Origin of the sequence: Clostridium liquoris, assembly GCF_002995785.1 — a bacterium.
Taxonomy (GTDB): domain Bacteria; phylum Bacillota; class Clostridia; order Clostridiales; family Clostridiaceae; genus Clostridium_AO; species Clostridium_AO liquoris.
In genome coordinates this window covers 57,672-115,342 of the sequence record NZ_PVXO01000009.1, presented here as the reverse complement: position 1 = coordinate 115,342, position 57,671 = coordinate 57,672, and the positions used below count along the sequence as shown (strand labels likewise).

Annotated in this window: 52 protein-coding genes and 2 pseudogenes (2 of these 54 cut by a window edge); 35 read left to right on the top strand and 19 right to left on the bottom strand. The window is 30.0% G+C overall.

The features are described from left to right. From CLLI_RS02775 to CLLI_RS15170, 9 genes and pseudogenes are all read left to right on the top strand, one after another. A protein-coding gene (locus CLLI_RS02775) for an ABC transporter substrate-binding protein (protein WP_106062726.1) crosses the window boundary here: on the top strand, window positions 1-356 show its 3' portion. 655 nt of this gene lie to the left of the window's left edge; only the last 356 of its 1,011 coding nucleotides appear in the window; its start codon lies beyond the left edge, outside the window; the stop codon is at window positions 354-356. Window positions 357-593: 237 nt separating this feature from the next. Continuing rightward, the gene (locus CLLI_RS02770; protein ID WP_170063632.1) at window positions 594-1,289 is read left to right on the top strand and encodes a tetratricopeptide repeat protein; all 696 of its coding nucleotides are present in this window, start codon (window positions 594-596) and stop codon (window positions 1,287-1,289) included. A gap of 354 nt (window positions 1,290-1,643) precedes the next feature. Then, window positions 1,644-2,699, top strand: coding sequence for a carbamoyl phosphate synthase small subunit (locus tag CLLI_RS02765; protein WP_106062724.1), 1,056 nt, complete (start codon window positions 1,644-1,646; stop codon window positions 2,697-2,699). 14 nt (window positions 2,700-2,713) lie between these two features. Continuing rightward, the gene (carB, locus tag CLLI_RS02760; RefSeq protein WP_106062723.1) at window positions 2,714-5,920 is read left to right on the top strand and encodes a carbamoyl-phosphate synthase large subunit; all 3,207 of its coding nucleotides are present in this window, start codon (window positions 2,714-2,716) and stop codon (window positions 5,918-5,920) included. 265 nt (window positions 5,921-6,185) lie between these two features. Further along, window positions 6,186-6,851: an RNA-guided endonuclease TnpB family protein gene (locus CLLI_RS02755; protein ID WP_242975499.1), complete on the top strand. Its 666-nt coding sequence runs from the start codon at window positions 6,186-6,188 to the stop codon at window positions 6,849-6,851. A 174-nt stretch (window positions 6,852-7,025) separates the two neighbouring features. Further along, window positions 7,026-7,880: a DMT family transporter gene (locus CLLI_RS02750; RefSeq protein WP_106062722.1), complete on the top strand. Its 855-nt coding sequence runs from the start codon at window positions 7,026-7,028 to the stop codon at window positions 7,878-7,880. Between the two features lie 86 nt (window positions 7,881-7,966). Next, window positions 7,967-8,431, top strand: coding sequence for an SWIM zinc finger family protein (locus tag CLLI_RS15180; RefSeq protein WP_170063631.1), 465 nt, complete (start codon window positions 7,967-7,969; stop codon window positions 8,429-8,431). Beyond that, a pseudogene (locus CLLI_RS15175) lies at window positions 8,432-9,735 on the top strand (SNF2 helicase associated domain-containing protein); the annotation flags it as partial. Between the two features lie 42 nt (window positions 9,736-9,777). Further along, window positions 9,778-11,217 carry a DEAD/DEAH box helicase gene (locus tag CLLI_RS15170; RefSeq protein ID WP_479723240.1) on the top strand — a complete coding sequence of 480 codons (1,440 nt, stop codon included), beginning with the start codon at window positions 9,778-9,780 and terminating at the stop codon, window positions 11,215-11,217. A 747-nt stretch (window positions 11,218-11,964) separates the two neighbouring features. Here CLLI_RS15170 and CLLI_RS02740 read toward each other — a convergent pair. Together CLLI_RS02740 and CLLI_RS02735 are read right to left on the bottom strand one after the other, a co-directional pair. Beyond that, window positions 11,965-13,719 (bottom strand): GGDEF domain-containing protein, encoded by a 1,755-nt coding sequence (locus CLLI_RS02740; RefSeq protein ID WP_106062721.1) that lies wholly within the window; start codon window positions 13,717-13,719, stop codon window positions 11,965-11,967. A 75-nt stretch (window positions 13,720-13,794) separates the two neighbouring features. Further along, on the bottom strand, window positions 13,795-15,027 hold the full coding sequence (locus tag CLLI_RS02735; RefSeq protein ID WP_106062720.1) for an aminopeptidase: 1,233 nt from the start codon (window positions 15,025-15,027) through the stop codon (window positions 13,795-13,797). A gap of 217 nt (window positions 15,028-15,244) precedes the next feature. Here CLLI_RS02735 and CLLI_RS02730 point away from each other — a divergent pair, with 217 nt between their 5' ends. Then, window positions 15,245-15,517, top strand: a complete 273-nt coding sequence (locus CLLI_RS02730) for a hypothetical protein (RefSeq protein WP_106062719.1) — start codon at window positions 15,245-15,247, stop codon at window positions 15,515-15,517. 102 nt (window positions 15,518-15,619) lie between these two features. On the opposite strand, the gene CLLI_RS02725 is transcribed toward CLLI_RS02730, so the two are convergent. Continuing rightward, window positions 15,620-15,850, bottom strand: coding sequence for a DUF1292 domain-containing protein (locus CLLI_RS02725; RefSeq protein ID WP_106062718.1), 231 nt, complete (start codon window positions 15,848-15,850; stop codon window positions 15,620-15,622). A 317-nt stretch (window positions 15,851-16,167) separates the two neighbouring features. On the opposite strand from CLLI_RS02725, the gene htpG reads away from it, so the two are divergent. After that, on the top strand, window positions 16,168-18,048 hold the full coding sequence (htpG, locus tag CLLI_RS02720) for a molecular chaperone HtpG (protein ID WP_106062717.1): 1,881 nt from the start codon (window positions 16,168-16,170) through the stop codon (window positions 18,046-18,048). A gap of 234 nt (window positions 18,049-18,282) precedes the next feature. Here htpG and CLLI_RS02715 read toward each other — a convergent pair whose 3' ends face one another. Beyond that, entirely contained in the window at window positions 18,283-19,398 is a 1,116-nt protein-coding gene (locus tag CLLI_RS02715; protein WP_106062751.1) for a threonine synthase, read from the bottom strand. 261 nt (window positions 19,399-19,659) lie between these two features. On the opposite strand from CLLI_RS02715, the gene CLLI_RS02710 reads away from it, so the two are divergent. The 6 genes and pseudogenes from CLLI_RS02710 (at window position 19,660) to CLLI_RS02685 (ending at window position 26,251) form a co-directional block, all read left to right on the top strand. Beyond that, window positions 19,660-20,607, top strand: a complete 948-nt coding sequence (locus CLLI_RS02710; RefSeq protein WP_106062716.1) for an NAD(P)/FAD-dependent oxidoreductase — start codon at window positions 19,660-19,662, stop codon at window positions 20,605-20,607. Beyond that, window positions 20,600-20,839, top strand: a complete 240-nt coding sequence (locus CLLI_RS02705) for a glutaredoxin domain-containing protein (protein ID WP_106062715.1) — start codon at window positions 20,600-20,602, stop codon at window positions 20,837-20,839. Before CLLI_RS02710 ends, CLLI_RS02705 begins: the two co-directional genes overlap by 8 nt. A 99-nt stretch (window positions 20,840-20,938) precedes the next feature. Next, on the top strand, window positions 20,939-21,889 hold the full coding sequence (locus CLLI_RS02700) for a 2-hydroxyacid dehydrogenase (protein WP_106062714.1): 951 nt from the start codon (window positions 20,939-20,941) through the stop codon (window positions 21,887-21,889). A gap of 257 nt (window positions 21,890-22,146) precedes the next feature. Next, the gene (locus tag CLLI_RS02695) at window positions 22,147-23,883 is read left to right on the top strand and encodes a methyl-accepting chemotaxis protein (RefSeq protein WP_106062713.1); all 1,737 of its coding nucleotides are present in this window, start codon (window positions 22,147-22,149) and stop codon (window positions 23,881-23,883) included. A gap of 248 nt (window positions 23,884-24,131) precedes the next feature. Next, window positions 24,132-24,828 (top strand): annotated as a pseudogene (locus CLLI_RS02690) (response regulator transcription factor). Next, entirely contained in the window at window positions 24,818-26,251 is a 1,434-nt protein-coding gene (locus tag CLLI_RS02685) for a HAMP domain-containing sensor histidine kinase (RefSeq protein WP_106062712.1), read from the top strand. Before CLLI_RS02690 ends, CLLI_RS02685 begins: the two are co-directional and overlap by 11 nt. 58 nt (window positions 26,252-26,309) lie before the next feature. Here CLLI_RS02685 and CLLI_RS02680 read toward each other — a convergent pair whose 3' ends face one another. From CLLI_RS02680 to CLLI_RS14415, 6 genes are all read right to left on the bottom strand, one after another. After that, a complete protein-coding gene (locus tag CLLI_RS02680) occupies window positions 26,310-26,657 on the bottom strand; it encodes a LapA family protein (protein WP_106062711.1) in 348 nt (115 codons plus the stop codon). A 152-nt stretch (window positions 26,658-26,809) separates the two neighbouring features. Further along, window positions 26,810-27,931, bottom strand: coding sequence for a DUF1648 domain-containing protein (locus CLLI_RS02675; RefSeq protein ID WP_106062710.1), 1,122 nt, complete (start codon window positions 27,929-27,931; stop codon window positions 26,810-26,812). Then, entirely contained in the window at window positions 27,928-28,317 is a 390-nt protein-coding gene (locus CLLI_RS02670; RefSeq protein WP_106062709.1) for a GntR family transcriptional regulator, read from the bottom strand. Before CLLI_RS02670 ends, CLLI_RS02675 begins: the two co-directional genes overlap by 4 nt. A gap of 146 nt (window positions 28,318-28,463) precedes the next feature. Beyond that, complete coding sequence (locus CLLI_RS02665; RefSeq protein ID WP_106062708.1) at window positions 28,464-29,597, bottom strand: S1C family serine protease; 1,134 nt, start codon at window positions 29,595-29,597, stop codon at window positions 28,464-28,466. Window positions 29,598-29,609: 12 nt separating this feature from the next. Continuing rightward, a complete protein-coding gene (locus tag CLLI_RS02660; RefSeq protein ID WP_106062707.1) occupies window positions 29,610-30,923 on the bottom strand; it encodes a zinc ribbon domain-containing protein in 1,314 nt (437 codons plus the stop codon). 186 nt (window positions 30,924-31,109) lie between these two features. After that, window positions 31,110-31,280, bottom strand: a complete 171-nt coding sequence (locus tag CLLI_RS14415) for a hypothetical protein (protein WP_170063630.1) — start codon at window positions 31,278-31,280, stop codon at window positions 31,110-31,112. A gap of 385 nt (window positions 31,281-31,665) precedes the next feature. Here CLLI_RS14415 and CLLI_RS02655 point away from each other — a divergent pair, with 385 nt between their 5' ends. Then, window positions 31,666-32,871: an RNA-guided endonuclease InsQ/TnpB family protein gene (locus CLLI_RS02655; protein ID WP_106062706.1), complete on the top strand. Its 1,206-nt coding sequence runs from the start codon at window positions 31,666-31,668 to the stop codon at window positions 32,869-32,871. A gap of 59 nt (window positions 32,872-32,930) precedes the next feature. Here CLLI_RS02655 and CLLI_RS02650 read toward each other — a convergent pair whose 3' ends face one another. Continuing rightward, a complete protein-coding gene (locus CLLI_RS02650) occupies window positions 32,931-33,917 on the bottom strand; it encodes a biotin--[acetyl-CoA-carboxylase] ligase (RefSeq protein ID WP_106062705.1) in 987 nt (328 codons plus the stop codon). Window positions 33,918-34,088: 171 nt separating this feature from the next. Between CLLI_RS02650 and CLLI_RS02645 the strand changes: the two genes are divergently transcribed. Both CLLI_RS02645 and CLLI_RS02640 read left to right on the top strand, forming a co-directional pair. After that, the gene (locus tag CLLI_RS02645) at window positions 34,089-34,952 is read left to right on the top strand and encodes a DegV family protein (protein WP_106062704.1); all 864 of its coding nucleotides are present in this window, start codon (window positions 34,089-34,091) and stop codon (window positions 34,950-34,952) included. A 169-nt stretch (window positions 34,953-35,121) separates the two neighbouring features. Further along, window positions 35,122-36,030 (top strand): acetamidase/formamidase family protein, encoded by a 909-nt coding sequence (locus CLLI_RS02640; RefSeq protein WP_106062703.1) that lies wholly within the window; start codon window positions 35,122-35,124, stop codon window positions 36,028-36,030. Window positions 36,031-36,118: 88 nt separating this feature from the next. Here the strand turns inward: CLLI_RS02640 and CLLI_RS15165 are convergent, their stop codons facing one another. Together CLLI_RS15165 and CLLI_RS02630 are read right to left on the bottom strand one after the other, a co-directional pair. Next, on the bottom strand, window positions 36,119-36,706 hold the full coding sequence (locus CLLI_RS15165) for a DUF2238 domain-containing protein (RefSeq protein WP_106062702.1): 588 nt from the start codon (window positions 36,704-36,706) through the stop codon (window positions 36,119-36,121). Between the two features lie 83 nt (window positions 36,707-36,789). After that, on the bottom strand, window positions 36,790-37,452 hold the full coding sequence (locus tag CLLI_RS02630) for a L,D-transpeptidase family protein (protein WP_242975497.1): 663 nt from the start codon (window positions 37,450-37,452) through the stop codon (window positions 36,790-36,792). A 169-nt stretch (window positions 37,453-37,621) separates the two neighbouring features. Between CLLI_RS02630 and CLLI_RS02625 the strand changes: the two genes are divergently transcribed. Then, window positions 37,622-38,515: a polysaccharide deacetylase family protein gene (locus CLLI_RS02625; protein WP_170063629.1), complete on the top strand. Its 894-nt coding sequence runs from the start codon at window positions 37,622-37,624 to the stop codon at window positions 38,513-38,515. Between the two features lie 135 nt (window positions 38,516-38,650). Here the strand turns inward: CLLI_RS02625 and CLLI_RS14950 are convergent, their stop codons facing one another. Beyond that, on the bottom strand, window positions 38,651-38,782 hold the full coding sequence (locus tag CLLI_RS14950; protein ID WP_278335554.1) for a hypothetical protein: 132 nt from the start codon (window positions 38,780-38,782) through the stop codon (window positions 38,651-38,653). Between the two features lie 175 nt (window positions 38,783-38,957). Between CLLI_RS14950 and CLLI_RS02620 the strand changes: the two genes are divergently transcribed. Both CLLI_RS02620 and CLLI_RS02615 read left to right on the top strand, forming a co-directional pair. Continuing rightward, entirely contained in the window at window positions 38,958-39,227 is a 270-nt protein-coding gene (locus tag CLLI_RS02620) for a hypothetical protein (protein ID WP_106062700.1), read from the top strand. Between the two features lie 58 nt (window positions 39,228-39,285). After that, a complete protein-coding gene (locus tag CLLI_RS02615; RefSeq protein ID WP_106062699.1) occupies window positions 39,286-40,155 on the top strand; it encodes a radical SAM protein in 870 nt (289 codons plus the stop codon). A gap of 148 nt (window positions 40,156-40,303) precedes the next feature. Here CLLI_RS02615 and CLLI_RS02610 read toward each other — a convergent pair whose 3' ends face one another. Then, window positions 40,304-42,709, bottom strand: coding sequence for a glycogen/starch/alpha-glucan phosphorylase (locus tag CLLI_RS02610; RefSeq protein ID WP_106062698.1), 2,406 nt, complete (start codon window positions 42,707-42,709; stop codon window positions 40,304-40,306). A 303-nt stretch (window positions 42,710-43,012) separates the two neighbouring features. On the opposite strand from CLLI_RS02610, the gene CLLI_RS02605 reads away from it, so the two are divergent. After that, window positions 43,013-43,819, top strand: coding sequence for a sigma-70 family RNA polymerase sigma factor (locus tag CLLI_RS02605; RefSeq protein ID WP_106062749.1), 807 nt, complete (start codon window positions 43,013-43,015; stop codon window positions 43,817-43,819). Between the two features lie 260 nt (window positions 43,820-44,079). On the opposite strand, the gene CLLI_RS02600 is transcribed toward CLLI_RS02605, so the two are convergent. Together CLLI_RS02600 and CLLI_RS02595 are read right to left on the bottom strand one after the other, a co-directional pair. Then, entirely contained in the window at window positions 44,080-44,838 is a 759-nt protein-coding gene (locus CLLI_RS02600; RefSeq protein ID WP_106062697.1) for a tRNA threonylcarbamoyladenosine dehydratase, read from the bottom strand. A gap of 140 nt (window positions 44,839-44,978) precedes the next feature. Beyond that, a complete protein-coding gene (locus tag CLLI_RS02595) occupies window positions 44,979-46,193 on the bottom strand; it encodes a cation:proton antiporter (protein WP_106062696.1) in 1,215 nt (404 codons plus the stop codon). Between the two features lie 360 nt (window positions 46,194-46,553). On the opposite strand from CLLI_RS02595, the gene CLLI_RS14410 reads away from it, so the two are divergent. From CLLI_RS14410 to CLLI_RS02585, 3 genes are all read left to right on the top strand, one after another. Further along, window positions 46,554-46,697, top strand: a complete 144-nt coding sequence (locus CLLI_RS14410; protein ID WP_170063628.1) for a hypothetical protein — start codon at window positions 46,554-46,556, stop codon at window positions 46,695-46,697. 138 nt (window positions 46,698-46,835) lie between these two features. After that, window positions 46,836-47,399 carry a GNAT family N-acetyltransferase gene (locus CLLI_RS02590; protein ID WP_207655062.1) on the top strand — a complete coding sequence of 188 codons (564 nt, stop codon included), beginning with the start codon at window positions 46,836-46,838 and terminating at the stop codon, window positions 47,397-47,399. 284 nt (window positions 47,400-47,683) lie between these two features. Continuing rightward, on the top strand, window positions 47,684-48,850 hold the full coding sequence (locus tag CLLI_RS02585) for a C40 family peptidase (RefSeq protein WP_106062695.1): 1,167 nt from the start codon (window positions 47,684-47,686) through the stop codon (window positions 48,848-48,850). A gap of 24 nt (window positions 48,851-48,874) precedes the next feature. Here CLLI_RS02585 and CLLI_RS02580 read toward each other — a convergent pair whose 3' ends face one another. Then, on the bottom strand, window positions 48,875-49,132 hold the full coding sequence (locus tag CLLI_RS02580) for an SHOCT domain-containing protein (RefSeq protein ID WP_106062694.1): 258 nt from the start codon (window positions 49,130-49,132) through the stop codon (window positions 48,875-48,877). A 175-nt stretch (window positions 49,133-49,307) separates the two neighbouring features. Here CLLI_RS02580 and CLLI_RS02575 point away from each other — a divergent pair, with 175 nt between their 5' ends. The 8 genes from CLLI_RS02575 (at window position 49,308) to CLLI_RS02545 (ending at window position 57,376) form a co-directional block, all read left to right on the top strand. Continuing rightward, on the top strand, window positions 49,308-49,991 hold the full coding sequence (locus tag CLLI_RS02575; protein WP_106062693.1) for a response regulator transcription factor: 684 nt from the start codon (window positions 49,308-49,310) through the stop codon (window positions 49,989-49,991). Next, entirely contained in the window at window positions 49,991-51,376 is a 1,386-nt protein-coding gene (locus CLLI_RS02570) for a HAMP domain-containing sensor histidine kinase (RefSeq protein ID WP_106062692.1), read from the top strand. Before CLLI_RS02575 ends, CLLI_RS02570 begins: the two co-directional genes overlap by 1 nt. A gap of 211 nt (window positions 51,377-51,587) precedes the next feature. Then, window positions 51,588-51,854 (top strand): metal-sensing transcriptional repressor, encoded by a 267-nt coding sequence (locus tag CLLI_RS02565; protein WP_106062691.1) that lies wholly within the window; start codon window positions 51,588-51,590, stop codon window positions 51,852-51,854. 14 nt (window positions 51,855-51,868) lie between these two features. Then, on the top strand, window positions 51,869-52,006 hold the full coding sequence (locus tag CLLI_RS14405; RefSeq protein ID WP_170063627.1) for an LDCC motif putative metal-binding protein: 138 nt from the start codon (window positions 51,869-51,871) through the stop codon (window positions 52,004-52,006). A 38-nt stretch (window positions 52,007-52,044) separates the two neighbouring features. Next, on the top strand, window positions 52,045-54,483 hold the full coding sequence (locus CLLI_RS02560; RefSeq protein WP_106062690.1) for a heavy metal translocating P-type ATPase: 2,439 nt from the start codon (window positions 52,045-52,047) through the stop codon (window positions 54,481-54,483). 64 nt (window positions 54,484-54,547) lie between these two features. Then, window positions 54,548-54,754 (top strand): heavy-metal-associated domain-containing protein, encoded by a 207-nt coding sequence (locus CLLI_RS02555; protein WP_106062689.1) that lies wholly within the window; start codon window positions 54,548-54,550, stop codon window positions 54,752-54,754. Window positions 54,755-54,853: 99 nt separating this feature from the next. Then, the gene (locus tag CLLI_RS02550; protein ID WP_106062688.1) at window positions 54,854-55,972 is read left to right on the top strand and encodes an acyltransferase; all 1,119 of its coding nucleotides are present in this window, start codon (window positions 54,854-54,856) and stop codon (window positions 55,970-55,972) included. Between the two features lie 72 nt (window positions 55,973-56,044). Next, window positions 56,045-57,376, top strand: coding sequence for an FMN-binding glutamate synthase family protein (locus CLLI_RS02545; protein ID WP_106062687.1), 1,332 nt, complete (start codon window positions 56,045-56,047; stop codon window positions 57,374-57,376). Window positions 57,377-57,407: 31 nt separating this feature from the next. On the opposite strand, the gene trhA is transcribed toward CLLI_RS02545, so the two are convergent. Continuing rightward, on the bottom strand, window positions 57,408-57,671 hold the 3' portion of the coding sequence (gene trhA, locus CLLI_RS02540) for a PAQR family membrane homeostasis protein TrhA (RefSeq protein WP_106062686.1). 387 nt of this gene lie beyond the right edge of the window; the window shows 264 of its 651 coding nt (coding positions 388-651); its start codon lies off the right edge, out of view; it ends in the stop codon at window positions 57,408-57,410.

Sequence of the window (57,671 nt, the reverse complement as noted above, 5' to 3'; positions counted from 1 at the left end):
GTGTGCCAAGATACTATGAAGAAGTATTTGTTGCCAGTGATAATACTATAAAAGAAAAAAGTGAAACTTTAAAGAAATTTATGAGAGCTGTAAAAAAAGGATTTGAATTTACTAAACAAAATCCAGATGCGGCACTAAAAATATTATTAGATAATCAGCAAAAGGATAGTTTCCAACTTACAGAAGCTGTAGAAAAAGAAAGCATAAATATGCTTCTTCCAAGAATGGAATCAAAGGAAGAACCATTCTTATATCAAGATAAGAAGGTTTGGGAAGATAATATTAAATGGCTACAGGAAAAAGGTTTGTTAAAGGAAAAGGTTAATGCAGAAGACTTTTTTGTAAACCTTCAGTAAAAAAGTGTGCAGCACTTTTTTAAAGAATAAATAAAAAAGAATAAATAATAAATAAGGAAAGAATTTTTGCCTATGGCAAAAATTCTTTTTATATATAATAAAAATTTCGAAAGAAATTTTAACAATATCTATTATCTATTATTTATTATTTACCGTAGGGTTCTCGAAGTATATTAAATTCATTTCATGGCAATAATTGTAACATGTAATAAATATTACAGGAAAGGGAGAGAAGTTATGGAAAGTTGTTTTAATACGGATAAAGATAATAAAATTATTGCTCTTGTTGAAAAAGGGAAGAAGCTTTTTGAAAAAAATGAAATTAAGGAAGCTTTTAAAGTTTTTGAGGAAGCAATTAATCTAGATGAAAATTATGCTGAAACCTATATTGTAAAAGCAGAGGCTCATATTGGTATGTATGAAATGGAAGAAGCTTGCCAATGCATAAAAAAATACCTTACTTTTGTTCCTAAAAGTAAAAGGGCTTATTTAGATTTAATAGAAATATATGATGCAACTGCAGAATTTGAAAAAGCAATTTTTTATTGTAATGAATTGCTAAAAGAGGACAATAAAAATGCGGAACTATATTTTAAAAAAGCAGATTTTTATGATATGCTAGGTGAAAATGAAGAAGCTTTAAATTGTTGTGATGACTGTCTTAAGCTAAAGCCTGACTATTATGACGCACTTTGCCTTAAAGGCAGCTTATTAAATGCTTTAGATAGAAATACAGAATCACTAGAGGCATATTCTAAGGCAATTGAAGTAGATAAAACTAACAGTAAGGCTTATCTTGAAAAAGCATTGGTTTATAAGGACATGGATAACTACCATACTGCTTTAGAGTACGCAAAAAAAGCTTATGAGTTAGATCCTGAAGATGAGTGGTGTAAATGTCAATATTCAATAATGAAAAGCATGTTTTTATAGGGCAGCTTAAAAAAGTGGCAACAATTTTTTTGAAACTGAGTCTTGACATATATCAATATATAAACTAAAATAAATTTTAAGAAAGCTGAAGTTAATAATACACTTTTAATTTGGTCCTGAGAGGCCAGAAAGAGGTATAATGATATGAAAAAGATTTTTTGTTGTACAGAAGAAATTATAATTAATTTTAAAATGAATTTAAAAGAAATATTTTTTAATAAGAAGGATAATAGGGAGATTAAATTTTAATATTTAATTCTACTTGTTATTCTTTTATTTTTTTAACTCACATTAATAGACAAAACCTTTACAAAGTGTATTTTAGCTATCAGAATTTAAAGGAGGGTCTATTATATGAAAGCAAAGCTAATATTAGAAAATGGCATAGTATTTGAAGGAAAGGCTTTTGGATACCTTAAAGAAAGCGTTGGAGAAGTGGTTTTTAATACAGGAATGACAGGTTATGAAGAAATTCTTACAGATCCATCCTATTATGGACAAATCGTTACAATGACATATCCTCTTATAGGAAATTACGGAATAAATCTTGAGGATATGGAGTCAAGCTCACCAAAGGTCAAGGGATTTATAGTTAGGGAAAAGTGCGATTTCTCAAGTAACTTTAGATCAGAATTAGAAATATCAGATTATTTAAAGGGAAATAAAATAGTTGGCTTAGAAGGTATAGACACTAGAGCTTTAACAAAGATTTTAAGAAACAGCGGGACCATGAAAGGAATAATTACCCTAGAGGATATTTCTTATGAAGAAGCTAAAGGAAAGCTAAATGAATTCTCTAATAGTGAAGCAGTTAAAAATGTTACAACACAAAAAACTTATGTAATAGAGGGAAAGGGGAAGCATGTTGCCATTATGGATTTTGGTATAAAAGGCAACATAATAAGATCCTTTGTAAAAAGAAATTGTAAGGTAACAGTTTTCCCTGCGGATACTACAGCAGAGAAAGTTTTAGATGTAAATCCAGACCTTATATTCTTATCTAATGGTCCTGGAGACCCTGAAGATTTGCCAGAAGCTATAGAAAATATTAAAAAGTTAGTTGGCAAAAAGCCTATAGTGGGAATTTGCTTAGGACATCAGCTTTTAGCTTTAGCTCTAGGTGGAAAAACTGCAAAGTTGAAGTTTGGACATAGGGGAAGCAATCATCCTGTTAAGGATTTAAAGAAAAATAGAGTGTATATAACTTCACAGAATCATGGATACTTTGTAGAAACATTGCCTGAAAATATGGAAGTAACCCATATAAGTCTTAATGATGGAACAGTAGAGGGAATGAAGCATGAAACCTTGCCAATATTTTCAGTTCAGTTTCACCCAGAAGCATGCCCAGGCCCTAAGGATAATGATTATATTTTTGATAAATTCCTTAGCTATGCGGAAAATAAATAATAGGAGGTAGAATTATGCCATTAAATAAAGATATAAAGAAAGTTTTAGTTATAGGATCAGGTCCAATAGTTATAGGTCAAGCAGCGGAGTTTGACTATTCGGGAACACAGGCTTGTGAGGCTTTGAAGGAAGAAGGAGTAGAGGTTGTTTTAATAAACAGTAACCCAGCTACTATAATGACAGATAGAGAAGTAGCGGATAAGGTTTATTTAGAGCCTTTAACAGTAGAATTTGTAGAAAAAGTTATAGCAAAAGAAAAACCAGACAGTCTACTTGCAGGTATGGGCGGACAAACAGGATTAAATCTTGCAGTAGAGCTTTATGATAAAAAAATACTACAAAAGTACGGTATTAATGTAATAGGAACCTCTATAGAATCCATAAAAGAGGGAGAAGATAGAGAGCTTTTCAGATCTATGATGAATAGAATAGGAGAACCTGTTATAGAAAGTGAAATAATAACTGACATGGAAGCAGGTAAAGCCTTTGCAGATAAAATTGGATATCCAGTTATAGTAAGACCAGCTTATACTTTAGGAGGAACTGGCGGCGGAATAGCAAATGATGAAGAAGAATTAGAAACAATACTTTCATTAGGCCTTCAGTTAAGCACTATAGGTCAGGTACTTCTTGAAAAAAGTGTTAAGGGTTGGAAGGAAATAGAGTATGAAGTAATGAGAGATAGCTTTGGAAACTGCATTACTGTATGTAACATGGAAAATATAGATCCAGTAGGAATTCATACTGGAGATAGTATTGTAGTAGCACCAAGCCAAACTCTTTCAGATAAAGAATATCAAATGCTTAGAACTGCTTCAATAAATATAATAAATGCAGTAGGTATAGAAGGAGGATGTAATGTACAGTTTGCACTAAACCCAAACTCCTTTGAATATGCAGTAATAGAAATAAATCCAAGAGTTAGCCGTTCCTCAGCCTTAGCTTCAAAAGCTACAGGGTACCCTATAGCAAAGGTAGCAGCAAAGATAGCTTTAGGTTATGGATTAGATGAGATTAAAAACGCAGTAACTCAAAAAACTTATGCATGCTTTGAACCATCATTAGACTATGTGGTAGTTAAAATTCCAAAGTGGCCTTTTGATAAGTTCCAGGGAGCAGATAGAGTTTTGGGAACTAAAATGATGGCTACAGGGGAAATTATGGCTATAGGAAGCAACTTTGAAGCGGCTTTCTTAAAGGGAATAAGATCCTTAGAAACTGGAAAATACTCTTTAGAGCATAAAAAATTCAAAAACTTAAGCATGAATGACTTAAAAGAGAGAGTTATGTCTCCAGATGATGAAAGAATATTTGCACTAGGAGAAATGCTTAGAAGAGAGTATAGAGAAGAAAGAGTAGCACAAATAACAGGCATAGATAAATTCTTTATAAAGAAGATTAAGAAAATAGTAGAAGAAGAGCAGAAATTAAGGGGAAGTTCTGTAGATGATTTAGATAAGGAATGGTTATACAGCCTAAAGAGAAAGGGCTTCTCAGATAAGGGTATAGGGGATATGCTAAATGTAAGCCCTGAGGATATTTATAGATTAAGAAGTATATGGAATATAAAGCCTGTTTATAAAATGGTTGATACTTGCGGAGGAGAATTTGAGGCATTATCACCATATTACTACTCAACTTATGAAAGTTACGATGAAGTAGAGGTTTCAGATAAAAAGAAGATTATAGTTATAGGCTCAGGCCCAATAAGAATAGGTCAGGGCATAGAGTTTGATTATGCTTCAGTTCACTGTGTAAAGGCTCTTAAAAAGTTAGGTATAGAAACAATAATAATAAACAATAATCCAGAGACTGTAAGCACAGACTTTGATATATCAGACAAATTATACTTTGAGCCATTAACAGAAGAAGATGTATTAAATATAATAGAAAAAGAAAATCCTTATGGAGTAATACTCCAGTTCGGAGGACAGACTGCAATAAAGCTTGCTAAATTCTTAAAGCAAAAGAATATTTTGACCCTTGGAACTACTTCGGATCAGATAGATACAGCAGAGGATAGAGAAAAATTTGATGAGCTATTAGAAACTTTAGATATAGCAAGACCTAAGGGAAAAGGAGTTTGGACTGTTGAAGAAGGATTAAAAGAAGCTGAAAAATTAGGTTTTCCAGTGCTTGTAAGACCTTCCTTCGTACTTGGTGGACAGGGAATGGAAATAACTCATGATGAAAAAGAATTAGTATACTATCTAACTAAAGCTTTCGAAAAAGATAAGAAAAATCCAATACTTATAGATAAGTATCTTATGGGAAGAGAAATAGAAGTAGATGCTATATCAGATGGAGAAGATATACTTATACCTGGAATCATGGAACACTTAGAAAGAGCAGGAGTACACTCAGGAGACAGTATTACAATGTATCCTAGTCAAAATTTAACTTCTGATATTAAAGATAAAGTATTGGAATATACTAAAAAGCTTGCCTTAGGTATAGGAATTAAAGGTATGATTAACATACAGTTTATAGAGTTTAAAAGTAAACTTTATGTAATTGAAGTTAACCCAAGAGCTTCAAGAACTGTACCTTATATAAGTAAAGTAAGTAAAGTTCCTATAGTAGACATAGCTACTAGAGTAATGCTTGGAGAAAAGTTAAGAAACTTAGGTTATGGTGTGGATGTGTATAAAGAACCAGAATTAATTTCTGTAAAGGTACCAGTGTTCTCAACTCAAAAGCTTCCAAATGTAGAAGTGTGCTTAGGACCAGAAATGAGATCTACTGGGGAAGTTTTAGGTGTAGGAAAAACTTTAGAAGAAGCATTATATAAAGGCTTTATAGGGGCAAATATGTACATGAAAAAAGAAAAAGGAACCATACTTGCTACTATAAATGATCATGATAAGGAAGAATTCCTGCCAATGGCTGTAGAGTTAAGCAAGCTAGGATATAAATTCATGGCAACTACAAATACAGCAAAGCTATTAAAGAATGTGGGAATTGAAGTTAAGGAAGTAAGAAAGTTAAAAGAAGAACATCCAAACATTATAGATGTTGTAAAAAATGGAGAAGTAGATTTAGTTGTTAATACTCCAACTAAGGGTAATGATTCTAACAGAGATGGATTCCATATAAGAAGGGCAGCTATAGAAAGAAATATAGGAGTAATAACTGCACTAGATACATTCAACGCCATGGTAAAAGTTAAGGCTAAAGGCATAAAAAGTGAGGATTTGGATGTGTATGATTTAGGAAAATAACAAAACTCTATTAGATTTTAGATTATTCAGCAAAGAGAATAGAGAATAAGGCATAAATAATAAAGAATAAATGAGGAGAATTTTTAAATGAAATATGCCTTATTTGTTCTTTATTGTTTTTTATTTATTATTTTAACATAATGGGCGGAATTCTTCTATCCTCTTAGGTGGGAGATGGATAGCCCTCTTATTATTTTAAGTTCGATTAATCATTTAGTATTGATTATTAAATATATGGGAAAAGTACTAAATGAGGTGGAAATCTGTGATTAAGAAAAATAAGGGGTATAGATTTAGGCTAAAACCTAATAAAGAACAAATGGTATACCTAGAGAAAGCTTTTGGTTGTAGTAGAAAAATGTATAACTTATATGTTGATATGCTGTATAAACAGCTTGACGAGAAAAATTTTATTAATGGAAAAATTGATTACAAGGCTATAGACTTGCCAACACCAGCAATAATAAAAAAAGATTATGAGTATATGAAAGAAATAGATTCATTAGCTTTTGCAAATGTACAGCTTAATTTTAGGGATGCCATAAAAAAATACAATAGTGAATTTGATGGTAAAACATACTCAAAAAAAGCATATAATCTAGCAAAAGCATATGATGCAATAATAGTAGAAGATATAAACTTGAGGGCAGTAGGACAATGCTTAAAGCTAGGTAAATCATTATCCGATAATGGTTTTGGAACATTCAGAAACTTTCTAAAGTATAAGTTAGAAGATATGGGAAAGCAGTTTATCAAAATAGATAAATGGTTTCCATCTTCCAAAATGTGCAGTAATTGTGGAACTATGAAAGAAAAATTACAGCTATCAGATAGAATATATAAATGTGAAAAGTGTGGCTGCATTATAGATAGAGATTATAATGCAGCACTAAATATAAAAGAGGCTGGTTCTGCCTTGTTAGCTTGGTAAACTTATCTTCATTAGAAGGTATTACCCAAGAAGCCACAACTTCTAAAGTGGTGGTGAGTTCACTAAAAGTGTGATAAAATATATATAATTTTTACAATGAACAGGTTTCTTAGTTAACAGAGTAAAAGTTCATTAATTACTGTTTACTATTCATTGAAATAAGGGGGCAGAGGGATGAATTCGGTTTTAAAGATTGTTATAGCAATGGTAATTTGGGGAAGTGTAGGATTGTTTGTAAAAAACATAGACATGCCGTCTATTGAAATTGCATTTTTAAGAGGAGCTATAGGAACTGTATTTCTATTGATTGTAAACTTTTTTATGAAAAGCAAGGTTCCAAAGGAGGAACAGGAGGAACACTCCAAGAAAGACATAATTCTATTAGGGATTTCAGGAATAGCCTTAGTATTAAATTGGCTGCTGCTTTTCCAAGCTTATAAATATACTACTATAACCAATGCTATTTTGAGTTATTATACAGCACCTGTATTTATACTTCTTTTATCTCCAATTGTTTTAAAAGAAAAACTAACTTTAAAAAAATTAATATCCGTATTAGTGGCTATGGGGGGACTAGCCTTAATAATGATGAATCAACCTGAGGCTAATGGTGGCAACTATATGCATGCAAAAGGGATTAGCTATGGTTTAGCTGCAGCAGCGGCATATACTTCGGTGTTGTTGTTAAATAAAAGTATTAAAGGATTTTCAAGCTTTTATAGAACAATTGCTCAAATAATCATTAGTACATTAATATTATTACCTATGGTGCTTTTTAGAGGAAATTTACATATAACAGGTATAAATATGATTATAAATATTTTAATACTAGGAGTTTTTCATACGGGGCTGGCTTATCTGCTTTACTTCTCCAGTATTCAAAATGTAAGTGCTCAAAGGATTTCAGTGTTAAGTTATATAGATCCTATTTCAGCAATTATATTAGGCACTTTATTTTTAGGGGAGCCTTTAACCATTTATCATGTTATAGGAGGGGCATGTATTTTATTTTCCACCTTTGAAAAATAAACACATAGGATTTGTTTTATATTTGTGTTTTTGGAGATAATTACGATATGAGTAATATGAATATGCTAATTTAAGGAGGACTTCCTTTGTTTGATATAAATAGAAAGTTAATAGAAGAATTTTCAGGGGATACAGTATATAAAAGGGGACTTAAGTGCTATGAAAATAAACAGGTTAAAAGTATAGATGTGGATGTAATAGATAGACTCAATGGAAAAATTGCAGAAATCAATTCAGTAGTAAAATCTTCTGAGTCTAACAAGGAATATAGGGTATTTATAAGGTTTAGAGATAAAGCCACATTTATACAAAGTGACTGTGATTGTCCTTATTGGGGGTATATGTGCAAGCATGCAGTAGCTACCCTTATTAAATTCATAGATGAAAAAGAAGTGATTTTAAAGGATGTTGAAGAAAAAAGAAATAGAGAATTTATAAATAATATTAAGAATAATCTATTAGATAAAAGCAATATTTTGCCTAAAATATATTTAAATACTAGTTATAAACTTCAGATAGACAGTGAACATGAAAGTGGCACATCCATATAAATGAAAATAGGAGAGGATAAACTCTATGTAGTAAAAAATATTAAAGAGTTTATAGAGAGCATTCTTACTAGAAATGAAATGTATTTTGGAAAAGGGTTTACCTTTAACCCTCATATTCATAAGTTTAAAGAAGAGGATGAAGACATAATAAAGCTGCTTATTGAAATATATGAATATAAAAAAGTTGTAGATGATATGGAGAATTATTCAACTTATTTTACAAAAATCTTGAAGGGGAAAAAGGCTTATCTTACAGAAAGCAATTTAGGAAGATTTTTACGGGATTTAAAGGATAGGACTATAGATGTAACTATAAATGGGAAAAGTATAGACAATGTTTCCTTTGTAAAGGATGATTTTTCTTTAGATTTTAATGTGGAAACAAAGAATAATAAAATACTATTAAAACAGACATCGGATATAGCCATGCCAATTTCACCCGGCGGGAAATACTTCCTATATCAAGGAAAAATCTATGAGCCATCGGAGGAGTTAATAAAGAATTATAAGCCTTTTTTTAATCAGTTTCTAAAGAAAAGAAGCCATGAAATAAGCTTTAATGAGAACTTCAGTGAGGATGTGGCTTCTTTTGTACTGCCTGCTCTAAAGAAAATAAGTAGAAATGTACAGGTAGATAAAGGACTTAAAAATAAATTTTATGAGGAACCTTTAAAATCCTCCATTTATTTTGATAAGCAAGAGGACAATATAATAGCAAATGTTTTATTTAAATACGGGGATATTGAAATCAATCCTTTAGCAAATGAAAATAAAAAAGAGGAAAAGATTTTAATAAGAGACATAGAGGGTGAAAAAAGGTTATAGCCATTTTGGAATCCTTCAATTTCAAAAGGGAAAATTATAATTACATACTAAAAGATGAAGAAAAGCTTTTAAATTTTATGTTAAAAGGTATGGGATTATTACAGGATATATGTGATATATACTATTCTCAATCCTTTAAAAATATAAAGGTATATACATCTTCAAACTATAGATCCAATATTAAACTTAATGAAGAAGATCTTTTGGAATTTACTTTCAATATTGAAGGCGTTGATAAAAAGGAGCTTAAAGATATTTTTCAGGCATTAAAGGAAAAGAAAAAATACTACAGACTAAAGAAGGGAGGTTTTGTCACTTTAGAAGATAAAAATTTAAATGGAATAGGTGAATTAATAGATTATTTAAACATAAAACCATCTGAATTGGAAAAGGATAAAGTTATTCTTCAAAGATATAATGCTATTTACATTGATTCTTCTATTAAAGAGAAAAACATCAAATCTATAGAAGAAAATAAAGGCTTTAGGCAGTTAGTAAATAGTATTAAAGATATAGGGGAAATGGACTATACTATTCCTGAAAATCTTAAGGATATAATGAGACCTTATCAAAAGTTTGGATTTAAGTGGTTTAAGACCCTTGCCAGATGTGGCTTTGGTGGTATTCTTGCAGATGAAATGGGATTAGGTAAAACATTGCAGACTATAGCTTTTATAAAATCAGAAGTAGATGAAAATAAGGGAAATAAAATGCCTTCTTTAGTAGTATGCCCTACATCCTTAGTATACAATTGGCAGGATGAAATAAATAAATTTCAGCAGGATTTAAAATGTGTAATTGTATCTGGAAGTAAGGAGGAAAGGGAGAAAAATATTAAATCCATTAAGGAAGCGGATGTAGTTATAACTTCCTATGCTCTGATAAGAAGGGACATTGAGGAATATGAAAACATTAAATTTAGATATTGCTTTTTAGATGAAGCACAAAATATTAAAAATCCACAATCTCTAAATGCTCAAAGTGTAAAGAGCATTAAGGCTAAGGGTTATTTTGCTTTAACAGGAACTCCAATTGAAAATTCTCTTAAGGAACTTTGGTCTATATTTGATTTTATTATGCCTGGTTACCTTTTAAATAGTAGAAAGTTTTCTCAAAAATATGAATTGCCTATTGTTAAAAATAAGGACAAAAATGTACTTAATGAATTGAATATGCATATAAAACCATTTATTTTAAGAAGATTAAAGAAAGATGTTATAACGGAATTGCCGCCTAAAATAGAGCATAACATTATAGTGGATATGACGGAGGAACAGAAAAAGATCTATGCTTCTTTTGTACAGCAGGCAAAGGAAGATATGGATAGGGAAATTGAAGCAAATGGTTTTAATAAAAGTAAAATTAAAATATTATCCATGCTTACAAGACTTAGGCAGATATGCTGTGATCCTTCCACATTTATAGAAAACTATACTGGTGATAATGGAAAGATGGAGGCAATTTTGGATATTGTAGAAAACAATATAAATCAAGGACATAAAATGCTTTTATTTTCACAGTTTACATCTGTTCTTAAAAACATAGCTAAAAGATTTAATGAGAATAATATAAAATATCTGTATTTAGATGGAAGTACTAAGGCTGATGTAAGAAGGAATTTAGTTAAAGAATTTAATGAGGGAGATTCATCTATATTTTTAATATCATTAAAAGCAGGCGGAACTGGTCTTAACTTAACCGGTGCTGATATAGTAATACATTTTGATCCATGGTGGAATCCAGCGGTAGAGCAGCAGGCATCAGATAGAGCCCACAGAATAGGACAGAAAAAAACTGTAGAAGTTATAAGACTTATTGCTAAAGGCAGTATAGAGGAAAAAATATATAAAATACAGGAAAAGAAAAAAGAAATAATTAAAAATGTGGTAGATAGCAATGCAGGAGAAGAAATCCTTTTATCCAATATGGATGAAAAGGATATTAAAGAACTTTTTGCATAGAGCCATGGCCAGGGTACAGAGTACAGAGTACAGAGTACAGAGTACAGAGTACAGAGTACAGAGTACAGAGTACAGAGTACAGAGTACAGATAGAATTTTTGCTAAAGCAAAAATCCTATCTAGAGAACGTCTATAGGTTTGTGTAAAATTGAAAAGAAGATATAATCATATTTGGAAATTACTATAGGAAATTATTCCTGTAGTAATTTTTATTTGTAATCAAATAATAATATCATAAAATTTCAGGTTAATTAATTAAGAGAGCTAAACTAATATTTTGTATTATTATAAATAACAATAACACTATAATCCTAATTTCGCATGAATGAATATATTTTATTATATGTTCTTCAAAACTATTTGACTTTGACATAGTTATTTTCAACTCTTTTAATAAATTTAAATTATTTGCTGAAAGAGAATTAATTTGTAATTTAGTACCTTTATAATTAATTGTAACGTAATTTTGAAAAAATGTTTATATTAATTAAAATTGAATGTATATTACAAAATGACATTAGGATTGATAATATCAATAAGTTATATCAAATTGATCATAGCTTATTTAATATAAATTTATAAATGAAAAAAGAGTAAACTGTACCTTGTAAGACATTGACAACCTCTTTTGTGTGTCCATCCTACAGGGTACAGTTTATTACTCTTTTTTTATTTTTAGACAGTCTATCGGCTGAAATCTTTATTGAAACAATTTAAAAATCTTATAAATTATTCTTAATCTATTACTTATAAAAAAGTTTCCGCTCTGTTTCTCCCATTATTTTTAGCCTTGTATAATGCTGTATCGGCATTTTTAATAGCTACATTTAAGTCACTGCCGCAGTTGGCTTCAGATACTCCTATACTTACAGTTACACTAATATCATATTCACCAGCTTTTATTGTTTTATTAGAAATTAGATTACACATCTTTTGGGCCATTTCATAGGCCTCCTGGGCATTTTTGTTAGGTAGTATGAATAAAAATTCTTCTCCGCCAAATCTGCCAAAGTAACCTTCACTTTCCAATAGTTCTGAACACTTAGCTGATATAGTTTTAAGAACCACATCACCATTTATATGACCATAAGTGTCATTAACTTTTTTAAAGAAGTCTATATCTAATATACCTATGGAAAGTTTCCTATTGGAGTCCTTTGCTTTATTTAATTCTTCTTCCCCAATTTCTATTATCCTTCTCCTATTAAATACTCCAGTTAAAGCATCTGTATATGATAGCTTTTTCAATTCTTCATTTAACATTTTAATTTTTTCTTCGTTAATTTTTTCTTTAGTTACATCTATAATAACTCCATCCCATAATAATCCATTATCATTTGTTTTAGATGGAGAGGAATCTATTTGAAGCCATTTGATATTATTATCAATAACTATTCTTCCAGTCCAATGAAAAGGGGTTAAAGTTTCTTTTGAAATTTTAAAGGTATTTTTAAAGTTTAATAAATCATCTTTATGAATATTGGATATAAAAAAATCTGGATTATTCTTTAAATCTTTTGGGGATATATTAAGTATTTTATTTGTTGCCATATTTGCATAGGGTATGGAAAGTTTACCTTCAGCAGAAATCATAAATTGAAAAAGAACACCTGGAATATTTTGTGATAAATTTTCATACCTTTTATTACTCTCATATAGGAAGGTTTCTATTTCCTTTTGTTTTGTAATATCATCTTTTACAGCAACAAAATGAGTTATTTTATTCTTGCTATTAAAAATAGGTGATATTTTAGCCTTCTCCCAATAGAAATCTCTATTCTTTTTTACATTCAAAAATTCCCCCTGCCATGGGTTACCTGATAAGATAGTTTCCCATAACTCTTTATATTCACTAGGAGGGTTATGATTAGACTTTAAAAATCTTGGATTTTTACCTAATACTTCTTGAAATGAATAACCTGTTATTTCAGAAAATTTAGGATTTACATATTCTATATGTCCAGATTTATCTGTTATTATTATGGAGGCCGAGCTGCTTTCAATGGCTTTTTGAAATTTTCTTAAGTTTTCCTCAGATATTTTCCTAACAGTTATGTCCTCTATTTGAGTTACAAAATATTTAGGATTATTATTATTATCATAAATAAGGGAACTAGAAAGTCTGCAATATAGGATTTGTCCATTTTTAGCTACATATCTTTTTTCAAAGCAAAAATTAGTTAATTCTTTATTAGCTGCTTTCTTTAAAATATATTCAGTATATTCCAAGTCTTCACCATAGGTAACATCTTGAATTTTTAATTTCATTAATTCTTCTTTTGTATATTGGAGCATATTACAAAAGGATTTATTGATCTTTAGGAATGAGCCATCAATTCCTATATATAGTTGTCCTAGTAGTGAATGTTCAAAGAAGGATTTATATATTTCTTCACTTTCTTCTAAAGTCATATCACATTTTTTAGATTTATTTAGCTCAATTTCTTCTTGTAGTGTTTTTATTTTATTTTCTAACTTGGCTATATACAATTTATTGTTCATGGCAAGTTCCACCTCATTTTTAGTATATCATGAAATCACCAGAGGTAAAAACCCCTGGCGAAATATGTTATTTAACTAAAATGCCCAATTTCCATGAATAAATACAGGTGTTTCTTTGCCATCCTCACATATTCCAGTAATGTTAAGATCTTTTGTCCCTACCATAAAATCTTCATGTACAAGAGAAGTGTTAACTCCACATTCTGCTAACTCTAGTTCATTCATGTTTTCACCATTTTTCAAGCATACTGGATAGGCTTTACCTATAGCAAGGTGACAGGAGGCATTTTCATCATAAAGGGTATTGTAAAATATTATATTGGAATTTGAAATTGGGGAATCAAAAGGTACTAAGGCTACTTCTCCAAGGTAGTGTGAGCCTTCATCTGTTTCTATAATATTTTTTAAAGCTTCATAACCCTTATCAGCCTTAAAATCTACAATCCTGCCATGTTTAAAAGTGATAGAAAAGTTTTCTACAAGATTTCCATTGCAATTAAGTGGTTTGGAACTTACCACTGTACCATTAACTCCAGTTTTTAAAGGCAGTGTAAATACTTCTTCTGTAGGTATATTAGCTATAAATTCTATACCATCAGGAGTATAATCTGCCCCTCCAAGCCATAAATGATCCTTTGGTAATTCTATTTTTAAATCTGTACCAAGGGAGTTATTATAGTGAAGAAACTTAAAATTATTAGAGTTTAAAAAGTCCATTCCTTTTTTTAGGCTTTTTTTATGCTTTTCCCAGGCAGCCACAGGATCTTCTTTATCTACCCTTACTATTTTAAATATTGAGTCCCAAAGTTTTTCTACAGCTTCTTCTTCATTTACATCAGGAAAGACTTTTTTTGCCCAGGCTTTTGTTGGAATGGATATAATGGACCAGGTATTTTTATTACTCATAAGCCTTTCACTATATTCTCTTAAAGCTGTACCCCTTGTTTTCTGGGCCTTTGCTATTTTCTTGGGATCTACACCCTTTAGATTTTCTGGATCTGAGGCAAATATGCTTAAAAAGGCAGCACCAGATACTGCATAGGATAAATAAAATTCCTTTTGCCAATTTGGTATTTCCTCAAATACCTCTTCAGGAGCTTTTAAAAATCTTATTTTAGAAAATAATTCATCATTCCAGTTTATAACCACATCTTTGGCTCCCTCTTCATAGGCTGTTTCTGCTATTAATCTTGTAAAATTTGCACATTCAATAGGAGAGGATATAACAAGAGTTTGATGCTGCTGAATGTTTACACCTATCTTAACTGCAAGATGAGCATATTTTTTAAGTATTTCATTGTTGTTCATATTAATCTCCTTTCATCTATTATGTATAGTGCCCCTAACTTAGATTTAATATAAATATTACCATAGGGTAAATGAAAATTAAATTGCTAAGGAGGAAAATTATTAAAATTATAGGGGTTGAATACAATACTAATTTGGTATATAATCATATTAACATAAATTCTTGATAAAATCTAAATTATCATAAATTTTTAGTAAAATTAAGGAGGAAATCATTATGATGAATGTAAATGAAATGATAGAAAAAATAAAAAGTGGAGAAGCTAATTTAAAACTTATAGATGATCATGTATCTCAGCAAAAAAAAATTGAAATGGTAGATCAAAGTGGCTTTGAAAAGTTATGTGAGTTTGGCAATGACGAATATTTCATGGCATTATATAAAAAAGATAATAAATTTTATTATGCTGAAAGACAATACTGTGCTGACAATGCTTCAACAGGGTCTTGCGAAATCCAGTATGATAAATTATATGAAGTTGCAGCATAAATCAACAATTAATAATTAAGGATAAGTTTCTTCCGCTAACGCTGCTAAAAATGCAGTGTTAGCGGAGGATTTACTCCTTAGCTAAAAATCATTTAGTTATTTTTACAATACCTTTGAAAGAGATTTAATCTTAGAAACTTCTTTTTCATCATCTACAAGTTCTAAAGACTCATTGCCGCCTTTATAGTTAAAATGATAAATTTCTATAGTAGAATCCTCCTCTTCAGGTGACATTAACACATACTCATCTTCATTTAATTGAACATATTCCTTTACAGTATATTTTACTAATTCCCCATTTTCATTCCTGAAAGAATAAACTTTTCGGCTCATATATAACACTCCTTTTTATAATTTTAAATTAACAGTATTCTCATTATAATATTCCAAATCTATAGGCAATATATTCACAGTACCCCTGTAAAAATAAAATTATAATAGAGTTTATTGTGAACTCACCACCACTTTAGAAGTTGTGACCTATTGGGTAGTATCCCCCAATAAGGATAACTCTGCCAAATTGGCAATGCAGAGGTATTGACACAAGTCCAAAAATATGATATATAAAAGTTATTAGCACTCACTAAAGTTAAGTGCTAATAACTTTTATAGAGGATAATAACTGTTTAATTTGAAGGGAGCGGTTTACATTGGAAAAGAAACAATTTAAAGCAGAGTCCAAAAGAGTATTAGATCTTATGATTAATTCAATTTATACACATAAGGAGATTTTTTTAAGGGAGCTTATTTCCAACTCCAGTGACGCAATTGATAAGATTTATTATAAGGCGCTAACTGATGATACTTTGAAATTCGAAAAAGATGATTATTATATTAAAGTAATTCCTAATAAAGATGATAGAACAATTAAGATTTATGATACTGGTATTGGAATGACAAAGGAAGAACTTGATGATAATCTTGGAGTTATAGCAAAGAGTGGTTCCTTACAATTTAAAAAAGAAAATGAATTAGAAGATGGACATGATATAATAGGTCAATTTGGTGTAGGATTTTATTCTGCATTTTTAGTAGCAGATACTGTTACTGTTATAAGTAAAGCTTTTGGAAGCGACCAAGCTTACAAATGGGAATCCTCAGGGGTAGACGGTTATACAATTGAACCATGTGATAAAGATTCCTTTGGTACAGAAATTACATTAAAAATAAAAGAGAATACAGAAGATGAAAACTATGATGAATATCTAGATGAATACAAATTAAAATCTATAATAAAGAAATACTCTGATTTTATTAGATATCCAATAAAAATGGATATAACTACAAGTAAGCTTAAAGAGGGTAGTGACAAGGAATATGAGGATTATACAGAGGAACAGGTTGTAAATAGCATGGTTCCTATATGGAGAAAAAACAAAAATGAGCTTACTAGAGAAGATTATGAGAGATTTTATTCCGAAAAGCACTATGGTTTTGATAAACCAGTAAAATATATTCATACTAGTGTGGATGGTGTTGTAAGTTACAATTCAATTTTATTTATTCCTGAAAAAACACCATATGATTTTTATACAAAAGAATATGAAAAAGGTTTAGAGTTGTATTCAAACGGCGTTTTAATTATGAATAAATGTAAAGAGTTATTGCCAGACTATTTTAGCTTTGTTAAAGGAGTAGTGGATTCTGAAGATTTATCACTTAATATATCTAGAGAAGTACTACAACATGATAGACAGTTAAAACTTATTGCTAAAAGCATAAAAACCAAAATTAAAAGTGGATTGGAAGAATTATTAAAAAATGAGAGAGATAAATATGAAGAATTCTATAAATCCTTTGGGAGACAATTAAAATATGGTGTATACAGTGAATTTGGAGCAAATAAGGATGTTTTAGAAGATTTACTAATGTTCTATTCATCTAAGGAAAAGAAAATGGTAACTCTAGCTGAATATGTTTCTAGAATGCCAGAGGATCAAAAATACATTTATTATGCTGTAGGAGAATCCATTGATAGAATTGAAAAGCTTCCACAAATAGAACTTGTATTGGATAAAGAATACGAAGTATTATATTTCACGGATGATATAGATGAATTTGCCATAAAAGTTATGGCAAAATATAAAGAAAAGGAATTTAAATCTATATCCAGCGGTGATTTAGGTATAGAATCAGAAGATAATAAAAATACATCTGATGAAGATGAAAAAGAGAACAAAGAACTATTTGAGAAGATGAAGAATATTTTATCAGATAAAGTTAAGGATGTTAGAGCATCAAAAAGGTTGAAGAATTATCCTGTATGTTTATCAAATGAGGGCGAGCTTTCAATTGAAATGGAGAAAGTACTAAACTCCATGCCTGATAATCAAAATTTAAAAGCAGAGAAAGTTCTAGAAATAAATGTAAATCATGATGTATTCAAATCATTAAAGGAAGCTTATGAAAAAGATGAGGATAAGCTTAAGTTATATACAGAACTACTGTACAATCAAGCATTGCTTATAGAAGGATTAACAATAAACGACCCAGTAGAGTTTACAAATGATATATGTAAGTTAATGAGATAACACTTAAAAAATTACGAAGTAATTTTTTAGTTGACAATTGACAATTGACAGTGGACAGTTAAGGATAATTTTTCTCCATTATCATTACGGAAAATTGAAATTTGTTATTTAGGTAAAATCTAATAAGTAAAAAGTAAGGATTGATGAAAAAATTCAGCAAAGCTGAATTTTAACCAAAACTGTCAATTGTCCTCTGTCAACTGTCAACTAAAAATATTGCTTCGCAATATTTTTTTAGTCTGTCTTTAACCCAGAACCGCATAGTGGAATTATAACTTTACCTTCTGGATGGTAATTATTTTCTTTAACATATTTAAAGTAGCCTGCAAAAGTAGCTGCGGTAGTTGGCTCTATATAGAAACCTCTTTCAGCTAAATATTGCCTTGCTTTAGGAATGTCATCTTCAGGAGCTGTAATGATTTCCCCTTGTGTATCCCTAACTGCACTTAGTATCTGCTTTCCTCTCTTTGGGTCTGCTATAGCAATTCCTTCTGCTAGGGTGCCTGTATTCACTGTTTCCTGAACATAATCTTTTCCTTCTATAAATGATTTATAGATTGGAGCACAATTTTGGGACTGTACTGCTATGATTTTTGGGATTTTAGATATAAGACCTAAATTAAATAATTCCTTAAAGCCATAGTAAGCTCCTAAAACTAAGGTTCCATTTCCTACTGGAATTATTAATACTTCAGGTACTTCGCCTTTTAACTGTTCATAAATTTCATAGGCATAGGTTTTAGTACCCTGATAAAAGAAAGGGTTGTACACATGGCTGGCGTAGAAGCCATCTCCTCTTTCTACTGCAGCTAAGGCAGCTCTTGCAGTATCTTCTCTACTTCCTTTAACTACATGTACTACTGCTCCATGGGCAGATATTTGTTTTATTTTTTTTTCAGAAGTGTGCTGAGGCACATATATATCACATGCCATGCCAGCTCTATGTGCATAAGCTGCTATTGATGTACCAGCATTTCCAGAGCTGTCCTGAATAACTTTTTTTACTCCTAGCTCCTTAGCCTTTGCAATTAATATTACTGCTCCCCTATCCTTAAAGGACATGGTAGGCATTAGATAATCCAGTTTAACTAAAAGATTTGGATTATCATTATTTAAAGGAACCATAGGAGTTAAACCCTCACCCATGGAAATATCTTTCCAAAGGTTACAGTTGTTTTCCAAGGGAAGGGCTTTTATATATCTAAATAAGCTCCACTCATCCTTTAATATATCTTTATTAGAGAATTGAAATTCAAAGTCTTCTAGATTTAATAGGCCTCCACATGTACATCTAAAGGGGAGGCTTTTCAGGTCATACTTTTTTCCACATTCATTACATACATATTTCATTTCCACAAAACCATCTCCCATTCTTTTTTTAACCACAAATCTTGTTAGTTTAATTTTATATAAAAATCTATATAAAAACAATATAAAGTTATAAATATTTAGATTATTTGATAAATTATTCTATAATGAAACATAATATTATTTTAATGAAAATTATATTGATAATATAGTGATATTGTGCTAATATAAAGATATGGATAATTAGTATTAGTAAGTAATAGGTATTGACCAATAGTAAATATTATTAAAGTGGTGATGAACATGGGAAAAGAAGAGGAAAAATTAGATTTAGTTATAATAGGTTCAGGCCCTGCAGGACTTACAGCAGGTATTTATGCAGCAAGGCTTAAATTGAATTTTATTATACTAGAAGATGACTTAATAGGAGGACAAATAAGATCTAGCTATTTAGTAGAAAATTATCCTGGATTTATCAGTACAAATGGTGAAGAATTAGCAAATAAATTTAAAGAACAGGCAATACATGCTGGAGCTAATATAGACGAGTTTGATAATATAGTTAACATTAAACTGACAGATGAAGAAAAAATAATAGAAACAGAGAATTATATATACAAACCGGAAGCAGTTATAATTTCTGCAGGAGCTAAATATAGGACACTGCCTATACCAGAAGAAGGCAAATATCATGGAAATGGAATACATCATTGTGAACTATGCGATGGTGAACTGTATACAGGAAAAGATATAATAGTAGTTGGAGGAGGAAATTCAGCAGTAGAAGGAGCTATATTTTTATCAAAATATGCAAAATCTATAACCATTATCCATCAATTTGACAATCTTCAAGCTGAAAAAAGTCTCCAAGAAGAATTGTTTAAAAATCCTAAGATAAATATAATATGGGATACAGAAATCAGGCATGCCTTTGGGAAAAATAAATTGCAAGGTGTAACCCTTGAAAATTTGAAGACAAAAGAGAATTATAATATTAATGCAGATGGAATATTTGTTTATATTGGAATGGTACCAAGAACAGAATTATTTAAGGAATATATAAAATTGGATAAGCATGGATATATAGAAGCGGATGAAACCACACAAACTAATATAAAAGGTGTTTTTGCAGCAGGAGATGTGAGGACAAAACTTTTTAGACAATTAACCACTGCTACTGCAGATGGAACTGTGGCAGCTTTAATGGCAGAAAAATTGATAGTTGATAAAAGGAGGAGTAAAAATGATTAAAATATACACTACGGCTACTTGCCCTTATTGTAAGAAACTAAAAACTTATTTACAAATGAAAGGTATTCAATATGAAAATATAGATGTAATGGAAGACATAGCTGGAAGAGAAGAAATGATGAAGTTATCAGGTCAACAAGGAGTACCTGTAGCAAATATATATGGTGAAATAGTTATAGGCTTTGATAAACATGCTATAGATAAAGCATTGGAAAAAGTCCCTCAAATTTAAATTAAATGACCCGTGCAAAAGGACCTATGCTATATTGTAAAAAAGGAATAATAGTAATAATATAGTAAGAGACATACTTTTTTGAAGGAGGGAATAATTATGCGTATAGTTGTACTTGAACCACTTGGGCTTGAAGATGAAAAAGTTCGTTCTATTGCAGGGAAAATTATAGGAGAAGGACACGAATTAGTAACTTATAAGGATAAGGTAGAGGACATTGATGTTTTAAAAAAGAGAGCTTCTGGAGCAGATATATTGGTTATTGCTAATATGCCGTTAAAAGGAGAAGTAATAAACTCAGTAGAAAATCTTAAGATGATTTCTGTGGCTTTTACTGGTGTAGACCATGTAGATATTAAAGCATGTAGAGAAAGAAATATTGCTGTTTGTAATGCAGCAGGATATAGTACTTCTTCTGTAGCAGAACTTACATATGGACTTATATTTTCAGTATTAAGAAATATTGTACCTCTAGATAAAGCTACAAGAGAAGGAAGAACAAAGACCAATTACAGTCAGAATGATCTTTCAGGGAAAACTATTGGTATTGTAGGTACTGGAGCTATAGGAACAAAAGTGGCAGAAATAGCTAAAGTTTTTGGATGCAATGTTTTAGCCTACAGTAGAAGCAAAAAGGCTGAAGTAGAAGCTTTAGGAGTGACATATGTTTCTTTAGAAGAGCTCCTTAAAGAAAGCGATGTAGTATCAATCCATGTACCATTAAAAAATGATACTAGAGCATTGATAAATGAAGAAAAAATATCATTAATGAAATCTAATGCTATATTAATAAATACAGCAAGAGGAGCTATTATAGATAATACTGCTTTAGCTAAAGCTTTGGAAGAAGGAAAAATTGCTGGAGCAGGTATTGATGTATTTGATATGGAACCTCCAATTCCTAAGGATTATCCATTACTTAAGGCTCCAAATACTGTTCTTGCTCCTCATGTAGGTTTTGCTACAGAGGAAGCAATGGTAAGAAGAGCCCATATTACATTTAACAATATAGCTAAATGGTTAGAAGGAAAACCTGAAAATTTGGTTTAAATAATTAACTAAAAAATCATTGAAAAACATCTGCTTATAATTAGGTAGGTGTTTTTATTTTAACCTATTTTAATAAAATGTTAAAAAAATAATAAACCTGTAAAACCCAAAGGAACTATATAAACAAATTGTTAAAAAGTTAAAAAAAAGAGTTTTTTTGTGAAAGTTTTGTTATAATACTATTAGGGAAAATTAACCTATTTCCTATCTATGTTCTATAATATGAAAAAAGTTACTTTGCAATTTTTTAATGGGGGATGATTAAAATTAAAGATAAGGCTAAATTAAAAAAGAAGACAACCATAAGAAAAGAATGGAATAAAAGGATTATGGGTTTAATAGCATGTATTTATATTTTAGTAGGAGTGGGAGCATATGCAGTCATTAGAAGCAGTACTAAAAATATACTTTTAAATGCAGGGCCTGCGTTTAGTTACGTAATATCAAATGAATTAGAAGGGAAAAACTTAAATGAAATCATTAATCAGGGAGAGAATAATGAAATATATAAGAAAGTAGATAAAATTACAACTTCCTTGCAAAGCAAAGGGAAAGACGTATTTAACAGTATTTATCTAATAAATAAAAGCTCTAATGGAGAATGGAAGTATATAATAGATAGATCTCAGGGTGACAATAAAAAATTGGGAGATACATTTAGTACAGAATATAGTGAAAATGAATTAAAAGAGGCTGAAGTAAATAATAAAGCAGCTATTAAAGATAAAAATGGATCAGAAATGTCTGTTTTTATACCAATAAATATGAATGGAAATTCAAAAGTGATTTTAGGAATGGATTTTAATCTGAAGACTATAAAAAGAATTAAATTTATAGGCTTAGCTGGATTAATAGCTTTACTATTAATAAGTATGTTTATAATAAGACTAATAGTTGGAGCCATTACAAAAAAGCAGACACATTCAATTACAGTTTTAGTTGATAAGATGAAGGAAATGGCCAACTTAGAAGGAGATTTGACTAAGAGAATAGAAATAGAAAGTAATGATGAAATTGGGGAACTTGCCTTATACACTAATAAAATGTTAGATACTATGCAAAATACGTTAAAACAAGTTAATAATCTATCCATGCAACTAAACAATACTACTGAAGATTTTACCAATGCCTTCAGCAAGACTGTAGAAGAGTTCGGAGTTATGAATACTGGAGTGAAAAATATATCAGGAAGAATTGAAAATCAAACAGAAGAATTAGCAGAAACTTCAGAAAGAGTAATTCAAATAAATAATGTTATAAATGGTGTAGCAGATAGCTCACAAAAAGTTACTGAACAGGCTGCAACCACTAGTGAAAATGCAGTAGAAGGAAATAAAGTAATGGATAAATTAGAAGAACATTCAAAAGAGATATCTTCAGTGGTTAATAATACTTCAGAACTTGTTAAAAATTTAGGGGACAAATCTGAAGAAATAAATGGTATTGCGGATACAATTGGATCCATAGCCTCTCAAACTAATCTTTTAGCTCTTAATGCTTCAATTGAAGCTGCTCGTGCAGGCGAACATGGTAAAGGCTTTGCAGTGGTAGCAGAAGAGGTTAGAAAATTAGCTGAGGAATCTTCCGAATCTGCAAAAAATATATTTGCACTTATACAAGAGGTAAGGCAGGGAATTGAAAATGCTGCAGCTTCTATGGAACATGTATCTGGCAAGACTTCAGAACAAAGTGAATTTGTACAAGAAGTTACTGCTAAATTCAATGATATAGTTTATTCCATAAATAATGTTTCAGAAAATGTAGAAGAGGTTTCTGCCTCCACAGAGGAGATGTCCTCAAATATAAATACTATAACAGCTAAATTTGAAGATTTAACTTCTATATCAGAAGAGAATAATAGCTCTACAGGAGAAATTTCTTCCTATATAGAAAGTCAATCTAATACCATAAAAAATTTATCTAGTATGACTAAAGAATTAAATAGTAAATCTTCAGAGCTTGCGAATAAGCTGTTAAAGATGAAATTGGAGTGAAAAAAAGCAGAGAATAGGGTTCTATTCTCTGCTTTTTAAGAGTGCATTGTATATAGTATTATATTATTTTACCCTGTAATCTGTACTCTATGTCCTAAATATGCCTTTTTTACTAATGTATAGGGTTACGAATATAATAAAATATGGTTACAATTTGGTAACAATTATTTAAATCACATGGAAAGCATAAGCAATGATATGTTATAATATGTAAGTGAACTACAGGAAAGGCAAAAGGGGGATAATCTATGAATATTTTAATCGCAGAGGACGAACAGGATATTAGGAAATTATTAGAACTCCATTTAATTAAGGAAGGACATAATATATTCCAAGCAGCGGATGGCATAAAGGCTATTAAAATATTTAATGAAATACATGTGGATTTAGTAGTATTGGATATAATGATGCCTGGCATTGATGGCTTTAAGGTACTGAAGAAAATAAGGGAGAAAAGTGAAGTGCCCGTAATGCTTTTAACTGCTAGGGGGGGAAGATGCGGATAAAATATTAGGCTTCGGTCTTGGAGCAGATGATTATATAGTAAAACCATTTAGTACTATGGAATTTATAGCAAGAGTGGAAGCACTTCTTAGGAGAGCCTATAAATATTGTAACACTTTAGAAAATAATCATATAACAAATGGTGAACTTACATTAAATAAAGAGAGTTGTACTATTTGTAAGGGTAATGAATATATTGATTTAAATGCCAAGGAATACAAAATACTAGAATTATTTATGAATAATATAGGTAAGGTTCATACTAAAAAACAAATTTATGAAAAGGTATGGGGAGAACCTTACTATGAAGATGATAATACTATAATGGTTCATATAAGCCATATAAGAGATAAAATAGAGGATAATCCTAAGGAGCCTAAATACTTAAAAACCATAAGAGGAATAGGATATAAACTGGAGAAAATACATAATGAAGAATAATAAAAAGATATCTAATTTGCTTTTAAGAACTCATTTAGTATCTAGTCTAATAATGTTTCTTATATTTTTAGTATTTTTCTTTGGGACTATGGCTATGTGGGTAAATCTTTATATGCCAATAAATACTCTTATTAGTGCTGAAAATTCAAAACTTGTAGCAAAAAATATTATAAAGGATGACTATAGAAACATTGATGTAGAGCAAATACTTAAGGTCAAGGGCTGGATAGAGGTGTTAGATACAGATTTAAATGTTATGTATACAAAGGGCAATCCAAAAATAAAGAGAAGTAAATACAATAAGGATGAATTCTATAATAAAATAATCAATGCTAATAATGATTTGTTTAATGATAATGAGTATATATATAATATAGCCTATAATGGTAATAAAGACTTTACTCTAATTGTTTACCTTCCCAATGATAATTATTTTAATAAGGTTATAAAAAAACCTTCAATAGGTGTAAGAAACTTTTTTAGAATAGCTATAACCTTATATTTAATTATATTTGTTTTTATAATGATATTATATACAAGAATTACTTCTCGTAATTTGACCATACCATTACAAGAGCTTATGAAGGGCGTTAAAAATATATATCAGGGAGATTATTCAACAAGAATACAGGTTAAATGTAAAAATGAGATTGGACAACTTACTCAAGCTTTTAATGTTATGGTCCAAAGAATAGAAGAGGAAAGAAAGCTAAAGGAAAAGAGTGAGGAAACTAAAAGAAGACTTATAATGGATATATCTCATGATTTAAAAAATCCTTTGGCCAGCATTAGAGGTTATACAGATTTACTTATTGAAAATCCTAAGTTGTCTCAGGAGAAAAGAAATAAGTATTTAACTGTTATTCAGAATAACAGCATAAGGGTAAATGATTTAATTACAGATATTTTTGATTTCTCAAAATTTGAAAGCATAGATTTTAATCTAGAGCTTAAAAGTGTGGATATTTGTGAGTTTTTAAGAGAGGTAATAGCAAGCTTTATACCATCTATTGAGGAAAAGAATATAGAATACAATTTTTCTATACCTGATAATAGCATACAGGTGAAGATGGATACAAAGAATATGTATAGAGCTATAAGCAATTTAATAGTCAATAGTCTTAAATACAATGAGGACAGTACAAAGCTTAATATTTCTGTACAGGATATAGGGGAAAGAGTTTTAGTTATAATACAGGATAATGGAATAGGTATACCAAAGGAATTGGAAATTGATATATTTAATCCCTTTGTGAGAGTAGATTCCTCAAGAAATTCTAAAAGCGGAGGTACAGGATTAGGACTTGCTATAACCAAGGCCATAATAGAAAAGCATGGGGGAAACATAGAGTTAGAAAGCAGTATTAACTGTGGATGCAGATTTACTATTACATTAAATAAGGAAATGAAACCTTGTCTATAGTGTAAGCTGGATTTTAAAATGGGGGCTTTTCTTCACAGAAAGACCTCCATTTTAAAATTTATTCTTTATCTGCAGCTGATTCTTTATCTACAGATTCAGTTTCTTTAAGCCTGTATAAGGAGTCTTTTAATTCCTTATTTTCTTTTGATAAATTTAAACTTTCTAATTCCATTTCGTTTATCTTTTTAGTTAACTGCTTATTATTGTGTTTTAAATTGAATTCCCTTCTTAGTCCTAATAGCATTATAATTACTGCACCTAAAATAGCAGATATAAATATTATAAGGGCTTGAGAGATTTCAACTTTTGCAAAAAGAAAATTCACTACAATAACTGATGAATTTTGTATAGCAAAGATAGCTACCAATATGGCAAAAACAAGTGATAAAATAAATCCAATCTGCATATGAAACCTCCTCTTAATTAATGGTAAAGTAAATATTTAATGAGAATTTAATACAAATATTTTTCCTATACAACAATTATAGCATATTTTTATAAACACATAATAGATAACATTAACAATCCATAAAGAAAAGAGGAGTTGTATTGTTTAGTTTATTTAAAAATAATCGGTATTAATATAATTAAAGCTATTGAAACTGCGATTATAAGAATTCCTTCAATTCTTCCGAAGTTTATTGTCCAGCCAATACCAAATCTTTTTTCTACAAAAATTGAAGGATCATCTTTATTTACATAAAAGCTTCCGAGCTTCCAATACTTATCATCATTTCTTTCTGTAATTATTGTAGTGGAGCTAGTTCCATTTTTTAATTTTATTCTGCTGCCACCTTGACCTGTTTTTACGGAAAGTACAATGGATACTATTAGTATTAGTGTAGTTGGTATGAGAACAGAAAGCATAATAATAGGACCGCTAACTCTAATTACCAAAAGCGTAGTCATATTGGCAAAGGTTAAAATAAGCTGCATAGTTATGGATATGAATACCATGTACTCAGACCAAAGCTTTCTAAAAATTCTGTTCTTCTCTAAAGATTCTTCAGGATTTGATGAAGATATCTGCTGTTTTGACCAACCAATGCTTTTATATGAAAAGAACATAACTACTAACATAAAAAATTGAATTGCAGGAAATTCATATATTATTTTAGCAGATTTATTTACATATCTATCGACTTCGCCGGCAAAATTCCAATGCATAGGAAGTTCATCAGGAAGATTAGGATACACATTATAACCTATAATTATATTTATTATTATTAAAACAAGAGGTATTAGAAACCAAAATTGAGATACAAGAATATTTTTATTTTTATTCATTGTAAAAGTTGTGTCTATAGTAACCACTTGTTCCTTTCCCTTATCCCAGCCATATTTCATTTTAATACTTTTTACTTTATTGTGGGTAGAATAATAAATTATAAAGTTTACAAATAAATATATTAATATTCCAAACACAAATATAAGTGGATATTCTGTATAAGCATACATTAAATAGATTAGGATAATTAAATAAGGTATTCCAAAAATTAAACATGTTTTCATGTAAAGGCATTCTATAGCTTTTAATCCGGGGCTATCTAATTCTTTTTCAGGAATCCTAACTCCGAAGAATATTTCCCTTCTGGTGAGCTTTGGCATAAATAATTGAAGAAAGAATAGGAATAATAAAGTTAAAATATTGTATAAAATATAATAAGTTTGTCCTGTCATTTTTTAGTTCCCTCCTTATAGGTATTAAATATATTATTGCAAGTAGTTAAAAACTCGCCTTCCGAAACTCCTTTACAGATAGCCTCTGCTATGGTAGATTTTAAATTCTCCTCTAATAAAACTTTATATTCCTCCGTTGGAGAAGAAATTTTATCATTTATAATGGCTCCTTTTCGTCTATCTATTGTGAGAAATCCATCATTTTTTAAAAGATTATAGGCTTTATTTACAGTATGCATATTTATGCCTATATCTTCAGCCAATTGCCTAACTGAAGGAAGATTTTCTCCTGGTGAAAGATCTCCTTTAGCTATTCCTTGAAGTATTGCATTTTTTATCTGCATATATATAGGAATGTCACTTTCAAAATCTATTTTCAACAACACTACAAAAACACCCCCCTGTAAAGAAATTGCTGTTCTATTTGTTATACATATACTATAACAAATAGAACAGAAAATCAATAGGAATAAATTATAAAAAATACCCATATAAGAAGCTGTAGTGCTAATTATATGGATATTTAAATTAATTACTTTAATTTTTGAGCAGATCCTTTTAGTATCTTTAATACGTTATTTTCATAATCTACAGTATAAATAACCTTATATTTGTCAGTTGTACTGGTATCCTGTGAATTTATGATTCCAACAATGGTTATAGAATTATCTGAGCTTATATTAGAACTTATGCTTAGTATGTCTACATTTTTTGTAGTTAAAAAGCCTTTTCTAAATAAATTATAATCTGTTTTGGATTGCCATTCACTGCCAAGCAGGGCATAGGCAGCTACGTAATCCTTAGAGTTAATACAACTATAGAAATACTTTACAAGATTTTCAGAGGAAATTTTTTTACCCTCAGTATCCTCATATTTATATTTTGGAGTAATATCTGTGGTTACTGGTGCTGCAGGGTTTTTTGACCAAGCATCCACATCCTGTAGAACTTGATTTATAGGAATACTATAACCTATAGAGTTTCCATCTGATTTTGCAGAATTTATTCCTATTACTTCTCCTGTTTTTTTATCCAATAGAGGGCCTCCACTACTGCCATTGTCAACAGGAGCAGTTATCTGATACATGTTTTTATATTTATATTCTTCTATAGTAAAAGTTCTATTAAGACCATTTATTATGCCAGTGGTTATTGCGTTTTCAAGGCCATGAGGACTTCCTATGGCAATTACTTCATCCCCTAGAGAGGCCTTATAGTCTTTGTCTACTTTTAAAGGAGTTTTATTCTTAAGAGCTGGAACTCTGATTAGAGCCACATCTAAATTAGTGGATTTACCAATTACTGTTCCGCTATATATTGTGTTATCAGCCATTTTTATCCTTAAATCTTTTGAGCCACCAACTACATGGGCATTGGTGATAATGTCCCCCTTATCGTTATATAAAAAGCCTGAACCTTGACTCACACCTTTATCTATATTGGCATATACTGATACCACAAATTTCTGATTTTCACTTATACTATCCATAAGGCTTTTATCTATATTATTTATGGAACTTAAATCCGCCATAGTACCTAAGGATGAGTTTAGAGCTAAAGAAGAATACTTCATATTTTTATGTATTATATAAGAACCAAACAGACCAAAGGAAACAAATAGTGTGGATATTAAAGCAGATAGAATAATTTTAACATTTTTCTTCATAGCTATTACCTCCTATTCAACAGACCAGGTAGAATTAGTTATTTTCATTTCCTTAGCATCCTTCATGCCATAGTGTACAAATTCAAATTTTCCCTTATCTCCTGTATTTAAGTAATTAGGATATACAAAAGTAGAGCAGGAGGCTATAGTTTGTCCTTTTGAATTGTATATTTGATAGAATATTTCTATGGAATATATAGGTTTTGTGCCTATATTTTCTATTTCTCCACCAATAATAAAATTACCATTATTGTCTATAGTACTATTATTATGTAATATCTTAACTGACTTAGTTTGATTTATAGTTTCTTCCTCCATTGCTGAAGTTACAGCTTGATCAATTCTTTTCTGCTCGTCCAGTTCAAACTTGTTTTTTTGATTTTTTATGACAGTGGACATTGAATTAAGTTTTTTATTGTTTTTATCAAATTGTAAAGCTCTATTAATTTCCCCTAGAGCAGAATCAAAATTCTTTTTATTTAAGTATTCATTGGCATTATTATAGGCTATGTTAGAAATTTGATTTCTTAATTCATCTAAAGTTTTCTTCCCTTCCTCTGTCTTTATGGTCATAATTTGTTCATACAGTGGAATCAATTCTTCTATGGTTTTCTTATCCTTCATCTTATTTTTAACCTCTTCAAGTATAAGAGAAGTTTTTCTTACTGTTGCTTCATTTTTTAAATTACCATAGAAAGGTCCAGTGGTATTAGATAGAGTTTTTTCTACTGAATTTAACAAATTTAAGGCTGTATCAAATTTCTTTTCTTCACTAAGCTTATCCACTTCTTTTAAGTTTTTTTCAATATTTTTACCTTTATTCAAAAACTCCAAATCAACTTGTAAGGAATCATAATTAGGTCTTTTACTTAAGCCTTCCTCTATTAATGGAAGAGATTTATCAATATTTCCAGAAAGGGCTAAAATCTCAGCTTGTTTCTGCATGGAAAGAGTATTCCAATTTACATAATGTTCATAACTATAGGTTGCCACTAACATGCTGCAGGCAGCTAAGGCAGATATTATGGGAAAGAGAAAAACAGATTTATTCTTACTTTCGTCTTCATCTTCTTCATGGATAATTTTACTTTTTTTATCTAAGTCTTTTGGGAAAATTACATCTTTCAAAGCATTTGGTAAAGTTTTTTGAAGATTTTCTTCATCACATAGTGTCATCAGTAAAGTTTTTTCATTTTCATTTTCTTTATTTAATTCTGTAGATGCTATATTTTTACAATCAATATTATCTAAAGATATTTTATTTCCACAAATAGGACAAAATTTATCTTCAGTATTCAGGCTATGACCACAATTAGAACAAATCATAACTAAATACCTCCTTTAATTAAATATTATATTAAAATCTATTAGTAAAAAAGTATACACTTAATATTTTATATTATTTCTACTAAATTTGTATATGGTAATTTGAAACATAAATAAATTATATGCTAAATTATATTAAAAATAAAAAGAGTTAGAATAAGTTTCCTAACTCTTTTTCATATTAAATTAGTTATGGTGAGAAAGCTTAGATCTTTTAGTAAATTTGCTGCCATTGGAGTGTGAGCCTTTTTTCTCTCCATGTTCAATACCTATTTTTGCTCCATCTTTTGGGAACATTTTTCTAAGCTCGGCATTAGATTTATGGTCAGTCTTTAAATGATTGTTATTATTGTCCATAAGGATGCCTCCTTGGATTCATTATTATAATATACTGTGGAAAAAGGCAATGTGATATTAATAGTTTATCCAAGGAGTAAAAAAATATGTTTTCTTATAAATTATTATTTTATACTTATAGAATATATGTAGCAATTGTCTATCAACTAAAAAAGTGAGGTGCACTTTTTTAACATAATGGGCGGAATTCTTCCATCCTCTTAGGTGGGAGATGGATAGCCCTCTTATTATTTTAGGTTCGATACATAAAATAATAATTCCTCGATGAATTATTATAGGTTGTATATTCTAAAATAGGGAGCAAGGCTATAAATGTGGTAAACAAATGATTATTTAGTATTGATTATTAAATATATGGGAAAAGTACTAAATGAGGTGAAAATCTGTGCTTAAGAAAAATAAGGGGTATAAATATAGGCTAAAACCTAATAAAGAGCAAATGGTATACTTAGAGAAAGCTTTTGGTTGTAGTAGAAAAATGTATAACTTATATGTTGATATACTGTATAAACAGCTTGGCGAGAAGAATTTTATTAATGGAAAAATTGATTACAAGGCTATAGACTTGCCAACACCAGCAATAATAAAAAAAGATTATGAGTATATGAAAGAAATAGATTCATTAGCTTTTGCAAATGTACAGCTTGATTTTAGGGATGCTATAAAAAAATACAATAGTGAATTTGATGGTAAAACATACTCAAAAAAAGCATTGAAGCAAGTTGAAACTTTAGGCAAAGAATTAACATTCAAGGACTTAAAAGGTATTCCAAACTTCAAAAGTAAAAGAAAAAACCAGGATTCTTTCACCACCAATAATCAAAATGGCACTGTATCAATAGTAGATGAAAAGTATGTTAAGATACCTAAATTAAAAAGGCCCATTAGATTTGTTAATCATAGACAATTACCTGAAAACAGCATTATAAAAAATGCTACATTATCAAAAAATTGTAGAAATCAATATTATATAAGTTTCACAGTAGAATATTATACTCCGGAAAAGCAAACTCCTTCAAAAATAATTCTAGGATTAGATTATTCTCAGCATGATTTTTATGTAGATAGTGAGGGTAGGAAAGCCAACTACCCTAAATATTATAAAAGGACTGAGGAAAAATTAAAAAAAGAACAGCAAAAGTTAAGTAGAAAAATATTAAAATCTAATAACTGGATTAAACAAAAAAAGAAAATATCAAAAATACAAAACAAAATATCAGAACAAAGGAAAGATTGGCTTCATAAAAAAGCATATAATCTAGCAAAAGCATATGATGCAATAATGGTAGAAGATATAAACTTGAGGGCAGTAGGACAATGCTTAAAGCTAGGAAAATCATTATCCGATAATGGGTTTGGAACATTTAGGAACTTTCTAAAGTATAAGTTGGAGGATAAAGGAAAACAACTTATCAAAATAGATAAATGGTTTCCATCTTCCAAAATGTGCAGTAACTGTGGAACTGTGAAAGAAAAGTTACAACTATCAGATAGAATATATAAATGTGAAAAGTGTGGCTGTACTATAGATAGGGATTATAATGCAGCACTAAATATAAAAGAGGCTGGTTCTGCCTTGCTAGCTTGGTAAATTTATCTTCATTAGAAGGTATTACCCAAGAAGCCACTACTTCTAAAGTGGTGGTGAGTTCACACATAACCGCATAAACCTCTAATAGATACTTCACCTGAGATTACTGCCTCGGTTTCTCCATTTTCATATTGCACTATAAGTCTGCCTTCATTATCTATATCAATAGCTTTTCCTAAAGTAGAAGTATTTCTATTTATTATTTTAATTTCCCTTCCTAGTAATATAGAATGTTTTTTGCAGATTTTTACTGAAGCACTCAAGGAGGAGGTGTTTAAAAAATTCCTATAAAGAAGTTCAAAATTATTTAGAATCCTTCCAGTTAATTCTTTTCTGTTTATAGTTTTTTCCTGTTCGATTTTTAAAGAAGTAGCTATTTCCTTTAAATCTTCAGGAAATTCTTCCGCATCAATATTAACATTTATGCCTATACCTAAGACCACATAGTTTACCATATTTAGTTCTCCACTCATTTCTGTTAAAATACCACAAACCTTTTTGCTATTTATTATTATATCATTAGGCCATTTTATATAAGTTGTTATTCCTATATCTAAAAGGGATTTACAAACAGCAGCTCCAGCCACTTGGGTTATTTTTGCTATATTCATGGGATCTATATCTGGTTTTAAAATAATTGAAAGCCAAATACCTTTGCCTTTAGGCGAGCACCAGTTCCTTCCCAGTCTTCCGCGGCCACCGGTTTGTTCTTCACTAATTATTACTGTACCATTTTCCTCGCCTAAAGATGCTAGTTCTTTAGCTTTAGTATTGGTAGAATCTATTGAGTCAAAATGTATAAACTTTTTACCTATGAATTTTGTGTTTAAATATTCTTTTATTTCACTAAAAGTAAGTATATCCGGCGAGCATATCAATCTATATCCTTTTTTAGATACAGATTCAATCTCATAGCCCTCTTCCTTTAGAGTGTTCATATATTTCCATATAGCAGTTCTGGTAACTCCTAATTTTTCACTAATAAATTGTCCTGAAATAAAGGAATCGCCACTTTCCTTAAGTAAATTCAATATGTTTTCTTTCAACAAAATCACTCCTATTTTAAGCAATATCAATATAATTATAGCATTAATATTTAAATTATATTTTAAGATAATACTTTTTTCATGTATTTTATACTAAAAAAATGATATAATTATATGAATATAATTTCATTTTGAATTGATGAACAATTTGCAATAAAGGAGTAGTTGAAAATGAGTGTAAAAATAGTAACAGATAGTACTTCGTATATTTCAGAAAAAATAAGAAATGAACATAATATTTCTGTTGTATCATTAAATATTGCTTTTAAGGATATAAGTTTTAAAGAAGTTGACATAGACAATGATACTTTTTACAAAAGAATAGAAGAAAAAGGAGAATTTCCAAAGTCATCCCAACCCTCTGTAGGAGAAATGTATGAAACTTTTTTAAATTTAGTTAAAGAAAATAATGACATAGTAGGTATATTTATTTCATCAGATATGAGTGGTACATATTCCTCAGCATTTTTAGCTAAAAATATGGTGTTAAAAGAATATCCTAATGCCAAAATAGAGATTGTAGACTCAAGAAGTAATTGTATGCAGTTAGGATTTAGTGTAATTGAAGCAGCTAAGGAGGCAAAAAAAGGTTCTAACATTAAAGAGGTAGTAAAGGCCGCCAAGGATAATATAAATAGAAGTAGATTTTTGTTTATACCAAATACCCTAGATTATTTAGCAAAGGGAGGAAGAATAGGAGGGGCAACAGCATTATTGGGTAAGGTACTTAAAATAACACCAATATTAACTGTAACTAATGGAGAAACAACTATATTCAATAAGGTTAGAACAAAGAAAAAAGCCATTATGGAAATGATAAATACTTTTTTAAAGGACATAAAAAAGTTTCAATTTGGAAACATTGTTATACATCATATTGATTGTGAAGAGGAAGCAAAGGAAATTGCTAAAACTATAAAGGGCTTAATAGGAAAAGAAATAAAAGTCTGCCCAATTGGACCTGTAATAGGATCTCATGTAGGACCAGGTGCCATTGGTCTTGCCTACTATACCATGGACGAATTGGATAAATAGTGTTGACAAAGGAGAAAATATAAAAAACATCTGCAAATTGTAGATGTTTTTTATATTTATAATATGTTTTGTGGATATATCATATATTTTAACAAGTTATTATTTTGCGGTGCAGCATTATATGCTGTACCAGATTTGTTTAAAATACTTCCAGCGGGGTGGTAAATTTATGAAAGAATTTAAAAAAGACAAGGTTATTTACGAATTTAGTGCTAAAAATGAAGCTAAGTACTTTATAAAAGATGGAGAAGAATTTTGGGTAGAGACAGAAGATTGTTATAGCGGTCAAATAAAAACAGAAAAGGATTTAAGACCAAGCATAGATGGTACTATAATGAATGCCTCAGTAGGACCCATATGGATTGAAGAAGCTAAAGAAGGGGATATTTTATGCATTGAAATAAAGGACATTATATTAAACAATCAAGGTGTTATGATAATAAATATTGGACTAGGAGTATTAGGAGATAAAATAAAGGCACCAAACACGAAGATAATTCCTATTAAGGATGGATTCGCATATTTTGCTGAAAATGTTAAAATACCTGTAGATCCAATGATTGGGGTAATTGGAGTAGCGCCAAAGGAAGGAAGTATCAGCTGTGTTACTCCTGGGGATCATGGATCAAATATGGATACAAAGGAGATAACCATAGGTTCTAAAGTATATTTGCCAGTCTTCGTAGAAGGAGCAAAATTAGCTTTAGGGGATTTACATGCCTCCATGGGGGATGGTGAACTCAGTGGAACAGGAATTGAAATTGGAGGAAGGGTAAGACTGAAAGTTTCATTGATAAAAGGTAAAACTATTAAAAGACCAAGAGTGGATAGCAAAGATTATTTGATTATAGTATCTAGTGGTGATAACTATAAGGAAGCTATAAAAGCAGCTGTAGAGGATATGGTGGAATTCTTAAGTAAAGAACTAAATCTAAAATTCGAAGATGCCTATAGGCTTTTAAGTGCTACTTGTGATATAAGAATAAGTCAAGTTGTTAACCCTTTGATTACTGTAAAAGTATGTCTTCCTAAGAAAAAATTAAATATATATGAATTTAATTTCGCACATGTAAGTTAGACCAATATAAAAATTCCTTAGAAATACTAATGGTATATTTAAGGAATTTTTATGCTTAGAAAAAAATTTAATGAGAAGTTATAAGCACTTAGTTTTTACCCTTAAAAATATTATAACCGTAAAGTGCAGGAATTATGCCGCCTACAAGGTCAGCAATAAAATCTTCCATGGTATCAGTTACGCCTGTAAATGATACACCCTGCATATCTAAATTGAAGATGGTATCTGCAGTAAATTCATATATTTCCCATAGAACTCCACATAGTGCTACAAAGGAGATTATATACAAAAAAATGAATTTAGCATCAAGATATAATCTTAAATCTTTATTTTTATTTAGAGCATTCATAAGTAGTATAGAGAATAATCCTAGTAATATTCCTGAAACAAAATGAAGCATAGTATCCCACCATGGAAACCTATAAAAACCCTTTAATGTTCCTAGGTATAATGCAAGAAAAACAAAAAATGTTATGCAAAAATCAAATAGACTATTGACTGAAGTCCTGAAAATTTTACAATAAATCATTGTCAAAAAGGTTAATGCAAAAGCGGCCAATCCTATTAGGACAAAGTAATAATTTTTATAGTATAAGTTATTTATAATATTGAATAATAGTAATAATCTTACTCCTATAGTTACTATTTTATCTAGATAATTTATAAATTTTTTCATAATAATTGCCCATTCCTTACTATTGTTATTTTTACACTATTAGTCTATTATAAAGGATAATTATGAACATTTATAATGAAGAATTATGAACATTTTTTAAAGATTTCCACAGGAGTTCCTATGTTACAATACTTCCAAAGTATTTTTATGTCTTCATCTGACACTGCAATACAACCATAAGTCCAGTCATATTTAGCTCCTCCACCATGAATACCTACAGCACCGCCTAGGGGAGTGTTCCAGGGAGGTAAGCCTTTTTTATCTATTGCAGTTTTAATTTGTTCATTTATATTATTATCAATTAAATTATTATTTAGTCCTCTTTTAGCATCTTCAATGTTAGGATAACTTATACCCATAAAATAAGTATATTTTGTTTTATCATTTTTTGTACAAATATAATATTTGCCTTCAGGAGTTTTATTATCTCCCTCTTTATTTTTAGTGCCCACAGGAGAACGTCCCAAGCCAATTTTAAATCTTCCCAAAAGTGTATTATCTCCATATAGTTCTAGTAATCTTTCCTCTTTGTATATCTTAATATGTGTGGAAGAAGGCTTATTTTTAGGTTCATTAAAAAACAATTCTTTATTGTTATTTTCTTTGCTGGAGGACTTAGGTAAAATGCTACTAGCTTTCTTATTAGATTTTATAGATGGATTATAGTGAGAAAGATACTTTATAATAGGAAATAAAATCATTAGGGTTATAAAAACAATAATTATTTTCAATCCTTTTCTGTGCAAATATATTCAACTCCTTCTGAATATTCCATTATAATATATCATTACATGAGAAATATATCAATTTTACAAAAATATAATATACATGAGTTATTTAACAGTAATGTAGTATAATTAGTAGGTAAAAATATAAATGAAAATGATTAAGAATAATAATGAAAAGAGGATTTATATGAAAAAAGGTAATATACTCATATTGATAATATTATTAATACTTTCAGGAATTCTTGGATACAATATAAACAGTAAAATTAAAAGCAACACAAATGTAAAAAAAGAATCGGTGAAAAATATGAATAATGGAGATTTAGTACAACAGGAAAAAACTTTACCTAAAAAAGAAGAAAGGGAAGTATATGATATATTAGGAAAATCAAATAAACTAACTACTAATCAGTGGAAGGCCATGGAACAATGGAGAAGTGATGTAGTTAAACTATCTAAGGAAAATAAAGAAGAAGTATATACAAATGGTTACAATAAAGAAAAAATGGTGGCACTTACATTTGATGATGGCCCTGATAGCAATATAACTCCTAAAATTGTGGAGACTTTAACACAGTATAATGTGAATGGAAATTTCTTTTTTATAGGCGAAAAAGTATGGAAATATCCTTCTGTGGTAGAAAAAGCTTATAAAGAAGGAAATTTAGTGTTATCTCATAGTTATAATCATGTAGAATTAAATAAATTAAGTGAAGGCAAAATAAAAAATGAAATGGAAAAAGGCGAGGAAGAAATTTTTAATATCATAGGTAAAAAACCTAGCTTAATAAGACCGCCATATGGAGCTATAGATAAAAATGTTATAGAAGCAGCTAAAAGTGAGGGAAATAAGATAATCCTTTGGTCTATTGATACATTGGATTGGTCACAAATGGAAAAGGAAAATATACAAAAGAATATTATAGATAATTTAAGACCGGGAGAAATAATATTGATGCACAGCAATGAGGATAAGATTGCTACATTAGAAGCACTTCCGGATATTATAATGGCAATTAAAGAAAAAGGATATGAAATTGTAACTTTAGATAAACTTCTTAATGTGGAAGCTTATAAATGATAGATTTATAGTTAAGAGTGAATAATGAAGATTGAAGAGTAATGGATAATTTACTCTTCACTTTTAAATTTCAGCCATATTACTTAATATAAACTTTGTATTTAACTTAACTTTTTTTTAGAATACTTAGTACATCTAGTACTTCTTCTCTGGAAAGATTTCTTTCCCTAATAACTTTGAAACTATTATAGCTTTGTCTTTTTCTAACTCTCCTCCGGCTTTCAGTATTTCTATTAAATTATCCTCAGTCATAGAATTGAAGAACATAGAATTTAATCTAAATAGATTGCTAAATGTATCATCAATGCATTAGATTCATGGATTATTAATAATTTGTTAAGCTATATTTAATTCTTTGGATTAATATTATATGTTATAATCTAATAAATAATAAAGAAATTGCATATTAATAATTGAAATAAATAATAAAGAGGGGATAAACATGGATTTTGTAAATAAAAACTTCTTTAAAGGTTTAATACCAATAGCTATAATTATTATATTAGGATATTTATTTATAACTATATTGCCTGTTATAATTGTTGGAGGACTAAGTATATGGGGCATAAGCTATTTAATTAAGAAAATAAAGTTATGGAAAAGCACTGCAAAATGGGGAGCACATAAAGAAAATATAGAAGTTGTAAATAAAGAGCATGATGATTTTCCTCAGGGTGAAATAATTGATGTGGAATTTAGAGAAGTAAAATAATAAAAAAATTATGACTAAAAAAGTGCTTCACACTTCTTTAAGAATAGGAGATCAAAATATGGAATATGAAGGAATAGTATATAGACCTCCAAGTGAGGCCTATAGTCTTATAATACAGGTAACTATCGGCTGTGCTCATAATAAATGTAGTTTTTGCAGTATGTATAAGAATAAAAAATTTAGAATAAGAAGTTTGAAAGAAATATTTCATGATTTAGAAGAAGGAAAAAATTATTATAGAAGAATAGATAAAATATTTTTAGCTGATGGGGATGCTCTTTGCCTTCCCACAGATCATTTAAAAAGCATATTGATTAAAATAAAAGAGCTATTTCCACAATGTAACAGGGTAGGCATTTATGCTACGCCTAAGGATATTTTGAGAAAGTCTTTAGAGGATTTACAGGAATTAAGGGAATTAGGCCTAGGTATAATATACATGGGCTTAGAAAGTGGCAGTGAGGAAATTTTAAAGGATATAAATAAAGGTGTTACTCAAAAAGAAATGATTGAAGCTGGCAAAAAAGTAAAGAAAAGTGGAATACCATTGTCTTTAACAGTTATATCAGGCATTGGCGGAAAAGACAAGCTATATAATCATGGTGTAGAGACAGGAAAGGTTATTTCTGAAATAAATCCCGATTTTATAGGGCTTTTAACCCTAATGCTGGAGCCGGGCACAGAAATAACAGATAAGGTAGCTAGTGGAGAATTTAATTTATTAACACCTGAGGAGGTAATGTTAGAAACAAAAGTCTTACTTCAAAATACGGAGGTAACAAATTGCATATTTAGAAGTAACCATGCTTCCAACTATGTATCATTGAAGGGAACTTTACCATTTGATAAAGATAAGCTAATCCATACTATTGATGAAATTTTAAAGGAAGGCTATAACTACAAAAGTGAGCTTTATAGAGGACTGTAAAAAAGTTCAGGACACTTTTTTAGTTGACAGTTGACAGAGGACAATTGACAGTTAAGGGGCCTTTTTGATCTTTATACTACAAAAAAGCTTAAAGTAAAAACCACCTAGGATTTAATCAAATCTAGGTGGTTTCTTTACCCTATGGGTGCTATTTCCAAATATCTTCATAATACCTTTTTATAGTGTTATCCGAAGAGAATATTCCAGAGTGGGCTACATTGTTTATGCACATTCTGTTCCAATTATCTCTATTTCTATAAAGGTAATCCACCTTATTTTGAGCTTCCACATAGGAAGAAAAATCCCTTAGCACGAAAAATTCATCATTATTTTTTAGTAAAGAATTATGAATGTCAATAAATTCATTCGAAGGAACTCCTAAGGAACCATTAATCAGTGAGTCTAAAATGTATTTAAGTCTAAAGTCATTATTATAGAATTCGTAAGAATTATAATTTTTATTTTTTATATAATCTAAAACCTCTTCCTTTCTTATGCCAAAAATAACTATATTTTCATCTCCAACTGCATCCTTTATTTCTATATTGGCACCATCTAAAGTAGCTAAGGTTAATGCACCATTCATCATAAATTTCATATTTCCAGTGCCGGAGGCTTCTTTAGTAGCAGTAGAAATCTGCTCACTAACTTGGGCACATGGAATTATTTTTTCTGCTAAAGATACAGAATAGTTAGGTAAAAAGAATACTTTAATTTTACCATGTATTTCAGTATCGTTATTTATTTTATAAGCCACTGTATTTATAAGTTTAATGGTTTTCTTAGCTAGGTAATAAGATGGAGCAGCTTTAGCACCAAAGAAAAAGGTTCTTGGAACTATATCTAAATTTGGATTTTCTTTAAGTCTTCTATACAAATCCATTATATTAAATAGGTTTAATATTTGTCTTTTATAAGCATGAAGCCTTTTTACTTGCACATCAAATATGGAATTAGGGTCTATATCCATACCGTAAGTGGACTTGGCATAATTTGAAAAGGCTATTTTATTTTCTAACTTTATTTTTTCAAATTTTTTTCTAAAGTAATAATCCTCTGCAAAAGGTTTTAATAGAATGAGATTATTAGGCTCTTTTATCCAAGAATCCCCAATGGTTTCATTTATTAAATTTGATAATTTAGGGTTTGCTTGAAGAAGCCATCTTCTATGGGTAATACCATTGGTTTTATTATTAAACTTATTAGGATAAAATTCATTAAAATCCTTCAATTCCTGATATTTTAAAAGTTCGGTATGAAGCTTTGCCACGCCGTTTACAGAATGACTGCCTACTATGGCTAAATGAGCCATTCTTATTTGTCCATTTCCTATAATGGCCATATTATTAACCTTATTTTCATCCTTATATCGTTCTCTTACTTCATCTGTGAATCTTCTGTTAATTTCTTCAACTATCATATATATTCTAGGAAGAAGTGTCTTAAATATATCTATAGGCCATTTTTCCAAAGCCTCTGATAAAATAGTGTGATTTGTATAGGCAATGGTATTAGTAGTAATATACCAAGCTTCATCCCAAGCAAGATTTTCTTCATCTATAAGAAGTCTCATAAGTTCAGCCACGGCTAAAGAAGGATGAGTGTCATTTATGTGTATAGCTATATATTTATGAAAGTTATTTATAGGTTCCCCAAGTTTTTTATATCTTCTGAGTATACTTTGTAATCCTGCACTTACGAAGAAATATTGCTGTTTTAGCCTTAAAATTTTTCCTTCTTGCCTTGAATCATCAGGATATAGCACTTGAGATATGGATTCTATTAATGTTTTATATTCTGTAGCTTTTGAGTATTCACCTCGAGAAAATGATTCAAAATCAAAATCTTTATTTAAAGGTTCTGCACTCCAAAGCCTTAATGTATTTACAGTAGAGTTATCATAGCCTATTATTGGGGTATCGTAGGGTACAGCCAATATAGTTTCACAATCTTGCTGTAAAAATTTTAGCTTGCCATTTTCCATGGTGGGCATTACTTTACCGCCAAAATTAACTTTAACAGCTTTATTTTCTTTTCTTACTTCCCACATATTGCCTTCCTTTAACCAGTTATCTGGTACCTCTACTTGGTAGCCATTTTCTATTTGCTGTTCAAAAAGGCCGTAGGTATATCTTATACCATTACCATGACCTGCAATACCTAAAGAGGCCATGGAATCAAGAAAACAAGCAGCTAATCTTCCAAGTCCGCCATTACCTAAACCTGCATCATTTTCAATTTCCTCTAACTCATCCAAATCTATCTTTAAGTCACTTAAAGCTTCTTTACAAGCATCTCTTATGCCTAGATTAAGGAGATTACTGTGAAGAAGCCTTCCAATTAAAAATTCCATAGAAAAATAATATATTTGCTTTTCCTTATTATTAGTATATTTTTTATTTGTGTTTAGCCAATTTTCCGAAGTGTAATCTCTTATTAAAGAAGCTAAGGCAAAATATTTATGGGAGGGAGAGCATTCCTCAATGTCCTCAGCATACATATTTATAATCTTTTTTTTAAAGTCATTCTTAAAAGCTTCTTTATCTATAAACAAAGGAATTCACCCCTTTAACTATTAATAGCACATTTTAACAATATTACATGTTCATATGATATGCTTTTAAATTTTATAAGTCAATACTTTTTGAAAATTTTAAATGTTAATTCCATAATAATATTGTATAGTTTTTGTATAAATGTTGAATAATTTGTAACAATTCATTAAATTCTATTTAATAAAGAAGGATAAAAGAGTAATATATTGAAGTATATAAGGTGGGTATTTTTTTCAATAAATTATGTGAGGGTGGTTTTTTTGAATATTGAAGAATTAAGCGATAAAGAAGATTATATAAATATGTATCTTAAAGAAATAGGAAAGGTTGATCTTTTGTCAAAGAAAGAAGAAGTAGAGTTGGCAAAAGGAATTGAACAGGGAGATGAGGAGGCAAAGAATAAACTTATTGAAGCTAACTTAAGGCTGGTAGTAAGTATATCTAAAAAGTATGTAGGGAAAGGTTTAACTTTTTTAGATTTAGTCCAGGAAGGAAATATAGGGCTAATGAAGGCTGTGGAAAAATTTGATTATAGAAAGGGTTATAGATTTAGCACTTATGCTACTTGGTGGATAAAACAAGCTGTAACAAGGGCTATTTCGGATCAATCAAGGACTATAAGAATACCTGTACATATGAATGAACTAATTTATAAAGTAATCAAGGTAAAGAAAGAATTAGAACAAGAGTTGGATAGGGAGCCTTCTGAACAAGAAATAGCTGAGGAATTAAAAATTCCTTTAGAAAAGGTAAAAAAGGTATATGCTGTATCTCAAGAGCCAATTTCATTGGAAACTCCTATAGGGGATAGTGAAGATAGCTATTTAGAAAATTTTATAGCAGATGAAAGATATATTCCTGACGAAAGTGTTGCAACATCTATGCTGGGAGATATTTTAACTAATATTTTAGGAACATTATCACCAAGGGAAGAGAGAATTGTAAGATTGAGATATGGGTTATTAGATGATGGTAAGTCAAGAACTCTAGAGGAAATTGGAAGGGAGTTTAATTTAACTAGGGAAAGAATAAGACAAATAGAAAATAGTGCTATAAAAAAATTAAGACATCCAAACAGAATTAGGAAGTTACAAGGATATTTGGAATAGTAGTTGACAATTGACAGTTAGGGATGCTTTTCTTTCGTGACACTACAGAAAAGCTTTAAATAATAACTAATAGAGAATAAATAATAAATAAGGACAATTTTTCTTCATTAACATTACGAAAAATTTTTAATTGTTAAAAATTCTATTTAAACTTACTTAAAAGAAATTTAAAATTGAAGATTTTCTATAGAGTAGCGGAAGAAAATCATCCATATTTATTCTTTATTATTTTTTATTTACTATTTCAAAAAAGTTGTTTCTTAATCTTTTGAAATTAGGTCTTTTATAACCTCACCGCCAATAATCATACCTGCTACAGGTGGTACAAAGGAAATGCTGCCAGGAATTTGTCTTTTAGCAGTACATTTTTTACTGCCATCACTGCAAACGCAGCTTTCTTTACAGGTTGTAATTTCATCAGATTTTGGCTTTATAGGAATTTCTTCAGAATATAAAACCTTTAAATCTTTAATACCTCTTTTTCGTAATTCATATCTCATAACTTTGGCTAGAGGACATATTTTTGTGTCATATATATCAGCTATTTTAAATCTAGTTGGATCTAATTTGTTTCCAGTTCCCATGGAGCTTATTATGGGAACATTATTATTTTTGCACCAGACAACTAGAGATAATTTAGAGGAAACAGTATCAATTGCATCTACAACATAATCTGCATTTTTAGGTATTATTTCATCTATATTATCTTCTTTTATAAATGTTTGGAAGGTTCTTACATTGCATTTTGGATTAATTTTTAAAATCCTTTCCTTCATAACTTCTACCTTAGCTTTACCTATAGTAGAATGATCAGCAATTATCTGCCTATTAATATTGGTAAGGCAAACAGTGTCATCATCAATTAATATAAGATTACCTATTCCAGATCTCACTAAAGCTTCTGTTACGAAGCTGCCAACTCCGCCTATACCGAATACTGCCACAGTACTTCTATTAAGTTTTTCCAGAGCTTCTTTTCCTATAAGTAATTCTGTTCTTGAAAATATATGTTGTGCCATAAAATTTACCTCACTTTTAATACATACTATTCCTATTATGTTGGTATGGTAATATATTATACCTAATTCATATATTAAGTCAATATTTTTATTAGATAATAAAAAGAACCTGATAAGCTTGTACCAGGTTCTTTTGAAAATTAAGATACTTGTTCTGCACTTTTTATGTTGTTTAGAATGTTCTTATTGGAATATACTATTTTTAAAAGTATAGGTGTGATAATAGTTGTTACAATAACCACAAGTATTACAGGGACCAAAAATTTATTTTGTAAAATTCCAGTGGAAACACCAATGTTTGTAACAATTAAGGCTACTTCTCCTCTGGAAATCATTCCTACTCCTATTCGTAAGGACTCTTCCTTAGTATAACCACAGATTCTAGCTCCTAGATCACAGCCTATTATTTTTGTTAACACAGCTACAACTAGTAGAATTAAAGTAAAAACTATCATAGCCATATTCATATTTTCTATTGTTGTATTTATTCCAATATTAGCAAAGAATATTGGGGAGAGAAGCATATAGGATACTACGCTTATCCTCTTTTCCACGTAATGACAAACTGGAGTACGGGATATAATAAGACCAGCAATGTAAGCGCCTGTTATATCGGCAACACCGAAATAATGTTCAGCTACATAGGCCATTATCAAACAGAAGGAAAGGGAAAAAATAGGCAATCTTCTTTTTTCGCCACATATATTGGAAAGTTTTGAAAATATATAGTGAAATACAAAAGCTACAACACCGGATAGTATAAAGAATGCAACTATTTTTAATAATACAATGGTTAAATTAATAGAAGGATTAGACATGCTTGTAACTATAGTTAATATAACTATTCCTAATATATCATCAATTATTGCCGCTCCTAGTATTGCCGTTCCAGATGAAGTTTTTAATTTTCCCATTTCTTGAAGAGTTTCCACAGTAATGCTAACGGATGTGGCAGTAAGTATTACTCCAATAAAAATATTTTCTATAACCATTTTGGAATCCCCGCCAAAAATGTTTCCAGAATTATTATAGAAATTTGCAACTAAGAATCCGCCAACTAATGGTACCAGTACCCCAATCACTGCGATAATAAGAGAAGCTTTTCCACATTTTTTTAATTCATCTAAATCTGTTTCTAGACCTGCACCGAACATTAATACGATTACACCTAATTTGGATAATTCAGATATAGTCTCGGATTCGTGAACTATTCCCAAAACAGCTGGACCTAAAATAAGACCTGCAAGTAGTGCCCCAACCACCTGAGGAATTTGAAAACGTTTAGTTATTAGACCCAAAGCTTTTGTACTAAACAGTATAATAGCTAAACTCAGAATAAAATTACTTGACTCCATATGAACAACCTCACTTTTAAATATTAATTAAACTAAATTATTCAATTTTTAAACAATAAATAACAAAATTAGACTATGTTTTTACGTTAATAGTTTATCATATATTTGAACCCCACACAATATTTTATGGAATAAACAGAATGATTTTTTTATTTCATATATTTTATATATATTGAATAATGAATTGTGTAGTTTTTAAGTTAAAAAAGAATATTTTGAAATATATATATAAATAAAAAAATGTTAAAAAAATGATGAAAATTAACAAGTAAAAATATTATTTATGAATTATTAAAATATGGGAAGAATAAGTTTCAGATAAGCATGAAAATTATGAACTTATATTGTGAGGTGAAGTTTATGAAAGACCATTTTAAAAATTGGGTTGAAAAAGTAAAAAAAGCTAACCTGGAGTCCCTTGGTACAGATGAAAAATTAGATTATAGAATTGTGTATAAAGATAGATTAGAAAAATCTAAAAATGATAAGGAACCGTTAGAGTAATTAATTGCTTTTTCAGTTGTCATCTGTCAACTTAAAAAGATTGCATCGCAATCTTTTTATTTTATCCATTTGCTACTGATTCTTACTTAATATATAATTTACTGGAGAATGGAAAATAGAATAGAGGTTGTGATAATAATGTTAAAAGATGATTTGTTAAAAAGCAATAGAATTAAAATTACATCCCTTAGAGAAGAGGATATTGGTACAGTAACCAAATGGTATGAAGATACTACTTTTCTAAGAGTATTTGATTTTAATGCAGCAGCTCCATTATCTAAGTGGAAAATAAAAGAATGGCTTTTAGAAGAAATAAACAATCCTAATAATTATTTTTTTGCCATTAGAGAAGAAAGCGATGGCCCCATGATTGGCTATGTAGAAATTGAAAGGATAAGTTGGAATAATGGAGTAGGGGGTATTGCCATTGGCATAGGAGATTTAAAGCAGCGTGGAAAAGGTTATGGGAAAGAGGCATTAAGTCTTGTTATGGATTTTGCCTTTAGGGAGCTTAACCTACATAGGCTGCAGCTTATTACCATAAGCTATAATGAGAGAGCCATAAGGCTTTATGAAAGATTGGGCTTTAAAAGAGAAGGTACATATAGGGAAGCTGTTTTTAGAGATGGTGAAAGATATGATATATATTTATATGGAATATTGGATAGAGAGTGGAAGGGACTTGCAGAGCACAGGGCATAGAGTACAGATGGGTGCTTCAGGAAAAGATTTGTTGTAAATTTTACCTTCAAGGAATGAAATTGACTCAGAGGATAAAAATCTTATTTGCTCCAAAGAAAAGAAAAAATAAATATAGAGGATCATATTGTTTTAAAGAGAAAAGCATTGGAATTAAATAATAACAAAGGGTCATGTAATTTCATGGATTTGAAATTATATGACCTTTTGTTTATAATATATATGTAACTATTTTATGCCCAAGGAAGTGGTGTAGAAATTTATATTTTTTGATAGGAGGATAACGAATGAATAAAAAAATTAAATGTACTATAGTATCTTTGGTAATGGTCGTTTCTACTAGTGCTCAAGTATTAGCAGCACCATCAGATGCTATCCAAAGTAACCTACAGCAACATAAGAATTCTTTAAGCAGTGTCCAACAGGAAATTAGCAAAAATGAAATCAAAGTGGAAGACTTAGACCATCAAATAGAAGGCATTATGATGGATGTTAAAAATAATAAAAATAAAATTACAAAAACAGAAAAAAATATGACCTCTACAGAAGAAGAAATTAAAAAAAGTGAAGAAGATATAAAGAAAGAAAAAGAATTATTTAATGATAGGATTAGGGCTATGTATGTAAGTGGAACAGATGGTTACCTGAATATACTTTTTGAGGCAAATGGAATTGGGGATTTAATAGATAAGGTAGAAACTGTTAAAACCTTAGTTGGATATGATAAAAAGGTAGTTCAGGATTTAAATTCCAAAAAAAATGTTTTAGAGAATAAAAAGAAAACTTTACAACAGGAAAAAGGAAGCTTATTAGCACTAAAAGAAGAAAATGAAAAAAAGCTGAGTCAAGTAAATGGAGCTAAAAAAGAACAGGACAAGCTATTAGCTGATTTAAAGAGTAAGGAAGAATCAATAGAAGGACAGATTGGTGAAGACCAAAAACAACTAGCTAAAGCTACCGAGGAAGTTAAAACCATTAGAGAATCAGCACCTAGATATACTCCATCTGAGAATACTCCATCTAAACAGACTTCATCTAAGCAGACTTCATCTAGGCAGACTTCATCTAATTATACTCCATCTAGAGGTGCAGCAACTATATCAGGTAATAACGTTATAGCCTATGCTTCAAACTTTTTAGGAACTCCTTATGTTTGGGGAGGGACAACCCCAGTACCAGGATTTGATTGCTCAGGCTTTGTACAATATGTTTATGCACACTTTGGCATACCAATCGGAAGAACTACATATGAGCAAATAAATAATGGAACTCAGGTTTCAATGGGTGAACTACAGCCAGGTGACTTAGTGTTTTTTGGAACCTATGATAATCCTCATCATGTTGGAATGTACATAGGTAATGGAGCTTATATTCATGCCCCACATACAGGAGATGTTATAAAGATATCCATGTTAAATGGAAGTGATTTTTTAACTGGCAGAAGAGTTAAATAAAAAAATAGGCCTTATTTTTAAGGCCTATTTTTCATCTAAAAACTTTTTCCTGTTAACATAATCTTCTTCAGTTATTTCCCCAGAAGCATATCTAGAAGCCAATATTTTTAAAGCTTCTCTATTTTTAGTATATTTTTTAAAGAATTTAAAGATCAACACAATAGCACCCGCCATTAAAGCTAATCTAAACAGAGGCATTAATATTAACCAACCATTAAAGCCATTAAAGCCATTAGCACCATTAACACCAAATCTAGATGCACCGTATAAACAATTAAACATATAAATCCTCCTTTTATTTTTAATTTAAAATGTATTATTTTGTTATCTAAATTATAATAAGAACATGTGAAGGAACTATGAAGAATATTCACTTCATAAGATCTTCAAAAAATCTTTATAAATTTCTGTTATTATATTATAATTAGTTAATTTATTTTACAAAGGGTGATAAATTATGGGAAACATATTGATTATTGAGGATGAAGAAAAAGTATCTATGGTTTTAAAGGCCTACTTAGAAAAGGAAGGATATAGAGTTTGGTGTACCGTAAAAGGCATAGAAGGATTAGAACTGTTTAAGAAGGAAGATTTCCAGTTAGTGATATTAGATTTAATGTTACCTGATATCGATGGAGAAGAAATATGTGAAAGAATTAGAAATATTTCAGATGTACATATATTTATGCTTACAGCAAAGGGGGATTTAAGCAATAGAATAGAGGGACTCAATATAGGAGCAGATGAATATTTGGTAAAACCCTTTAGCCCGCGAGAGCTTACTGCTCGTGTTAATGCACTATTCAGAAGGATTAAAGGCAGTAGTTTTGAAGCATTGTCTTTTGATAATGGTAATTTACAGATATTTAAAGAGGAAAGAATGGTAAAGGTTAAAGGTAAGGATGTGAATTTAACTCCAAATGAATTTGCAATTCTTTACACCTTAGCTTCTAATAAAGGGAAGGTTTTTACTAGAGAGATGCTTATAGAGGCAGCTTTTAATATGGATTTTGAAGGCTTTGATAGAACAGTAGATGTGCATATAAAAAATATTAGGAAAAAAATCGAGGAAGATAGCAAAAATCCAAAGTATATATTAACTGTAACTAGGGTAGGCTATAAATTTGGTGGTGATATTTAATGCAAAGCATAAGGAAAAAGATATTAATGTTTATACTATTTTCATCACTATCTGCGCTAATATTATCAGCTTTATTTGTAAATCTTACAATAAATAGTACTTTCAAAAAGTATATGGCAGATACTCAAGAAAAAAGAGATAATAGGATAGTACAATACTTTGAACAAATATATAAAAATGATGGTAAATGGAAGAGTAATTCAGGGGAAGAACTAATGCATGAGGCTTATATGAGCAATTATTGTTTAACCCTTATGGATAAGGATAAAAGTGTAATTTGGAGTATGGATCCAAACGAAATTAGAGCTAAAATGCATATGAAAAATATGATGGGAAGAAATAAAGGAGTATATACTGCAAAGACATATGACATAAAGAACGGAGACAGTGTTGTAGGGTATGTATCTTTAGGGCAGTATTGCTCATTGTTACTTTCTGAAGAGGATATAAATTTTAAATCTCAAATTAATAAAAGTATTTTAGCTAGTGTAATATTTACTATAATCATAACCATAATTATAAGTTTATATCTTTCCAAGGAATTTTCCAGTCCTATAAAGAAGGTTGCAGATTTATCTATGGAATTATCTAAAGGAAATTATGATGTAAATTATAATGGACATAGCAATATAGTAGAGTTAAGAAATCTAGAAAATAGCATAAATGATTTAAGAGAAAAATTAAAAAAACAAGATACATTGAGGAAAAGGTTAGTCTCAGATATTTCTCATGAAATAAGAACACCACTTAATGTGCTTCAAAATAATTTGGAAGCTATGATAGATGGTGTGTTTCCTATTACTGATGAAGGTTTAGCAAGCTTAAATGATGAGGTTATAAGATTTGGAAAACTGTTGGATAATTTAAATGTTCTAAAGAAATTTGAAGAAGAATCAGTAACTATGAGTATGGAAAAGGTTTCTTTAAATAAAGTGATTTACTCCGTAGTTAATGATTTTCTTATTACAATAAAGGATAAGGGACTAGAAATATATTATGATAAAGAGAATTATAAAGATTATTACATTTTAGGAGATGAAAATAAACTAAAGCAGGTATTTATAAATTTACTTTCCAATTCTATAAAGTTTACAGAAAAAGGTGGCAGTATATGGGTTAACATTAAAGAAAATAGGGAACAGTTTATAGTAGAAGTTATTGATAATGGAATAGGAATAAAAAAGGAGGATTTGCCTTTCATATTTGAAAGACTTTATAGGGGAGATAAAAGTAGACATGAAAGGGAAGGCGGCGGTATAGGTTTAACTATAGTAAAGAAAATATTAACTCTTCATTCAGCTTCTATCAATGCAGAAAGTCAATGGGGAAAAGGAACTAAGGTAACCATTGTATTTAAAAAATTATCTAATAATCTATTGGGTTAATGAGTTAAAAGATATTTAGTGATTTGAGAAGGAAAGTATTCCTGTCACTAAATATCTTTATTTTTCTTTATAATTTCTTCATAAGTAAATAATATTATTATGCTGTAAAAATTAATGAGAAAGAATTTATATAGCAGTTGAAATTTATTATCAATGGGTATATAATAAAAATATGCCCCTGTACATATGGGGGGTATATGGGAGGCAAATTATGAATGAAGAAAAGAAAAAAGCATTACAACTTTTGAAAACATCTAAAGGCCAGATTGAGGGCATAATAAAGATGATAGAAGAAGGAAGGTATTGTATAGATATATCTAATCAAATAATAGCAGCACAGGCTCTGTTAAAAAAATCTAACATGCTAATACTTAAACAACATTTGAATCATTGTGTAAAGGACGCTTTTCTTCATGATTCTGGTGAAGAAAAAGTGGAAGAGATAATGGATGTATTACAAAAGCTTATGGATAAATAGAGGAGATGGAATATATGAAAAATGTATTTAAAAGATTTATAAAAAAATTAGCAGATGAAAATAGCAAGACTTTCCCTGGAAATGGAAAACTAGATTGCTGTGGCTTAAATAAAGATAACAAAGGATGTAAAAACAAAGATCCCAAAAAATAGATGCACATTTAAAATATCACAGGGTAAGGAGATAAATTATGAAAAATGAAATTTTAAATATAGAGGGAATGACCTGTGCAGCTTGTGCTAGAGCCGTAGAAAGGTCAGCAAAAAAAGTAGAAGGAGTTACTGAAGCTAATGTAAATTTTGCTTCAGAAAAGTTAAGTTTAACTTATGATGACACAAAGGCTAAATTAGAGGATGTTCAAAGGTCTGTGGAGAAGGCTGGTTATAAAGCTTTAGTAGAATCTACTACTAAAACTTTAAGTATAGAGGGAATGACCTGTGCAGCTTGTGCAAAGGCTGTAGAAAGAGCTTGTAAAAGATTAGATGGAGTTATTGAGGCCAACGTAAATTTTGCATCTGAAAAATTAAACATAACTTTTGAGCCTTCAAAAGTTAGATTAACAGAAATAAAAAATGCAGTAGAGAAATCAGGGTATAAACTAGTAGAAGAAAGCACTGTAGATTCTCATAAGGAAAAGAAAGAAGAGGAAAGAAAGCTGTTATGGAAGAAGTTTGTATTTTCAGCTATATTTACACTTCCATTACTGTATATATCTATGGGACATATGTTGGGGTTTCCATTACCACATTGGCTGCATCCAATGGCAAATCCTAAAAATTTTGCTTTAATTCAATTATTATTGGTTTTACCTGTGATTATAATTGGCAACAAATTCTATAAGGTAGGATTTAAAGCTCTTTTGAGAAGAGAACCAAATATGGATTCTCTAATAGCCATAGGTACTTCATCCGCATTTTTATATGGGGTATTTGCTATATATAAAATCTTTTCAGGGGAAGTTCAGTATGCAAACAGCCTATATTTTGAATCGGCGGGAGTTATTCTGACTTTAATTACTTTAGGTAAGTATTTAGAAACTGTAACTAAAGGAAAGACTTCTGATGCAATAAAAAAGCTGATGGGCTTGGCACCTAAAACTGCTACTATATTAAAAGAGAATAAGGAAATAGAAATTTCTATAGATGAGGTAGAAGTTGGAGATATAATTATTGTAAAGCCGGGAGAGAAACTTCCTGTAGATGGTGCTGTTATAGAAGGTATTACTTCCATAGATGAGTCCATGCTTACAGGAGAAAGTATTCCTGTGGAAAAAAGTGCAGGAGATAAAGTAATTGGAGGAAGTATAAATAAAAATGGATTTATAAAGTATAAGGCTACTAGAGTTGGAAAGGATACAGCTCTTGCTCAAATAATTAGACTAGTAGAAGAAGCTCAGGGAAGTAAAGCTCCTATTGCTAAGTTGGCAGATATAATAGCAGGATACTTTGTTCCCGTGGTAATAATTTTAGCTTTGGCAGCTGCTATAGGTTGGAAACTTTATGGAGAAAGTAATGTATTTGTATTGACTATATTCATTTCAGTACTAGTAATAGCTTGCCCCTGTGCTCTAGGTTTGGCAACACCTACAGCTATCATGGTAGGTACAGGAAAGGGAGCAGAATATGGGGTATTAATAAAAAGTGGTGAAGCACTAGAGACTGCCCATAAAATAGAAACAATAGTTTTTGATAAAACTGGTACTATAACTGAAGGCAAGCCAAAGGTTACCGACATAGTAACTAGCGAAAATATTAGTGAAGAATATTTATTACAGATAGCTGCTAGTGGGGAAAAAGGATCAGAACATCCATTAGGAGAGGCTATTGTAAAACATGGAGAAGAAAAGGGATTAGAATTTAAAACTGTAGAAAAATTTGAAGCTATTCCTGGTCATGGTATAAAGATTATTATAGAAGAAAAAGAAGCTTTATTAGGAAACGAAAAGCTTATGATAGAAAACAATATAGATTTAAAAGACTTAGGTAAAGTATCAAATAGACTTGCAGAAGAAGGAAAAACTCCTATGTATGTGGCCATTGAAGGCAGCTTGGGTGGAATAATAGCTGTGGCAGATACAGTAAAAGAAAATAGTAAAATGGCCATAGAAAAGCTTCACAAAATGGGCATAGAAGTGGCTATGATTACTGGAGATAATAAGAGAACTGCAGAAGCTATTGGAAGACAAGTAGGAATAGATAGAGTATTGGCAGAAGTATTACCTGAAGATAAGGCAAAGGAAGTTAAAAGGATACAAACTGAAGGAAAGAAAGTAGCTATGGTAGGAGATGGCATAAATGACGCTCCAGCCCTTGCTCAAGCAGATGTAGGTATTGCCATAGGTTCAGGCACAGATGTAGCCATGGAATCTGCTGATATAGTTTTAATGAGAAGTGACTTAATGGATGTAGCAACTGCAATACAGTTAAGCAAAAAAACTATAAAGAATATTAAGGAAAATTTATTTTGGGCTTTTGGATATAACACCGTTGGAATACCAGTAGCCATGGGGCTCTTACACATATTTGGAGGGCCACTTTTAAATCCTATGATTGGAGCAGCAGCTATGAGCTTTAGCTCTGTGTCAGTACTTTTAAATGCATTAAGATTAAAGACTTTTAAACCAAACTAAAAAAGCAAATAATAAAAGCAAATAATAAAAACAAATAATAAATAAAAATTGGGAGGAATAAATTATGAAAAAGAAAATATCTATTGAAGGAATGAGCTGCATGCATTGTGTAAATCACGTAAAGGAGGCTTTAGAAGAAATAGGAGGAAAGAATGTAGATGTTAATCTAAGTTCAAAATTGGCAGTAGCTGAATTTAATGAAGACGTAACAGATAATAAGATTAAAGATATTATAAAAGATTATGGATATGAAGTAGTAAACATTGAATAAGAGTAATAGAGAAAGCCGGTCCTTTGGGATTGGCTTTTTTTTTATGGTTAAGCTAAAATATATACTGAAGTAAATATTGAACTGATTGGAGAGAATTGTATGACAAAAAAGCGTTTGAAGGAATTGGACATAATGAGAGCATTAGCTTTTATATTTGTAGTTACACAGCATATCATAGGTGGTTATTCATATATAAAAAAAGTGCCTAAGAATGAACATTTAATTTTAAAAATGCTTTACATAGTAGTCAAGCCTGCTGTACCTATATTTCTTACCATAAGTGCCATATCATTGTTTTATGTATATTATGATAATTTCCATTGGAAAAAGTACTATATAAAAAGAGTAAAATATATATTAATACCTTATATTATTTGGTCTGCTATAAATATGTACAAGTTAGGTAATGAGCATAGATTCAATAATTTTATATGGCAAATCTTATCAGGGAATGGAGCATTTCATCTTTGGTATATGGGAATGATATTAAGATTGTATATTTATGTACCTGTGATTCTTTATATAGCAAAGAAGATACATAACAGCAGCAATACTTTAAGGATTACAGTGTTTATAAGCGTGTTTCCACTATATTATATGATAAGTAAATATCAGTATACTATATGTCAGAGTTTAGGTAAGTTTATATTCACAAATCCTACAGAATTGCAACAAAAGTTTATAAATATATCCCCAATGTTTTGGATTCTATATTTTATATTAGGAATTTACATTGAATTAAATTATGAGACATTTAAAAATATTATTATGAAATTTAAATGGATAGTTATAGCAGCCTATTTGCCTTTGTTAGTATATGCTTATTTAAATGAAATTAAGGCTGTGGAATTTAAAAGAAGCCTATACATATTATTTATGTTATTTACTATTTTAGCTGTATATATTCTAGCTTTATATTTGGCAGATTTTAAAAAGTTATATAATAAACTTAAGTTTATAGGAGACTATTCCTTTGCTGCATATATGTCACATATTATAGTTTTAAACTGGATGGCAAATTACTTGCAATTACGGTTTGGAATAAAAGATTATCTTATATTAGGATTATGTGTTTTGGTTATAACATTAATAATTACACCATTAATAATATGTTTTTTAAGCTATTTTCCTTATTCACAATATGTAACAGGAGTAAGAAAGAATATTATGAAAAGTATAAATGAAAGCAGTTCAGTAATGGTTTATAATAATTTGTGAGGCTTTTATTTTTGAATAATTATTACCTTTTTAACAGAAAATAAAATCAAAATAAGTGATGGAGGTAATATTATGCTAGAGAAAATGGTAAATAGTATGGTGAATAATCTTTCTGACGAGATGATGGTTAATATTCTTACTAAGGATTATCCAGAAAATTTTTTTGTAATGGCTACTGCAGCAGAAAAATTAAGTGTCAAGGCTATAGTAGAAGCCTGCATAAGAGGAGAAAATGGAAAGGTTTTGCAAAGGACATATGGAAGTCCTAATGTACAGTCCCAGTGGAATAGGTTATTTTTAAATGGAAGACAATTATTTAATTTGCCTGTAGAAAAGTTAGAGGACATAAGCACAGAAGTGACTATTGGAAAAAGCTGCATAAAGCCATTGGTATTATCTATGCCTGTAATGATAACAGGAATGTCCTATGGGGGATCTTTAAGTTTAAATGCCAAAGTTGCTTTAGCAAAAGGGGCTTCTATGGCAGGCACATCTACCAATACAGGTGAATCTAGTATTTGCAAAGAAGAAAGGGAAGCAGCTAAACTGTTAATTGGTCAATATAATAGGGGCGGATGGCTTAGAAGTAAGGAAGATTTAGGAAAGCTAGATGCCATAGAAATACAATTAGGTCAAGGAGCTTGGGGAGGCGCTGTACCTACTAGTATAGCATCAAATGAAATAGGAGAACATTTAAGAAATACATGGCATTTAAATCCTGGGGAAGATGCAAAAAAGGGATCTAGAATGGAAGGTGTTGATTCTCTACAGGATTTAATAGATTTAGTTAACAATCTTAAAGGCGAATATGGAGTACCAGTGGGGATAAAAATTGCAGCCACTCATTTTATTGAGAAAGAATTGGACGTAATAACTAGCACAGAAGCGGATTACATTGTAATAGATGGTGCTGAAGGAGGAACTTCTAGTGCTCCGCCTACACTAGAGGATGATATGGGGTTGCCAACCTTATTTGCTTTAGCTAGAACTTCTAGTTATTTAGAAGCAAAAGGAGTAAAAGATAAGTATGATTTAATAATAACTGGAGGGCTAAAGACACCAGGAGAATTCTTAAAAGCATTAGCTCTTGGTGCAAAGGCAGTATATATAGGATCCATTGCTCTTATAGCAACAATTCAAAGTCAAATAGTTAAAACTCTTACATATGAAAGCACTCCTCAATTAGTTATATATGGAGGAAAGTTAACAGATGAATTGGATGTAGATAGGGGAGCGCAAACTTTATCAAACTTTTTAAATTCTTGTAAGGAAGAAATGAAGTTAGCTCTTTCAGCCATGGCAAAGACTAATGTGGACCAGTTGGCTAGAGAAGATTTAGTTTGTGTAGATAAAGAATTAAGTAGTGTTTTAAAAGTAGGGTATGCTGGGGACACCTGCCAGTAAATAAAAAAAGATTGCCTATAGCAATCTTTTTTTATAGAAACATTACATATTTAAACATAAGATAGAAGTGGCAGAAGCTTCCTAGCATTACGAAAATATGAAATATTTCATGAAATCCAAAGTACTTTGAATGTATTTTAGGCCATTTTAATGCATATATTACACCGCCTACAGTATAAAAAATTCCTCCCATTAAAAGCCACATAAATCCATTTATTGATATAGCTTTAATTATAGGTACTATAAAAAATATAACTAGCCAGCCCATAATAATATAAAATAAAGTAGATAATTT

Excerpts from the sequence above, each read along its gene's own strand:
- CLLI_RS02770 (WP_170063632.1), top strand. The coding sequence starts at position 594 with ATGGAAAGTTGTTTTAATACGGATAAAGATAATAAAATTATTGCTCTT.
- CLLI_RS02765 (WP_106062724.1), top strand. The coding sequence starts at position 1,644 with ATGAAAGCAAAGCTAATATTAGAAAATGGCATAGTATTTGAAGGAAAG.
- carB (WP_106062723.1), top strand. The coding sequence starts at position 2,714 with ATGCCATTAAATAAAGATATAAAGAAAGTTTTAGTTATAGGATCAGGT.
- CLLI_RS02750 (WP_106062722.1), top strand. The coding sequence starts at position 7,026 with ATGAATTCGGTTTTAAAGATTGTTATAGCAATGGTAATTTGGGGAAGT.
- CLLI_RS15170 (WP_479723240.1), top strand. The coding sequence starts at position 9,778 with ATGGACTATACTATTCCTGAAAATCTTAAGGATATAATGAGACCTTAT.
- CLLI_RS02740 (WP_106062721.1), bottom strand. The coding sequence starts at position 13,719 with ATGAACAATAAATTGTATATAGCCAAGTTAGAAAATAAAATAAAAACA.
- CLLI_RS02735 (WP_106062720.1), bottom strand. The coding sequence starts at position 15,027 with ATGAACAACAATGAAATACTTAAAAAATATGCTCATCTTGCAGTTAAG.
- CLLI_RS02730 (WP_106062719.1), top strand. The coding sequence starts at position 15,245 with ATGATGAATGTAAATGAAATGATAGAAAAAATAAAAAGTGGAGAAGCT.
- CLLI_RS02725 (WP_106062718.1), bottom strand. The coding sequence starts at position 15,850 with ATGAGCCGAAAAGTTTATTCTTTCAGGAATGAAAATGGGGAATTAGTA.
- CLLI_RS02715 (WP_106062751.1), bottom strand. The coding sequence starts at position 19,398 with ATGAAATATGTATGTAATGAATGTGGAAAAAAGTATGACCTGAAAAGC.
- CLLI_RS02710 (WP_106062716.1), top strand. The coding sequence starts at position 19,660 with ATGGGAAAAGAAGAGGAAAAATTAGATTTAGTTATAATAGGTTCAGGC.
- CLLI_RS02705 (WP_106062715.1), top strand. The coding sequence starts at position 20,600 with ATGATTAAAATATACACTACGGCTACTTGCCCTTATTGTAAGAAACTA.
- CLLI_RS02700 (WP_106062714.1), top strand. The coding sequence starts at position 20,939 with ATGCGTATAGTTGTACTTGAACCACTTGGGCTTGAAGATGAAAAAGTT.
- CLLI_RS02695 (WP_106062713.1), top strand. The coding sequence starts at position 22,147 with ATGATTAAAATTAAAGATAAGGCTAAATTAAAAAAGAAGACAACCATA.
- CLLI_RS02685 (WP_106062712.1), top strand. The coding sequence starts at position 24,818 with ATGAAGAATAATAAAAAGATATCTAATTTGCTTTTAAGAACTCATTTA.
- CLLI_RS02680 (WP_106062711.1), bottom strand. The coding sequence starts at position 26,657 with ATGCAGATTGGATTTATTTTATCACTTGTTTTTGCCATATTGGTAGCT.
- CLLI_RS02675 (WP_106062710.1), bottom strand. The coding sequence starts at position 27,931 with ATGACAGGACAAACTTATTATATTTTATACAATATTTTAACTTTATTA.
- CLLI_RS02665 (WP_106062708.1), bottom strand. The coding sequence starts at position 29,597 with ATGAAGAAAAATGTTAAAATTATTCTATCTGCTTTAATATCCACACTA.
- CLLI_RS02660 (WP_106062707.1), bottom strand. The coding sequence starts at position 30,923 with ATGATTTGTTCTAATTGTGGTCATAGCCTGAATACTGAAGATAAATTT.
- CLLI_RS14415 (WP_170063630.1), bottom strand. The coding sequence starts at position 31,280 with ATGGACAATAATAACAATCATTTAAAGACTGACCATAAATCTAATGCC.
- CLLI_RS02645 (WP_106062704.1), top strand. The coding sequence starts at position 34,089 with ATGAGTGTAAAAATAGTAACAGATAGTACTTCGTATATTTCAGAAAAA.
- CLLI_RS02640 (WP_106062703.1), top strand. The coding sequence starts at position 35,122 with ATGAAAGAATTTAAAAAAGACAAGGTTATTTACGAATTTAGTGCTAAA.
- CLLI_RS15165 (WP_106062702.1), bottom strand. The coding sequence starts at position 36,706 with ATGAAAAAATTTATAAATTATCTAGATAAAATAGTAACTATAGGAGTA.
- CLLI_RS02625 (WP_170063629.1), top strand. The coding sequence starts at position 37,622 with ATGAAAAAAGGTAATATACTCATATTGATAATATTATTAATACTTTCA.
- CLLI_RS14950 (WP_278335554.1), bottom strand. The coding sequence starts at position 38,782 with ATGTTCTTCAATTCTATGACTGAGGATAATTTAATAGAAATACTGAAA.
- CLLI_RS02620 (WP_106062700.1), top strand. The coding sequence starts at position 38,958 with ATGGATTTTGTAAATAAAAACTTCTTTAAAGGTTTAATACCAATAGCT.
- CLLI_RS02615 (WP_106062699.1), top strand. The coding sequence starts at position 39,286 with ATGGAATATGAAGGAATAGTATATAGACCTCCAAGTGAGGCCTATAGT.
- CLLI_RS02605 (WP_106062749.1), top strand. The coding sequence starts at position 43,013 with ATGTATCTTAAAGAAATAGGAAAGGTTGATCTTTTGTCAAAGAAAGAA.
- CLLI_RS02600 (WP_106062697.1), bottom strand. The coding sequence starts at position 44,838 with ATGGCACAACATATATTTTCAAGAACAGAATTACTTATAGGAAAAGAA.
- CLLI_RS02595 (WP_106062696.1), bottom strand. The coding sequence starts at position 46,193 with ATGGAGTCAAGTAATTTTATTCTGAGTTTAGCTATTATACTGTTTAGT.
- CLLI_RS14410 (WP_170063628.1), top strand. The coding sequence starts at position 46,554 with ATGAAAGACCATTTTAAAAATTGGGTTGAAAAAGTAAAAAAAGCTAAC.
- CLLI_RS02590 (WP_207655062.1), top strand. The coding sequence starts at position 46,836 with ATGTTAAAAGATGATTTGTTAAAAAGCAATAGAATTAAAATTACATCC.
- CLLI_RS02585 (WP_106062695.1), top strand. The coding sequence starts at position 47,684 with ATGAATAAAAAAATTAAATGTACTATAGTATCTTTGGTAATGGTCGTT.
- CLLI_RS02580 (WP_106062694.1), bottom strand. The coding sequence starts at position 49,132 with ATGTTTAATTGTTTATACGGTGCATCTAGATTTGGTGTTAATGGTGCT.
- CLLI_RS02575 (WP_106062693.1), top strand. The coding sequence starts at position 49,308 with ATGGGAAACATATTGATTATTGAGGATGAAGAAAAAGTATCTATGGTT.
- CLLI_RS02570 (WP_106062692.1), top strand. The coding sequence starts at position 49,991 with ATGCAAAGCATAAGGAAAAAGATATTAATGTTTATACTATTTTCATCA.
- CLLI_RS02565 (WP_106062691.1), top strand. The coding sequence starts at position 51,588 with ATGAATGAAGAAAAGAAAAAAGCATTACAACTTTTGAAAACATCTAAA.
- CLLI_RS14405 (WP_170063627.1), top strand. The coding sequence starts at position 51,869 with ATGAAAAATGTATTTAAAAGATTTATAAAAAAATTAGCAGATGAAAAT.
- CLLI_RS02560 (WP_106062690.1), top strand. The coding sequence starts at position 52,045 with ATGAAAAATGAAATTTTAAATATAGAGGGAATGACCTGTGCAGCTTGT.
- CLLI_RS02555 (WP_106062689.1), top strand. The coding sequence starts at position 54,548 with ATGAAAAAGAAAATATCTATTGAAGGAATGAGCTGCATGCATTGTGTA.
- CLLI_RS02550 (WP_106062688.1), top strand. The coding sequence starts at position 54,854 with ATGACAAAAAAGCGTTTGAAGGAATTGGACATAATGAGAGCATTAGCT.
- CLLI_RS02545 (WP_106062687.1), top strand. The coding sequence starts at position 56,045 with ATGCTAGAGAAAATGGTAAATAGTATGGTGAATAATCTTTCTGACGAG.